This window comes from Paenarthrobacter sp. PPS72, from assembly GCF_048537125.1.
Taxonomy (GTDB): Bacteria; Actinomycetota; Actinomycetes; order Actinomycetales; family Micrococcaceae; genus Arthrobacter; species Arthrobacter nitroguajacolicus_E.
The window spans coordinates 1-55,666 of sequence record NZ_JBLYIE010000005.1 but is presented as its reverse complement, the minus strand read 5'-3'; the positions used below and the strand labels follow the sequence as shown (position 1 = coordinate 55,666).

The window sequence follows — 55,666 nt, the reverse complement described above, 5'->3', positions numbered from 1 at the left end:
GGAGCGAGTCCGGTGGGGTCGATGATGTGCCAAGCTCCGTTGACGTGTGCCTCGGCGACGGCATGGAAATCCATGGGACTCAGTCCAGGCGCGTACACCGCCGCCAGGCGCGCGGGAACGTCTTTGGACCTCAAGAGGGCGATGGCCAGATGGGCGTAGTCCCGGCACACGCCTTTCCGGTGAAGCAAGGTTTCCACGGCTCCGTCGGTTCCCCGCGACGAACCGCTGACGTACCGCAGTTCCCCGTTCACCCAGTTGCGCACAGCGTGAAGCAGCTCGGCACCTTGCAGGCCGCCGAACTCCGCATAAGAGGTGGGGAGCAACCTGTCTGACTCGGCGTAGCGGCTGGGCCGAACGTACCGGATGAGTTCCATAGGACTGGACGCGTCCGGCTCTCCCAAGCCATGAACCGTTGCCCTGTAGTCCACCGACACCTCGCTCGGCTCGATGAACTCCAGATAGTGGAAGCGCCCGCCATGGTGGTCGCTGAGCTCGGCAAAGGGAACCTCAGCACCATCAATGGTGATGGACAGGCTTTCCTCAACTGCGTCGTAGCCACGATTGTTGGCTACGGCTATCGCCATGGCCACTTTGGTGTTGGCTGCAGTCTTGAAAACGAGCGAGGCAGCAACATTGCGTTCCATTGATCTCCGGAGTAGGTTTTCGGCGAGCAGACCCCATCGCCGTCGTATGTGTGTATCAGTCAATCGCAGGACTACGAATTGATCTTCAGAGACAGTAGCATCCGCTGGACATTGGCAAATTCAGAACCATGGACCGCGTACTTCGCGGCCAGGTCCAAGGTATCGAAAGACTTGGCCGGAGCCACCTTCTCATCAGCGGCAAAGGCACGGATCGCCGGGACATCCCCAAAGGAGATGTCACCTTTTCCTGCAGGGCCCTGAACCCGGTTCCTCAGCTCGCAGGACTGCCCGTCCGCTCCGGCCACCATGTTGGTAATACCGTAAGAGCCGAAGAACTTGTAGCCCTGGACCACCCGGAAGACCACCCTTGGGTCAATGCTCTCCGGGCCATCGGAATGCGGGATGTCCAAGGGGACGCTGCTGATCACCACATATGGGCGCGCCTGTCCGGCTGGGCAGGCCACGGGCGCAGCCGGCGGCAGGCCTGTTTGGAGGGTGGCGATATAGCGCCCTCCAGCATCCTTGACTTCCACCTTTACGGCTTGGGCCAGCGAACCCGCCTCCGGCGTCACCGACTGGGCAATCCACTCCTGCGGCAGCTCAAAGCTGACGGTCTTGGCGGAGTCCGTGTATGTCTTCCAGGACACGGCCGTTGCCGCAGGGCTGGGTCCGACACTGGCCGAAGCGCCCTCGCCTTGGCTGGGGCTGGCGGAGGTGGGGGTGGCGGACGGGGAGTCCGCCTCAGAGTCCGTCGCCGGCGTCGTGCTTTCCATAGTGCCGGTCCCCGATTCGGAACTGCTGGGCCGGGAGCCGGCCGTCGAGGTAACTTGCGGGCCCTTATTGTCAGCTGAGCAGGATGCCATGGCAGCGAGTACGGAGCCGGCTGCCACCACGGCAGCGAGCCGGATGGAAATGCGGCTCAGGTTCAAGGTGCCCTTCATGATCCCAGCCTATCGGCGGCGATCCCGCGACACGCACAGGACTACGCTGGGGGTATGGCTCCCGATCAGCAGGACTATTTCGAGGACGACATCCCCACCATGTCAGCGGTTGATATAGCCGACTGGCGCCTAAGGACGTTCGCTCTCTACGACAAGGTGCGTCAACTCGCAGCCACCAACCCGTTCGACGCCCACGTGTTTTGGCGGCAGGAACGGGACCTGATGTTCGCTACGCATCCTGCTTCAGCGCTCACAGCGGACATGAAGGCTTCATTTTCAGGGCTTCGAACCGCTCAATACGATCCCTCCTTCCGGATATACGCCGCCCTGTCGCTGGAAGGAGCCGGCCAGGAGATGAACGTGGAAACCGGCACGGATGGTGTTGTCCCCTTCACGAGGATCGGCACCCTTGAGCTGCCCGGACTCGGCTCCTTGGCGGCCTGGCGGCTACGGAGCTACGGCGGTGGAATCTTTGTGCCCTTCCGTGATGCGACAGCCGGCCAAGACGGCGGAAGTTACGGAGCAGGCAGATATCTGCTGGACACGGTCAAGGGCTCGTTCCATGGAACGCGGGGAACCGGTGCTGACCAAGAGCTCGTCCTGGACTTCAACTTCGCCTATAACCCGTCGTGCGCCTACAACGAAGCCTGGGCATGCCCGCTGCCCGGACCAGCCAACCGCCTGTCGGCAGAAGTGCCCGTGGGAGAACTTTACGGGTAAGCAGATGGTAAGCATTGGAGCCCCCGCATCGATGCTGCGGAGCCTAGTTTTGAAGCATGAACAGACTATGGAGCATGAATGGACTGCGGGGACTGCTACGAGCCCACAGGATCCTCGCGTCCGTAGCAGGCGTGGTGGTCCTCTCTCTGGTTGTGGTTGGGGCGGCGCTGTTCCAGCCATGGCGCCTTTTCACCAGCAGCAGCCTCGATGAGGCGCTGCCGGCTGCACCTGTTTCCGCGAGCTCCGGATCTTCCAACGACCCTGCAGCGGTAGCCTCACCAACTCCCGCAACGCCGGCTCCCCCGGAGCTGGTCCCCACAACGCCGGTGATTCTCAGCTCGGGTACGTTCCTGTCCCAGGAGCATGAGACAACCGGCGCCGCCCGTTTGCTGAAACTCCCCGACGGGAGCCATCTGCTGCGTTTGGAGAACCTGGCCAGCAGCGACGGCCCCGACGTCAAAGTCTGGTTAAGCAGCCTGGAGGCCGGCGGCGACTGGTTCAAATACCGTTCCGGACGGTACGTGGATCTCGGCGCGATCAAAGCGACACACGGCAATCAAAATTACGCCATCCCAACCGGAACTGACATCACGGGCCTGACTTCAGTAGTGCTGTGGTGCGACCGCTTCAGCGTTGCCTTCGGATCGGCCCCTCTCACCTGAAGCGTTGCGTGGTCCGCTCTGCGCGCCAAGGATGTACGTTGAGGCGAAAAGCGGGCCCCGCAACGCGATGCACACCCTACCGAGGACGTAGGATGTCATCATGACTTCGTCCTCTCCCCGTCGCATCGCCCGTGTTCGGCCCACCCCTGCCCCGGGCCCGGCCCCGAGCGGCCGGTCCCCGGATGAGCAATTCTTCGTGGCCAATGACGCTGCGGAGTTCCACTCGGCCGCCGGCACCCGGTGGACTGTGATTGATTCTCCCTTTTCGGCATCGCGCGCCAACGCCAACACTCCAGCCAGGGAGGGCTGGGAGCCCGGCGCTGTGGTCAGCCAGGACGCGTTTACCTTCTTGGCCCCATCAGTACCTGTCAACGTCTTCGGCATGGCCCACAACACCGGGCAGCCCGGCCGGGACCTGCCACCCCAGGCCTTCCACAAGGCGGCTTCGAGCGTGATCGGCCCCGGTGAGGCCATCCAACTGGACTCCACCGTGGGGTACGTAGATCCTGAAGCGGAATTGACGGTCGTCGTCGGACGCCCTGCGAGGGGCTTGACGCTGGAAACGGCACGTTCTGCGATTCTCGGTTACACCATTGGCAACGACGTCTCCGCCCGCGACCTCCAGAAGACCGACGAACTTTGGATCAGCGCCAAGAGCCAGGACACTTTTACTCCCGCAGGACCGTGGATAGTCACGGACTTGGATGACTCGAAGCTTGAGATCGGCATTGTCCATAACGGCAACACCCTCAGGACCGCCAGTTCCGCGGACCTCGGGTGGAAAGTGGACGAGATCATGGTCTATCTGACCTCTTTCATGACCCTCCAACCCGGTGACCTTGTGCTCACAGGGTTCCCTGCGGAATGCGCGCGGATCCAACCCGGGGACACGGTGGTATGCCGCGTGGAAGGAATCGGCGAGCTTCACAACCCTGTCACCGGCGCTTCATGGGAGGAGCAGCCTGCATAGTGTGTCAGGCTTGAAGTATGGAGACAGCCGCGGATGCCACTGAATTGCGCGTGGCTCCCTCCCCTAAGCTCCCGCGCAAACGGCATCGCGGCATTCTGAAATACCCGGCTGTGCGGCAATTACTGCGCTTCACCGGTGTAGGAGTGATCTGCACGGCCACATCATTGGCAATCTATGCTTTGTTGCGTCCCTGGATGGATCCCCAACTGGCCAATGCTGTGGCACTGATCCTGACATCGCTGATGAACACTGCCCTGAACCGCCGCCTGACGTTCAAGATCACCGGCAAGAGAAAGCGCACTCAAGACCACCTCAGCGGGGTGATCGTGATCGGCGTCGCGCTGATCATTACCGGCGGCAGTCTGGGCGTGCTGCATTTGTTGCGCCCGGAAGCCACCGTCACAGAGGAACTCTGGACTACCACCCTGTCAGGATTTGTGGCCACGGCTGTCCGTTTCACGCTGCTGCGGCACTGGATTTTCCGGCGCGCCCGGCACGTGTAACGTGCCCGGCTGCGGTTGCACCGGTATGGCGGTTTCTAGCCCGGTTGCGGGGCAGCCAGGTTCCGGACGCGTCCGACGGCGGTTTCCACAGCAGCGGCGGCTTGTTCCAGTTCGCCGTGGGTGACAGAGGAGGTAAAGCTGAAACGCACTGCGGTCTGGGCCGTTTCAGGAGCGATCCCCAAGGCCATCAGCACGGGCGAGGGAGCGTCGGATCCTGCAGCGCAAGCCGAGCCACTGGAACACACCACGCCAAGCCGCTCAAGCTCAAGAAGCACCGACTCGCCGCTGGTACCCGGGAAGCAGAAGGACGCCACTGAGGGTAGGCGCTGGCTTCGGTGACCTGTGAGCAACGCGTCCGGTACGGTGGCGAGGATCTGATCGATGAACTGATTCCTCAGGGGCGAAACCCGCGCAACCAACTCGGGCTGCTCGGCTGCGGACAGCCGGAGCGCCGTGGACAACGCCACAGCACCGGCCACGTTCTCCGTGCCTGAGCGTCTTGCCCGTTCCTGGCCCCCGCCGTGGATCAGGGGCTCCATCCGCAGGCGGCCCTTCGTGAACAGGACACCGGACCCCTTGGGCGCACCAAGTTTGTGTCCGGACATAGTCAGTGCATCCACGCCCAGCGCCTTGACGTCCAGCGGCAACCATCCGGCAGCCTGCACTGCGTCAGTGTGGAACGGCACGCCGTGCTCCCGTGCCACTGCCGCCAGGGCCTCAATGGGCTGTATGGTTCCGATCTCGTTGTTCGCGTACATGATGCTCACCACTGCGGTTTCGGGCCGTATTGCGGCCGCAAGGGCCTCGGTCGACACCAAGCCGTGCCTGTCGACCGGCAGTACATCGACGGCGAACCCGTGCACCCGTTCCAGATAGCGGGCTGATTCTTCCACCGCGGGATGCTCGATCGCGCTGATCACCACACGATTCCGCGAAGGGTCGGCAGAGTGCCGGGCCAGCGCGATGCCCTTGACGGCCAGATTGTCCGCTTCCGTGCCTCCGGAGGTGAAGGTCACCTCGCCGGCGCGGCAGTTCAGGACCTTCGCGACGCCGGAACGGGCTTCCGCGAGTGCAGCTGCTGCCGCTTCGCCCAGGCTGTGATGGCTGGAGGGGTTGCCGAACTCGCCGCTCAGGTAGGGCCACATGGCTTCAAGTGCCTCACGGCGAACTGGAGTTGTAGCTGCGGCATCGAGGAAGATCATGGGAGTGTCAGGCTGTCTCTAGAACAACGTCAAGGCCGAGATCGAGCGCGCTCACGCTGTGGGTTAGTCCTCCGATGGAGATGACGTCCACGCCGGCCGCAGCAATTCCTGTAACGGTGTTGATGTTCACGTTGCCGCTCGCTTCCACGATGGCCCGTCCGTCCACTTGCTTGACCCCGGCACGCAGCTCCTCCAACGAGAAATTGTCCAGCATGATGGTATCTACACCGGCCGCCAGCACCGGTTCGATCTGCTCGGCCCGGTCCACTTCAACTTCGAAGTGGGTGGTGTGTCCCAGCTGGGATTTGGCCGCGATCAGCAACACGGTGAGCTTGCCGGAGTCTCCCCCGGTCATGACGGCCAAGTGATTGTCCTTGACCAACACGGCATCGGAGAGGCTGTAGCGGTGGTTCGCTCCCCCACCGCAGCGCACCGCGTAGCGTTCCAGGACACGGAGTCCGGGAGTGGTCTTGCGGGTGTCTGTGATTCGCGCACGCGTCCCTTCGACGAGCCGTACGAATTCGGCGGTCTTCGTGGCGATGGCACTCATCCGCTGCACCAGGTTCAGTCCTACGCGTTCAGCCAGCAGCACCGAGCGCGCGCTGCCGCTGACCCGCGCCAGGTGGGTTCCGGCGTCGAACGCTTCACCGTCTGCGAGCAGCAGTTCCACCTCCGTGTCCGGGTCCGCAAGCTTCATGGCGTCGCGGAACACGGTACCGCCGCTGAAGACGCCGGGGACGCGCGCATTCAGCACAGCTGTTGCCCGGGCGCCGGCCGGGATCAGCAGTTGGGAGGTGATGTCCCCGCTGGGTGCGTCCTCCGCGAATGCCCGTTCCAGGATGTCCCGGACGGGGGCTGCGGGGAGGGTCAGGTTAGTCATGGACGAGGCTCACTTTCCGGCTCATGGTGTAACGCTTGTCAAAATCGTCGACGGCGGCTGGTTCGGCCACGCTGTCACTGCGGTAATGCGCCCCCAACGACTCCCGCCGCTCCGTCCCAGCATGGACGAGTAGCTGGGCCGCCAAGAGAAGATTGGCATCCTCATGCTCCCGGAGATCTTGGGAATCAGGTACGTTCAGGGGCTGGATCTCTCCCGTCCATGCAGCCAACGCCACACCGGCCTCACGAAGCAGTGCGCCATCACGCAACACGCCGGCCTTGGCAGTCATCAACCGCCTTAAGGCCCCCCGCGAAAACATCCCCGCCTGAGCAAAGGATGCCTCACGAGCACCTGGCCCCGGCAAGGAATCAAACTCCCAGGAGGTGGTAGCGGGCACCGGATCCGACTCAAACGCCCAAGCGTCCGGCGAGTGGGTGGAGGTAACACTTTCCAGCAGCGCCGCCGGAGGCCCCGACAGCGCCGTTGTCGCGTGAGCGCCCGAACCGGCCGCCGAGCTTGCGAGGCGATCGCCGGTACGAGGCGCGAGCGCAGGCGCCAAGGGGCCTGCGGCGTCGCGGTCACCAGCGAGGAACGCTTCAACAGCCCGCCGCCCGAAAACGAGGCCTTCGAGCAGGGAGTTGCTGGCCAGCCGGTTGGCACCCTGCACCCCGGTGCACGCAACCTCGCCGGCGGCCAGCAGCCCGGGAACCGACGTCCGGCCGTAAAGGTCGGTCACAACGCCACCCATCCAGTAGTGCGCCGCGGGTGCAACCGGGACGAGTTCCCGGGTCCAGTCAACTCCGGCTTGCCGGGTCCGTTTGCTGAGGGTGGGGAAACGTTTGGCCAGGAAGCCGCGGCCCCGCTGTTCTTCGATCATGGTGGCGTCGAGGAACACGTGGCCGTTAGGCGCGCCAAGTTTTGCCAGGTGCAGGGCGATGCTGCGGGAGACCACATCCCGGGGTGCCAGTTCCGCATCAGGGTGGTAGTGGGGCATGAAGCGGTGCCCGTTGGCATCCACCAGGATGGCGCCTTCGCCCCGCACTGCTTCAGAGATCAGCAGGGGGTCGTTGTTGCCCTCTGCTTCCCGGGCTGCCTCGGGAAGCACCATGCAGGTGGGGTGGAATTGGAAGAACTCGAGGTCCGCCACGGCGGCTCCAACACGCCATGCGAGCGCCAAGCCATCTGCTGTTGCCACAGCGGGGTTGGTAGTTTGGCCGAAAAGCTGCCCTGCTCCCCCGGTGGCCAGCAGAACGGAGTCGCCGTGGACCCCGAGGTGGCGCCCTTCGTGGAGGAAATTTGCTCCCGCTACGCGGCCACCCTTTTCTCCGCTCAGGGAGAGCGATGTCACGTGGGCGTGCCCGATGACCTGGATCCTGCCCGCGGCTTGGAAGTCCAAAACCGTCCTGATCAGCGCAGCGGCCACACCGGCGCCCGTGGCGTCGCCGCCGGCGTGCAGGATGCGCGGAGCTGAGTGGGCGGCTTCGAGACCCAAGGCGGGATCGCCGTCGTCGTCGAGGTCGAACCGGACGCCGAACCGGCTCAAACCGGCGATGTCCAGCCGCGCCTCCGTACACAACACCCGTACTGCGTCTTCATTGCAGTGGCCCGCCCCTGCTTTGAGGGTGTCGGCGATGTGCGCAGCTACCGTGTCACCGGGGGCGGGCTCGTCCAACACGGCGGAAATCCCGCCTTGGGCGTAGTAGGTGTTGCTGTCCGCGAGCGCACCCTTGGTCAACAGCACCACTTGCGCGCCGGCTTCCGCGGCAAGCAGCGCAGAATAGAGTCCTGCTATGCCGCTTCCGACGACGATCAGCCGCTTGGGGACGGGACCTCCAGCAACGCTCGCTGTAGTCATATGGGGCTCGATTCGGCTAGTCCGGTGTGGTTTGGATGACGTGCCATGCCGGGTTGGGTGCGCCGGCTTGCTTAGGCCGGCTTGGCTGCCAGCATGCGCTCCAGCGCAATCTTGGCGTTCTCCTGCACGGAGTCGTCCACAGTGATGCGGTTGACGATGCGTCCCTCCACGAGTTCCTCGAGGACCCATGCGAGGTAGCCGGGGTGGATGCGATACATGGTGGAGCAAGGGCAGATGACCGGATCCAGGCAGAAGATGGTGTGCTGCGGGTTTTCGGCGGCTAGCCGGTTCACCATATTGATTTCGGTGCCGATGGCGAACGTGGTGGGTTCGGTGGCGGCGGCGATGGCTTTCTTGATGAAGTCGGTGGAGCCGGCGGAGTCGGCGGCGTCTACCACCTCCATGGGGCATTCGGGGTGGACGATCACGTTAACGCCCGGGAAGTCCTGGCGGGCTTTCTCGATCTGGCCCACGTTGAAGCGCTTGTGGACCGAGCAGAAGCCGTGCCACAGGATCACCCTGGAATCGAGCAGCTGCTGTTCGTCGTTGCCGCCGAGTTCCTTGCGCGGATTCCACATGGGCATCTGTTCCAGGGGGACGCCGAGGGCTTTGGCGGTGTTGCGGCCCAAGTGCTGGTCGGGGAAGAACAAGACCCGCTGACCACGTTCGAAGGCCCATTCCAGGACCACTTTGGCGTTTGAGGACGTGCAGACGATGCCACCGTTGCGGCCGCAGAAAGCTTTCAGCGCAGCAGAGGAGTTCATGTAGGTGACGGGGATGACGGGCACCTTGCCGGATGCATCTGCCTCCGTCCCGAAAATCTCCTGGAGCTGTTCCCAGCATTCCTCTACGGAGTCTTCGTCCGCCATGTCTGCCATGGAGCAGCCCGCGGCGAGGTTCGGCAGGATGACGGCTTGGTCGGGCGTCGAGAGGATGTCCGCCGTCTCGGCCATGAAGTGCACGCCGCAGAAGATGATGGCTTCGGCGTCCGGCTTGGTCAGTGCTGCGTTGGCCAGCTGGAAGGAGTCGCCTACGAAGTCCGCGTACTGGATGACTTCGTCGCGCTGGTAGAAGTGGCCCAGGATAACGGCACGGTCCCCGAGCGTTGCTTTGGCGGCCTTGATGCGGGCGTCAAGTTCGGCGTCGGTGGCTTTCTTGTACTCCTCCGGCAGCTGGCCTTGGCGGGGAGTGGCTTTGGGCGCGACGTCACTGCTGGAGGCACCCGGGCCGTATGCGGGTTCGCCGGCGAGTGCTTCGGCGAGGTCGTACTCCCAGGGCCCCCTGGCCAAGGCCGGGCTGCACGTGGACCCTGCGCGGGAGAGGCCCTTCTCGGCTTCTTCGCGAGTGATCAGCTGGACGGCAGTATTGACGCTGCTCATGGTGTACTCCTGTTGTCTGGCCCGAGGCCGGGCGTGCCGGTGAAGCGGTAGAGGCGTGGTGGGCGGTGTTTTCCGCCTTGCAGGTACTCACCGGTTTCTTCGATTTCCGGTGTTGCCTTGACGTGCCTGCGGAAGTTTGCGGGATCGAGCTGGCGGTCCAGCACGGCCTCGTAGACTTCGCGGACTTGGGCGAGGGTGAAGAACTCTCCCAGCAGGTGGTACGCGATGGACCCGTACGCCATCTTGTTGCGGAGCCGCCACAGGGCATAGTCAACGATTGCGTTGTGGTCGAAAGCGAGTTCACCGAGCCGGTCCGCCCGGAACCAGCGCACATTCTCGGATTCGTCCGCGAGGGCAGCTTCGGTGGGTTGAACCAGGGCCCAATACACAATGGACACGACCCGCTGGGTGGGTGAGCGGTGGAGCCCGCCGAAAGCGTAGAGCTGCTCAAGGTATTGCGGTGTCAGACCGGTCGTTTCGCGGAGGTTCCGTGAGGCCGCGTCCTGGAGCGATTCGTCGTGGGCCAAAGGTCCGCCCGGAAGTGCCCACATGTCTTTGTAGGGTTCACGGATGCGGCGGACCAGCGGCAACCACAGCGTAGGGCGCCCGGACTTTTCGCTCGGGCGGAGGGCGAAAATGACCGTTGAAATAGCCAACGACGGCGGTGCGAGCCGCCTCTCGGCGACGTTTGCTGAGTTGGTGTTCACGGCGTTCACCTCGCTTCATCGCCGTCCCGAACGCTCCCTCCAAAGCGGGGCGTTAGTTAAAGTCATGTTGACTAGAACTAATGGTACGACTCAGCAGGCGCTTGGCAAAATGCTTTAAGTCACACTGTCTTTGCGGCCGCTTCCATCAATGGCAGGGTCCGGCCCTGGATATGGCTGTTCAGCACGATGACCGACGAACACCGAACCACGGACTTGGTTGCGATCATGGCATCAAGGACCCGTTGCATGTCCGGGTTGGATCGTGCCGCGATCCGCACCATGAGGTCCGAGTTTCCCGTGACCGTATGGACCTCGATAATTTCGGGAATGGCACTCAGGCTTTCGATGATGGCGTCATGGCCAATCTCCTGCGTGATGGTGACCGAGCAAAACGCCACCACGGGAAATCCAAAATTGGCGGGGTCCGGCTGGGGAACCCAGGAGCCGATGACCCCGTTTTCAATCATTCGGTCAATCCTGGACTGGACCGTGGCCCTGGCAACCCTGAGCACGCGCGAGGCCTCCAGCACCGAAGATCGCGGTGAATCCGTGAAGAAACGTACAATTTTTGCATCAAGCGCATCGACCAGCATCAAAGTTCCTGTCCCCGGGGATCCGTACCCATCACATCGCTACAGCAAAAAGTGATGTATCTTACAAACTGCGAGAATTATTCCACGGCTCTTGCTGCGTCGTCGACGCCCGTGTGCCAAGCCCAAGAGGCCAGCACTCCAAACCAGCATGTAATCCATAGAAGGTAGACACGTATGACAACGAAGTCCATCGCGGCTCCTGCGGCAACATCCGGCCTAGGCCATTCGCTCAAACCGCGACAACTCACCATGATGGGGCTCGGCAGCGCAATTGGAGCCGGTCTCTTCCTCGGCTCAGGCGCAGGCGTTCAGGCCGCCGGTCCGTCAGTGCTCATTTCCTACCTCGTCGCAGGCACCTTGATCATCCTGGTCATGTGGGCCCTGGGCGAGATGGCAGCCGCCAATCCGAACAGCGGCGCCTTCTCCGTCTACGCAGAGAAAGCCATGGGCAAGACGGCCGGCGGAACCATCGGCTGGCTGTGGTGGCTTCAACTGGTAGTGGTCATTGCAGCCGAAGCCATCGGAGCGGCCGGATTGCTGTTCTCCATCTGGCCGGTTATCCCGGTATGGATCCTCGCACTGGTCTTCATGGTGGTCTTCACCGGCATCAACCTCGTGGGTGTGCGCAACTTCGGCGAGTTCGAGTTCTGGTTCGCCATCCTCAAGGTGGCTGCGATCGTCATCTTCCTGCTCATCGGCGCAGCCCTGCTCCTCGGATGGCTGCCGAATGTCCCCTCCCCCGGATTCTCAGCATTCGGAGACTTCGCCCCCAACGGCATCGGTGGCATCGCCGCCGCTTTGTTCGTGGTGATCTTCGCCTTCGGTGGAACCGAGATCGTCAGCGTTGCTGCTGCCGAAACCGAGAACCCCGCCCACAGCGTTGGTAAGGCCATCCGCACCGTGGTGTGGCGCATCCTGGTCTTCTACATCGGCTCCGTCTTCGTCATCGCAGCCGTCCTTCCCGTGGGCTCGGAGGGACTGAAGTCCCCGTTCGCCGGAGTGCTGGACCTCGCAGGAATCCCCGGCGCCGGCGCCGCCATCACCCTGGTAGCCGTCGTCGCCCTGCTGTCGGCCCTGAATGCCAACCTTTACGGCGCCTCCAGGATGATCTTCTCCCTCTCAGAGCGAGGAGAAGCCCCTCGTTTCCTTTCCCGCCTGAGCGCCTCCAAGGTACCGGTGGCCGCCGTCGGAATTTCCGTTGCCTTCGGTTTCATCGCCACGGTCCTTGAACTGCTGTTCCCGGAGAGGATCCTGCCGGCGCTGCTGAATCTGGTGGGCTCCACCTGCCTGGTGGTTTGGGGTACTGCACTGGTATCGCAATTCATCCTTCGCCGCAGGGCGGACCGGGATGGCACCGAGCTGCCGCTGCGCATGAAGGGGTTCCCTTTCCTCACCATCGTGGGCCTGGTCCTGCTGGGCCTGATCCTGGTGGTGGGCTTTGCCAATCCGGAAAGTGCAGGACAGCTGATCGGAACGTTCATCCTGATCCTGGTCATCGCCGCCGGCTGCTTCATCAACGCCAGGACAAAGGCAGCCAAACACTCCGCCCACGCCGAGTAGCCAACTGCTCATCATCACAAAGAAGCCCTGCACAGTTTGTACTGTGCAGGGCTTCTTCGTATGCCCAAATTGTACAAACTGTTGTGTCTAGATTGAGCTGATTGCGCACACCCCGCTCGGGTGACTAGGGTCACAGCCATGACTACCAACCCTGCGCTGGCCGCCGTCGATGATGACGCGGCCCCGCTCACCCACCATCAACTACGTGAGCTGTACACGCTGATGGCAGCCGTCCGGCACCTGGACACCTCAGCCGTCGCCTGGCAGCGCCAAGGCATCATCCCGGGCTACGCCCCGGAGCTCGGCCAGGAGGCCGCGCAGGTAGGCAGCGGTTATGCCGTTGACCTGACGCGGGACTTCGTCTTTCCCACCTACCGTGAAATGGGCGTTGCCCGGGCGATGGGCCTGGACATGGTGGGCTACATGTCTACGCACAAGGCCACGTGGCACGGCGGCATGTACAACCCGCTGGAATCCCGGTTCGCCCCCATCCAGGCCGTAGTGGCGGGATCTGTGTTGCACGCTGTCGGCTGGGCCCACGGCCAAACACTTGCAGGCTGCCCCGCAGGTGAGATGGGCGTGGCCATGACGTATTTCGGCGACGGCGCTTCCTCCCAGGGTGACGTCCACGAAGCCATGAACTTCGCCGCTGTCATGAAAGCCCCCGTGGTGTTCTTCATCCAGAACAACGGCTGGGCCATCTCCGTCCCCACCGAACGCCAGGTTGCCGGCGGCTCCGTTGCGGCGCGCGCTGCAGGGTATGGAATACCCTCCCTTCAGGTGGACGGCAATGACGTGGTGGCAGTCTTCGAGGCCACTCGTTCCGCTTTCGCCCACTGCCGCGCGGGCAACGGACCCGTAGTCATCGAGGCCATGACGTACCGCCGCGGTCCGCACTCCACCGCGGACGATCCCGGCCGCTACCGCACGCTGGACGAGGAACGCCTCGATGCCGGAGAGGATCCGCTGGAGCGCTTCAAGCAGCGGCTCCTCTCTGAGGGAGTGGCTGACGAAAACTTCTTCGCAGAGGCCCGGCGCTTGGCAGAAGCGGAAGAAGAAGCCGTCAGGGCAGGAATTGCGGATCTGGGCCCCAGACCTGGCGCTGAAATGTTCAGCCTTGTCTTCCAGGAACCAACCCTTGCCCTTAAATCCCAGGCCACCGCGTGGCGCGAGGAGTCTGAACATGTCTGAGACAATCACCGCCCTGGCCGGCACTGAGACCGCTGCAGCAGGCGTTCAGCAGATGTCCATGCAGCAGGCCCTCAACCGTGCCTTGGATGAGGTACTGGCTGAGAACCCCAAGACCGTCATTTTTGGTGAGGACTGCGGACGTTTGGGAGGCGTCTTCCGCATCACCGATGGCCTGCAGGCAAAGCACGGCGAGGACCGCGTCTTCGACACCCCGCTTGCCGAGTCCGGCATCCTTGGCATGTCCGTGGGCCTCGCCACGGCGGGCTTCCACCCCATCCCCGAGGTCCAATTCGACGGTTTCGCCTACCCGGCCATCAACCAGATCGTCTGCCAGATCGCCCGGATGAATTACCGCAGCCGAGGCACCCTTCCCATGCCCATCACGCTGCGTGTGCCCAGCTTCGGCGGCATCCGCGCCCCCGAACACCACGGCGAGAGCCTGGAGGCGCTCTTCGCCCACGTCCCCGGGCTCAAGGTGGTCTCTCCGTCCAACCCGCATGACGCCTACCATCTGCTGAAGTACGCCGCCACGCGCCCGGACCCGGTGATCTTCATGGAACCGAAGTCCCGCTATTGGCAAAAAGGTCCGGTTGACGTCACCACTGCGGTTCCCGGTGGGGCAACCGACGACGCCGGCAACCTGACCGGCGCGCGCGTGGCCAGGGAAGGCCGGCACCTTACCCTTGTGGCGTGGGGGGCCATGGTCTCACGTTGCCTGCAGGTTGCGGAGTTGGCAGCTGAGGACGGCATCGACGTCGAGGTCCTGGACTTGCGCTGGCTGAAACCGATCGATGCCGAAGCCTTGGCGCGGTCAGTCGGGAAGACGCGCCGCGCCGTCGTCGTTCATGAAGCACCGCTGACCTCAGGCCTGGGCGCTGAAGTGGCCCAGCTCATCACGCAGAGCTGTTTTGCAACGCTCAAGGCACCTGTGGAACGTGTGACCGGTTTTGACGTGCCTTATCCCTCCGGAGACCTGGAGGACGAATACATCCCCAACATCGATCGCATCCTCTTTGGGATCCAACGCGTACTGGAGTACCGCCGTGGCTGAAATTTCCTTCCCGCTCCCCGACCTTGGCGAAGGCCTCATTGAGGCAACCGTGCTGGACTGGCTCGTGGAGCCCGGTCAGCAGGTGGAACGCAACCAAGCGATCGTGGAGCTCGAGACCACAAAATCGGCCCTCGAGTTGCCGAGCCCGCAGGCGGGTAAAGTGGTGCGTATTCACGGAGCGCCCGGCGACACGATAAACGTTGGCGAGCCGCTGATCGTGTTCGAGGTTCCGGATGACACCGCCGGAATCGTGGGCACCGTTCCGAAAGACGAAGCACCCAAGCGCCGGGTCCGCCTGAGCGCCGTACTCGATGAGGACTGACTTGATGACCGGCAGGCACACCATGGAACAGCACGGGCACACAGTGGAGGGCACGGATCCAGGGCTGTTCGTGGAAGTCCATGAGCCGACCACCGATGCCGGCCTGCGCCCGGTCCTGCTGATCCATGGTTTCTCGTCCTCCACCAAATTGAACTGGGTGGACAGCGGCTGGATCACCACCCTTCAGGATGCAGGCCGCCGGGTTATCACGGTGGACCTGCCGGGGCATGGCCGGAGCCACTCGCCTGAGGACCTGGATTCCTACACGCCCAGCCGCATCCGCGCTGACCTCCTCCAAATAGTGACCGACGCCGGGGCACGGCCCCTGCGCGACGGTGACCCGTCCACGGGACTGGACGTCATTGGCTACTCGCTCGGTTCGCGGTTGGCTTGGGAGTTTGGCGCCACCCAGCCGGACCTGGTTCACCGCATCGTCCTGGGTGGGCCGAGCTCGGCAGATCCGTTGGCAGCTTTCGATCTCGCCGCAGCCCAGCGGCACCTGGCCGACGGCACCCCCATTGACCACGCGTCAACTGCCGGGCTGCTGAAGATGGCCCAAATGCTTCCGAGCAACAACTTGTTCGCCATGTTGTCGCTTATTGAGGCCATCAAGGGTGAGCCTTTCGATCCCGCGGAGGCAGCCCCGCACATGCCCCTGTTGCTCGTAGCCGGCGACAAGGACGAACGCGCGGCCACCATGCCCGAGCTGGCCTCCATAGCCGGTAAACGTGGCGGCCTGGTGGAGACATTGGTGGTCCCGGGACGTACCCATACCAACGTCATCACGAGCAGGGCTTTCAAGGAAGCCGCGGTCGAATTCCTCGGGGTGTAGCCGTCACCGGGGTTAGCAGTCAGCGGGCCAGCCGTTCGGCGTTGAGGCTCATGCGCTCCAGCACGCTCAGGGCGATCGCGTACTCGTCAATGCCGATGCCCATGGACAGGTCGTGACGCGCATCTTCGACCAGCCGTTGGGCCTCGTGATATTTTTCCCGACCCCGTTCGCTCAGCGCCAGCCTGTCGTCGATCATGGTGATCATTCCCCGCCCCACCAGTGCGGCAAGTTCACGCTCGCGCAGCCGAACATCACGGCCCCACAACGGCTGCAGGACGTCCTCCAAGTGATCAGGCAGCATGGCGCCCTCGGACAGGGTGCCCAAGGTGTGCCATTGACCCCTGGTGAGTTTGATCCGGGCCAGGGTGGCGTCCAGCTGGACGTCCAACGCTGCGTCCAGCCTCTTGATCCAATATCCGATGGGTTTGTTCACCAGTCCATGCTTTCAGCGCGGTCGCTATCGGGCAAGGTGTGGACGGTAGGCTTGGCAGTGCAACGAATTACGTGGAAGTGGAGCAGATGGGCATGCGTTTCAAGGACCGCGCGGAAGCCGGTCGACGCCTGGCTGAGGGACTCCCCCAGTTACGGGAACGGCCGGACACTATCGTCCTCGGCCTGGCCCGTGGCGGAGTCCCGGTAGCTGCAGCCGCTGCCGCTGAGCTGTACCTGCCCTTTGGTGCCGTGCTGGTCCGTAAGCTGGGCATCCCGGGCCGTGACGAGACCGCTTTCGGGGCCTTGGCTTGGTCGCAGGGCGACGTCCTTCGGATCGTCAACAGGCCTTTGAGGGAGCTTGTCCTGGCGCATGGAATCTCCCAGCCCGCTTTGGATGCCGTGGAAGCCCATGAGCGGGCCGAACTGTTCCGCCGTGCCCAGCGTTACCCGGGGATCAGCCACGACCTCCGGGGAAAGACCGTGGTGCTGGCCGACGACGGACTCGCTACCGGTGCCACGATGCGAGCAGCTGTGGAGGCGGTCCGGGCGGAAGGTGCCGGCACTGTCGTGGCCGCAGTACCGGTTGCCTCATTGGAAGCCTCGACGTCGCTGGGCCGGGTCTGCGACGCCGTGCTGGCCTTGCACATTCCCGGAAAGTTCCATGCTGTTGGCGCCTTCTACGAACGCTTCGAGCAGTTGTCCGACGCCGATGTGGTTGGCCAGCTCGAAGGTGCCGGAGCCAGCGGACGCAAATAGCCGTCGTCGTACCAAAAGCAAAGACGGGTGCGGTCCTGTTGGACTGCACCCGCCTTTGCCTGCCCTTTTGCAGGGTTCTAGTGGTGAACGCTGTATCCCAGCGGACGGCCACGGGTTTCCTTGGCCAGGATCACACCGATGGCGGAAATGACGCACAACACCATGATGTAGACGCCCACCGAACCGGACCACTTGGTGGTGTCCAGGAGCGCCTGGGCAATCAGCGGAGCGAAGGCGCCGCCCAGGATTGCACCCAGGGCGTATCCGATGGAAATTCCCGAGTATCGCACTTGGGCCGGGAACATCTCGGCGTACATGGCGGACATCGGACCGTAGGACAGACCCAAGCCGATGGTGAGGACGAACAGTGCAGTCCCGTAAAGCACGATGTCCTTGGAATCGATCAGCATGAACATGGGAATCATCCACGCGAAGACCAGCCCGTAACCGATAAGCGCTTCTTGAGGGGCGCGTGCTCCACAGCCATGAGCGCGGCGCCGCCCCATTCGCCACCAGCGGAGAACCCCTGCACAACGCGCAGGGTAATCAGCAGGATAGGGGCCCACACCCCGATGGTTGCGTAGGTGGGCAGCATACCGATCAACGCCGTGGCAGCACCCATCATGACCAAGGTCATGACGAGCACGGCCTTGCGGCCGAGACGGTCGCCAAGGTGGCCGGCCACGAAAGCTCCGAGGGGACGGAAGAGGAAACTGATGCCGATCGTGGCGAACGACAGGAGCTGGGCGACCCCCGGGTTGGATTTCTCAAGGGGAGAGAGGAACAAGGGCGCCAACAGCGTGGCAGTGAGCTGGGCAAAGATGAAGAAGTCGTACCACTCGATGGTGGTGCCCACCAACGTCCCGGCCAGTACCCTGCGCTCTTCGCGCTTGCTGCTGGGTCCTGACGGAGAGTCGACAGTGGAAGTTGCGGTCATTGGAACTCCATGGGGGTGAGAGTGACTGGTCGGCACTTGACTTGCATTAACCGACAGAACGGTCAGTTAGGAAAGAATACTACAACCTGTGAGCCAAAGCACAGACCCCTGCGTCATGCGCCACCATAGAATGGTTCGCATGAATCCCCGCAGCGACGTCAAGGGCCCACTGGAAGCGGCAACCCAGGTTCCGCCGTCGCAAACCCTCTCACGTGGAATCCGCGCGCTGGAGATTCTCGCCGCCGCCGAACGCCCCCTCAGCATTGCCGAACTCACCGAGGCCCTCGGCGTCCACCGATCTGTGGCCTACCGGATCCTGCGGACCCTGGAGGACCACTCGCTGCTGGTGCGTGACGACTCCGGCCGCGTTCAGCCCGGCCCAGGATTATCTGTCCTTGCCCGCGGAGTGTCGCGCAACCTGCAAACGGCTGCACTGCCGGAGCTCACCCAACTGGCGAACACATTGCACATGACCGCCTTCGTCGCCGTATGGGACCACCAGGAATGCGTCAACCTGGTCACCGTAGAACCACGACACTCCGGCGCCGCCCTCGCCCAACACCCGGGCAACCGTCACCCCATCGCCACCGGCGCCCCCGGAATCGCCATCCAGTCAACCATGACCGAAGAGCGCTGGCAGCAGGTGGGAGCGGGGAACCCCTATCGCTCCGAAGCACACGAGGCCCGCCGCCTGGGCTACGCAACCAGCCATGACGAAGTCATCGCCGGGCTGTCCTCCATCGCTGCACCTATCCGGGTTCCGGGCGGGCGGCCGGCAGCGATCGCCGTCGTCTACATCCGCCTGGACCAGGACGCGGACGCCGTAGGCAAGGCACTGGCTGCCAGTGCTGCACGGATCGAAAACCAACTGGCCTAAACCCGCTTTACTCCTCTGCCCCGTGACCGATCCGGGCGTAAAGGGCAGGCTGCGAGCGCCGGAGGCGCAAGCCCCAGGCAACTCCCACAACTCCGGGCAGGAGTACCAGCATCGGCAAGACAAACGTGGCCGCCGTTGATTCAGCCTGCCCCAGCAGGACATTGAAGTTGGCCAGTACGAGCACAAAGACAACGGACAGGAGCACGAATCCCAGGGCAGGGGCAATAACCCTCACCCACAGGCTTGCCCCATGCTGCTGCCGGCGGAAAAAGCCGATCACGGCTACCGAAACCACAGACATGAGCAGTACGAGCCCCATGGCACCGCCGTTGGTCAGCCAGGTAAACATGGTCAGCACGGGGTACAGTTCGCCGAGTTCGGAACCCGCCCCTGCGATGGCGAAGCCAAGGGTTACGACGACGGCGATCACCGTCTGCGCGAGGGAACCGGCGAACGGTGCCCCACTTTCTGCCCGCACCTTGGCAAGGGCCGACGGCAGGACGCGCTCGCGGCCGAGGGAGAAGAAGTAGCGCGCCACGGCGTTGTGGAAACTGACGAGTGCGGCGAAGAGGCTGGTAACAAAGAGGATCCGGGCGATGTCGCTGAGCAGCAGGCCCCCGTGGGTTCCAAGGAAAGTGAAGATCATGTCCGGCCCGTTGGTGGTAGCTGATTCGATGACCGCTGACGGCCCCGCACCCACGGTCATGGCCCAAGCTGAGACGGCATAGAAGACGGCGATGATTCCCACGGCGGCAAACGTTGCCCTCGCCACCGTTCGTTTGGGGTCCTTGGATTCTTCACCGTAGATAGCTGCCGATTCGAAGCCCATGAAGGCTGCGATGCCGAAGGAGAGCACAGCTCCAATGCCGGGTACGAACAGGCTTTCGGGGCTGAAAGTCACTGCGCTGATGCCCTCCGGGGCCACTGCGAGGCTGATGACGTCGTACACGATGACCACCAGGAATTCGAGAGCCACCAGGACACCAAGTACCTTGGCGGACAGGTCCACCCTGTTCACACCCAGCCATCCGACCACTGCGATGCAGAGCAGCACTGGGATCCACCACGGAACGCCAACGCCAAGCCTTGCGGACAAAAGCGATGAGACCGTGAAGCCGAACAACCCGTAAATCCCCACCTGCATCAGGTTGTAGGCCATGAGTGCAATCAGCGAGGCCCCCACGCCGGCCGGCCTGGAAATGCCCTGCGATATATAGGCATAGAACGCGCCGGCGTTCGTGACGTAGCGGCTCATGGCCGCGTAGCCCACGGCGAACAGCGCCAAAATTCCGCCCAGGATCAGGAAGGACAGCGGAACGCCGGTCACTCCGGTAACAGCGAAGGTGGTGCTCACGCCTCCCGCCAGCACTGTCAGCGGCGCCGAGGCCGCAATAATCATGATGGTCACTGCCGGCGCGCCGAGCCGCTTCTTGGTACCTGCGGTTCCGGCGGTCCTGCCTTTGACGGGGTTGTCCACGCTCATAGTGTGCTCCTGCCTCGGTACCGCGGGAGATTGCGCGGCACGGTGTCTGTCATTCCGTAATCTTCCACCGCAGGGAGGGCGCGTGACTTGTCTCACACGGCAGGGTGATTGTCGCTGCACGCAAGCCCGGCGGCACGTGGCCCCCGGTGTAGAATCGTGGGCAAGCTCACGTCCGCGTTATCGGCATTCCGGCCCGGAGGCAACGGCGCCCGGGGGCCATTGAAAGGGAGTTTGATGACCGTCGCGGCTGATACGGGCCCCGCAACCGTGGAAACCATCGTGGCGGAGTCGTTCCAGGAATGGAGCAAGGCAATCTCCACCTCTTTCGTGCCCCTGCAGGCCACGGGGCCTCGCAGTTCTTCGCTCCAAGGCGCAACCTTCCACGGCATCATGCGGGCCCGGGTGCTGGGGCAGATTTCCGTGGTGGAGATTACGGCCGGACCCCATACCGTCCTGCGTACATCGGAGCTGATTGCCAAGTCCACAGGGCGCTTTTTCAAACTCAGCATTCAACTCGCTGGATCGGGTCGCCTGGTTCAGGACGAACGCGAAGCTGTGTTGCGTCCCGGTGATCTCGCCATCTACGACACCTCCCGCCCGTACCAGCTAACGTTCGACGACGACTTCCGCACCTTGGTGCTCATGTTCCCGCATGTCCTGCTGGACTTGCCGGCGGAAGCCATGGGCCATGTCACCGCCTTGCGGATACCGGGCGACGTCGGGTTGGGCGAACTTATCAGCCCCTTCCTGGTAAAACTGGCAGACAACCTTGAAGCCCTCTCCGGCACCAATGGCCTACGGCTGGTTCACAATGCCTTGGATCTGGTGACCACGCTCTTCAACGGTGAACTCGACCAACTGATTGATAGTGGCCGGGATCCGCATCTGTTGCTGTTGGGCCGGATCCACGACTACATAGAGGCCAACCTCGGTGACCCGGAGCTCTCCCCCGGCACCATCGCGGCAGCCCACTACATCTCCACCCGGCACCTGCACGACCTCTTCCAGGAAATAGGGACCACAGTGGCTTCCTCCATCCGGCAACGGCGGCTCGAACGTTGCCGCCGCGACCTCAGGGACCCGGTCCTGGCCGACCGGCCGGTCACGGCCATCGCTGCGCGGTGGGGTTTCACCGACGCCGCCCACTTCAGCAGGATCTTCCGCGCATCCTTTGGCAACTCCCCCACCGGCTACCGCAACCAGCCGTAGCAGCAGCTATGCCTGGGGCTTGCGCTTCATCACCAAGGACGTCACGACGCCCAGCAGTAATAGGCCGGTCGCAGCAGCCATCGAAACCACAAATGCCGCACCCGGGCCTTGCGTTTCAGCCAATTGCCCGGCCAGGTAGGAGCCCAGTGCTGTTCCAGCCACTATCCCGCTGGCCAGGGCTGTCATCACCGTTGCCATGCGACCGGCCGGCGCCACCACACCGCCGATGCTAAAGACGGTGACCATGACGGGCCCCACCGGAATGCCAAGTATCAGCAGGACAAAGACCATGGGCCAGATGCCCGCCGGGAGAAGCAGCAAGAGCGACAAAACGGACATCGCCAGCGCTGCGGCAACCCAACGGGACGCCAAGCTGAACCGTTGTGGCCAGAATGCCACGGACAGTGCAGCAACAGCAGAACTGAGGCCCATTACTGCATAAAGGAGTCCGGCGATCTCGGCCGTGGCGTACTGCGCCGAGAAGGCGCTCAGCGCATTTTGCGTCGCACCGAAGAACGTTCCCATGCACACCATGGCTACCACCGGAACAGCAACCACAACCGCGGCCCAACGGTTACGCCGCTGCGGAGCCACTACGGTGGCCTGCTCTCCTTCAGGGACGACGCCGGCGCCCGCCTTCCGAGGTGCCGGCGCCACGGCATGATGGCTGGGGTGAACCGCGAAAGCAGGAACCAATGTGATAGTCATGACCGCTGCCAAGGCAAGCGGCAACCAGGGTGCCACTATGCTGGCCAGGACGCCCACCAAGGCGGGACCCAGGACGAAGGTGATTTCGTCCGCGGTGCCTTCATAGGACAGTGCGGTGTCCAGGTCAGCCCGGTTGGCTGCAACGCTCCTGCTTCCGTTGGCTGAGGACGGAGAAAGGTTGCGGGTAGTCAGTGCCATCCATCGGACACGGGCCATGGGACCCACTTGGGGACAGCTGGCTCCAGCGAGGAATGCTGCAATGAGGACCCCAGCGGCGTCACTCACCGAGCCATAGGCGGGAGTGAAGTACGCCGCAGCGAGGAGCCCCGCAACGGCAAGGGTATTGATGACCGCTGCCACGAGAAGCACAATCCGTTGTCCGGCCCTGTCAGCCAGCGAGCCGAGCACAGGAGCACCCAAGGCTGAGCCGATGCCCACCGCTCCGGCAGCCATTCCCCCGATTGCGTAGGAGTGGCTGACTGCCGTGACCAATGTCAGCGTGCCGACGGTCAGCATGGCCAGGGGAAGCCTTGCGAAAAGGCCCAAGGGCAGGAAGCCAGGTCCGGCCAATTCGGGGAGCCGCGCGAAGCGGCCCGGCAGGCGTGACGGGCGTGGGGGCGCTGCTGGCAAAGGCTGTGAAGCTAGAGAAGATTTTTCCATTAATCCGGGTTCGCTAAAGTGTGCGCATCGTCCCTCCTCCCGATGCGCGCGACCCGGTGTAACGGGTTAAGTCTATCGGATAGCTGTCAGACCGGAACGGCTTCGGCGATTCGCACGGTTGACCCATTCCGGCCCTTAACCACCTGCAGCTGATTCGTGATGCGCTGCTTCATCTCTCCAACGTGACTGACGAGGCCAACAACCCGGCCGCCGTCGCGCAGTCCCTCCAAGGCGTCCATCACTTGCTCCAGGGCTTGCTCATCGAGGCTGCCGAAGCCTTCATCAACAAACAGTGTCTCAATATCCACCCCGCCTGCCTCCTGTTGGACGACATCGGCGAGGCCAAGGGCCAAGGACAATGACGCCATGAATGATTCGCCGCCCGACAACGTGGAAGTGTCCCGGCGCTGGCCGGTCCACTCGTCTACGACTTCGAGCCCGAGGCCGGATTTTGCGCCTCTGGCAGCCCTGGCGTCAGTATGTTGCAGCGTGTATCTGCCGTCGCTCATGGCTATGAGCCGCTCAGAGGCAGCGATGGCCACTTGTTCGAGGCGTGCCGCCAGGACATAGGTGTTCAGGCTCATCCGGTAGCTGTTGTCGCCCGATCCCCTCACGGTATCAGCCAACTCAGCCAGCATATGCGCCCGGTGTCGCGGCCCCCGTCCGGCTTGTGCCAAGGTTTGGTACTCCCTCCGGAACCGGGCAACAGCCTCCGCAGATTTCCCGGCAAGGCCCGCAGATAAAGCGGTGGCCCGTGCAACATCGGCGGCATCGGAAGCAACCAGCTTCGATTCCACAAGTTCAGCTTCTCCCAAGGGAAGTTCGCCTATGCTGGCTTCCTTGGACGCGAGGACCAGGTCCTCACTGGCAAACAACTCATCCAGCCGGGATGATTCAGCGTCGAAATCTGCGAGGTCTTTTTCAAGGCCCACAACATCGGCCGGCGAAAGGATTTCCCGGCGGGCTTCATCAGCCGAGGCGAATCCGGATTCAGGCAAGGCCTTTGCAAGCGATAAGGCGGCGTCTTCCCGGGCTTGTTCTGCTCGTTCCAGTTGAAGGTCTGCATCCGCCGCTGCTTGCAGAAGCTCCCGCTCAGCCGTGAGAGCTTCCAACCGCTCGCGCAGGCTCGGGAAGTCGCCCTTCAAGCCAGCCAGGTCCGTTTCGAGGGCAACACACTGCTCCTGGAGCAGGCGAACAGCGGATGCCGCCTGTTCCGCCGCATTCAAGGAGGCGTCGTGTTCTTCCTGCGCCAGTGCGATGCGCTTGGTAAGGGCCTCCTGCCGGGCACGAAGCTTCTCCAACGAACCGGCGGCCTTACGTGCCTCCGAGGCAGCTTTTTGGGAAATTCCCCGTCGGGACTCTGCTTCAGCAGCATCGGTAGACCCTCCCTGGGCTACGAGTCCGGCAAGCACCTGGGCTGCGGAGGAAACTTGCCCGGCGAGGAGCTCCGAGGCCTTTTCGCTGGCCTCAAACCGTTCCCGGGCTTCCTCCTCTTCTTGGGCAAGGGAGAGTGCTGAGCGCATGGCTTGGGCGGGGTTCGGGTGCTCTTCGCTTCCGCAAACTGCGCACGGCTTACCGCTCTCCAGCGACGCCGCCAGCTCCCCTGCCGCATTTGCCAAACGCAGTTCGCGGATGTCGAGCCACTGCTGGCGAAGGTCCTGGGATGCGGTCCGGGCTTGGAGATGCTTCCCGGTGACCTCGTTCAACTCGCGGGTTGCCGTTTCGTGGCGGGCCACGATCCGAACCAGCTCGGCCGCCACCTCGGCATCGCGTTCCAGTTCTGCCAGTTGGGCGGCCAAGGGCTCCAGCGGCCGGATCTGTGACTCGATAGCGGTGACGTCTTCGCCCAGCTGTTCCAGTTTTGACGTTGTGGCTTCGGCAGCAGCCTGATGTTCGGCCACTTGACCTCGTTTGGCCTCAAGGCGTGCCGTGATCTCTACCAAGCGCTGCTCATCAGGCAGCCGGGCCTCAAGGACTGCACCACTCGCCTTGACGGCTTCCAAGGCAGCGGCGGTCCCCGTTGCGCCTAATCCTGCCGCGTCAAGTTTCTCTCGGAGGCTTGCCGTCCGCGCTGCGGCGGCCTGGAATTTACGCGCTGCGGCATCGACTGCTTCCAGGTGGCCGCTGAGAACAGCGGCGCGTCGGTGCTTTCCGAGCGTTTCCTTGTTCTCCAGTGCCCGCGGGGCTGCCAGTTCAAGCAGGACCCGACGCTGCATCGCGGCGCCGAGGCGCCCATGCCGGAGTGCCTTCTCCTGTGCCTCTTGGAATTGTTGCAACAGGCGGCTGGACAAGGCCTCTGCTTCAGCGGACTCATCCAGTCGTCGCTTCCATTCAGCTTTGACTTCTGCTTCCACGCTGGAAAGCCATGCCTCAGGCTCCTGCCCTGGCTCCTCTACCTCGATTGGAGTGGCAACAGCGGCAAGACCCAGCTGCTCCTGCTCCGATGCGACCCGGTCAAGGAGTAACTGCAGCTCTGACGCGCTCTCCTGCACAGCACGGGAGGCCTCGGCCGCTTGTTGTACGAGTTGGCGTTCAACAGCTTCAAATCGTTGGGTGCCGAACAATTTCTGCAGGAGGTCCAGCCGATCGCTGGCCTTGGACCTCAGGAAAGCGGCAAAGTCCCCCTGCGGCAACATCACCACCCGGGTGAACTGCTCCCGGTCCATCCCGAGGACGTCTGCGAGCTCGGCACCTACCTCGTCATTCCTGGAAGATTTCTCTTCCCAGCTTCCGGCCACGCGTTCCCTGAGGAGTGTCTTGGCCTGTTGGGTGGTGAAACCATTGCGGCCGCGGGCGCTGGGCCGATCCCACGCCGGAGACCGCGTCACTTCAAAGCGGCGCCCCCGCGCGGAGAACTCACAGACCACGCGCGGCTCTGCACCTGGCGCGGCGTGGTCGCTTCGTAGCCGTTTGCCGTCCTGGCGAGCGCCGGGTACGGACCCGTACAGGGCGAAACAAATGGCGTCCAGAATGCTGGTCTTCCCTGCCCCTGTGGCGCCATTGAGGAGGAAAAGGCCCTGTGCGCTCAAATGGTCGAAGTCAATGTGCTGCGGCGTTGCAAATGGACCGAAGGCTTCGATGTCCAAACGGTGAATTCTCACAGCTCGGCCTCCTGCAACCGGACAGCTTCGAGTGCTTCGCGCAGCGCAGCTTCTTCTGCGTCGCCGGCGGCGCGGTCCCTGACGTGTTCCAGGAATCCACAGCAGACTCCGAGGTCGTCTTCGGCGGCGGCAAGCCGACTGCTGTAGGTGGTAGAGGTCCGGGGCTCTGCACCTTGGGGATCGAAAGCGAGGACCAAGGTGTCAGGGAAACGGGTCCGCACCCTCTCCATGGCCTGAGCAGGCCGTTGTGAATCCGTTAACGTGATCTGGCAGTAAGCATTCTCTGCCCACGCATGTACTTCGTCGGCCAGCAAATCATTCAGCGTTCCACGCAACGTGGCAAGGGACTTGGGGGCCTCCCATATGACTTCCTCAACAGAGACCAGTCCGTCAGCACCAACGTCCACCAGCCAGGCACCTTTGTGGTGTTTGGCCTCCGAGAATGAATAGGCCAAGGGCGAACCGGAATACCGGACGTTGGGTGCCAACTCCTGCCTGCCGTGGAGGTGGCCCAGTGCGGTGTAGGCGAAGTCCTCAAAGAGATCCAGGGGAACTGCGCCCAAGCCTCCGATGCTTAGGTCCCGTTCGCTCTCAGAGGTGATGCCGCCGCTGGCAAACGTGTGTGCAAGGACAATCGGATAAACGGGTCCTGCTGCGCGGCGGGCCTCAACATCCCTCCGGATCCGATCCACTGCCGCCAAAGTGACATCTAAGTGGTTGGCGTTTTCAGCGCCCAGACGCTCGGCCACAAGCCGGGGTTCAAGATAGGGAATCCCGTAGACGGCGATCTGGCCGGCGGCTGTGCGATTCTTGCCACGGCCAACAACTCCAAGGGGGAAGGGGATCGGTACATGCAGGTCCTCTACGCGCGTCCGCAGGTGTACTCCTCCACGCTCCAGCAAGCGGGAAGCAAAGCCCAACCTGATGGCGGAGTCGTGGTTGCCACTTGTCAGTACAACCGCAGCCCCGGCCTGCGTGATACGCACCAGGGCATCATCCAGCAGCTTGACAACGTCCAGCCCGGGCAACGCGCGATCATAGACATCGCCGGCTATCAGCACCACGTCAACAGACTTTGATTCGACCAGCGATACCAACTGGTCCACGAAGTCGCGCTGGGCTTCAAGCATGCCAACGCCGTGGAATGACCGGCCAAGGTGCCAGTCGGAAGTGTGAAGTAACCGCATATTCTCAAGTTAACCGGGGGCACCGACAATAAAGCGCAGGCGAGCCGTCCGCCGTCGATCCCGTGCGGTTATTTGCCCTTCTTGCCGTCGAAGAAATCACGAGCGTCATCATTGACCGGCACAGCAGGCACAGGCCCGGCAACATCAGCGTCGGATTTCGCAGCGGCTTCCTTGACCTCCACGTCATCGGCCGGCTCATCATCGGCATCGAAAGCGTCGTTAACGGCATCGAAGCCGCCCGGGAGGTCGCCGGCGACTGGGGACTGGGACAAGCCCTGGAAGCCACGGAAGGCGAGGCCGGCAAGGGCGGCGCCCATCAGCGGAGCCACCCAAAAGAGCCACAGGCCCTCAATCGCCCATGACGAGCTGAAGAATGCCTGGGCTGTTGCACGTGCGGGGTTGAAGGGAAGGTTTCCCAGGACCTGTCCAAGCTGCAACAGAACGGCCATGGAGAGGCCTACGGCGAACGGGGCCATGCCGGGAACCGCACGTCGGCCGGCAGTGGCGCCGAGGAACACTGCCACAATGAGGGCGGCGCCAAGGACTTCAACCAGCAGAACTCCTGCCATTTGAGTTTGCGCGGAAGCGTGCTCGCCAAAACCCGGGGCAACAACGTCGAATGCCGCCCTGGCATCCGTGAGAACCGGAACGGTGGTCACCACAAAGTAGATCAATGCAGCACCAACAACACTGCCGATGATTTGCGCGGCCACGTAGGCTACGGCGGCCACAGCCCGGATCCGGCCGGCAATCAGATTGCCCAAGGTGATCACAGGATTGAAATGTCCGCCCGAAACATGGCCAAAGGCCAGCATTGCCACTGTGACCGCAAGGCCTGTCGCGAGAGCCACCGGCAAGGGAGCTCCGCCTGGATTCGAAAAAATCCCGACTCCCACCGCGGCAACCACAACGAACATCGAACCCAAAGCTTCAGCCGACAGCCGGGCCGCCAGTCCAGGTTGGGGGTCTGGTGTGGCCTGTACAGGAGAGGTCATGTTCAAGGAGTCCTTACGTTGATGTGGATGCCGGTGACCGGCCTCGTAGCGCACTGCACGCTGGTGCTGCAGAGGGTAGTTCACGCTCAAAGCCACGGATTATCTTTCCAGCAGAGTCTGGGCGGTTGCTGAATCCCGCCTTCGAGCTTATCCGCCCGCAAGCTTATCCAGCCACAGCCCTCATGGCCCTGAACCCTATCCGGCCGAATCTCTGTCCACCCGAGACTTATCCGTCCGAAACTTATCCACCCAGGGCAATGGCTGCGATGGCGGTGGCGCCAAGGCCCATCACCGCCAGCGTGCTGACCAGGACAAGCCTGGCCGAGGCAGCCTCGTTTCCAACGTGGAGTTGGCGTGAGCGAACCCAAACTACGGACGCCAGCACTATGGTGGCTGCGGCTGCCATGAGAGCGCAGATCCCTTGGTAATCAAGCCCGGGAAGGCCGGCGACGAGGTTGCCGGTGGAGGGTTCGGACATTAGCCAGCTCCGCCAGATAAACAAGTCCACCACTACCAACGAGATCAGCGTCCGGCGCCATGCCAAGGTGGTGCGCTCAGGCTGCAACCCGGGGTCGCGGACTTCCACGCTTACCGCGCCACCAATATCAGCACCGCGAAGGCGAACGCCGCGACGGCGACCACAATGGTCATGAACAGCATCACCCGGGAGAACGGGAGGGCTTGATCGTTGCGCATCGCCGCTTCCATCTGGCCCCAACGGCGGTAGGAAAGTGCCGCCAGGCCCGCCCCGACCAGAGCCAGCAAGACGCAGAGGACCAGCCTGACAGGAGTGGGCGCGATGTTCGGGGCCAACTGGTCAACCGCAACCGCTCCGGCAAGCAGGGCCAGGGACGTGCGGATCCAAGCGAGGAAGGTGCGTTCGTTGGCAAGGGAAAACCGGTAGTCGGGCGTCTTGCCCATCCGTCGCCAAGCAGGTTCACGCAAAATGTCACTCCAAGTATTGTCAGTGCCGGGCAGCTTCCCCACCATATCAGCGGCGGTTCACTGGCAGGGTAAGTTACTGGCATGAGTGTTGAGCCCAAATCCCCCGCTGTTCCTTCCTTCGAATCCCGAGTCCACGGCTCACTTCTGGGAGGAGCCTTGGGTGATTCCCTTGGTTATGCCGTGGAGTTCGACTCCATAGCCGCGATCCGGGCCCGCTACGGTTCCGCAGGCCTGACGTCATTCGGGCAGCTCAACGGAGGCAGCCATTTCTCGGACGACACGCAAATGACGTTGTACACCGTTGACGGCCTGGTGGAAGCCCTCGAATGGGCAAACGATGGTGTAGCTGCGGACGAGATTGCCTGCCTTTGGCTCGCCTACCTGCGCTGGCTCGCAACCCAGGACGTCGCTGTTGCTTCCTCCGCGCCCGTGCCGCAGCCGCGTTGGATCGACGCCCAGGACGTCCTGCGTCACCGCCGCGCACCCGGAAATGCCTGCCTCAGTGGCTTGGCAACGGGCGAGATGGGGACAGTTGCGCGTCCGGTCAATGCCGACTCCAAGGGTTGCGGAACTGTGATGCGTTCAGCCCCGTTCGGACTTATTCCCCACATTTCACGGGAAGCGGTCTACAAACTCAGCTCGGACGCCGCCTCGCTGACGCACGGACACCCTTCTGCGCGACTCAGCGCAGCAGCCTTTAGCTTGCTGATCCACAACATCGTGGCCGGAAGCGATGTCCGCGGCGCGGCCACCGAGGCCCTCAGCTATGTCACCGGCGTTCCTACCAAAGCACCCGAGCTGGCGGAGCGGCTGGAAGCCGCCCTGCAGTTGTCCGTGGCGCCCACTCCGCTGGATCCCGAAGAACTGACATCAACGCTCGGGGAGGGCTGGGTCGCCGAGGAGGCCCTCGCCGTCGGGCTTTACGCTGTGCTGGTTACCAAGGGCAGCACGCCGACGGAGCATTTCAGGAACGCCATAGCCGTGGCTATCAATCACAGCGGCGACAGCGACTCCACCGGGTCCATTGCCGGAAACATCCTTGGGTCCTACTACGGCGAAGATTGCTTGCCGGCCGATTGGCTTGAGGCTTTGGAGGCCCCGGAGGTCATTCGCGGCATGGCGGAAAGATTGCTTACCGTCACCACCGGCTAAAGGCCGCCCCTTCGGTTGGCGGAGCGTCACGTTATTGCACGCCTCGCACACGTCCTCAGGATGAGGCCGCGGCGCTGCATGAAGCCAAAGATCGCGCATCCGAGGCAGAAGCCCACAAACGCTTCCAGCGAAGCCGCCACGATCAGCGGCGCCAGCAGAACCCAGGCGGCGGGCTGGAAGCCGACGAGAAACAACAACGACGGCGGCAGTGGTCAAGGCGGCGCCGATCCCTTGCGCGAAACGCTTGGGTGGTCCGGCAACAAGCTTGACGTGCCCGATCCGGGGCGCCAACATCTTCACTGACAGAAGTGCGAACGGGGAGATCCGTGGGCCAAACAGCACACGGAGCCAGAAACCTACAGCCAGTGCAACCAAGCCCCAAGCCCAGCCGGTCAGCCCTGTGGTGGGGGTTACGCGCCGCCCACCATCTGCAGGAACTCACCTTCGGACACAACCTCGATTTGTTGGCCCTTGGCATGCAGTTCCAGGACCCGTTTGGCTTTGCCTGTGAGCCGGCCGGCACGAAGGTCGCCGGCCACGAAGCCATCACCCACAATCAGCACAGTGGTGCGTGCCGTGACCCGGCTTTCCGGACGCGCCCCCATGTCCGCTGCCCGGGATTTAGCTTCCGGCCTGGTGATGGCGAGGTCGCCGGTGAACACCACGGTCTGGCCGAAGAGCGGATGTCCGGGTTCCGCGGCGGGGTTCGGCAAAGGGTTGGGCCCCTCCTCCGGCCAGGTCGTGAAACCGCCGGGGACGCCCAATGCCCGTTCAAGTGTTCGTTCCGCGAAGCTTCCGGTCTTGGCGGCGAGCGCGGACATGGTCGCTTTGGAAAGACCTTGCGCCGGATCGAATGCCGGTTGCTTCGGCAGCTTCAGTCCGAGGGAAAGGTAGAGTTCGGCGATGCTGTTGGCGTTGTTCCGGCGGGCAATGTCCACCAGGATCCCAGCGCAGGCACGTGCGTCTTCCGCGGCGTCGTGGTGATTGACCAGTGGAACTCCGGCTTCCTCAGCGGCGTAGGGCAGGGAGTTGGACACCAGTGAATAGCAGCGGCGGGAGAGCATCACGGTGCACACATAGTCATAGGCCGGCCCAGCAAGACCGGAGACTTCAAGGCCTGACCGGATAACGCCGAGGTCGAAGGCTGCGTTGTGGGCGGCAAGTACGTCGTCCCCGATGAAAGCGCCGATTTCCGGGAACAGTTCTCCGAAGCGGGGACGGCCTGCAACGTCTTCGGCGCGGATGCCGTGGATGCGCGTGTTGTGGAACTCGAAGTGATCGTGGTTCTCGGGCGGGCGCATGAGCCAGGAGGCTTCCTCTACTACTACTCCGCCGCGGACTTTACTGAGGCCCACCGAACACGGCGACCCCCGGAAGCCGTTGGCTGTTTCAAAGTCGATCGCCGTAAAGTCCAATGCCACTGGTCAAGGTTACAGCGGGAAAAGGCCGCCCTTGCCGATTTCTGCGGCGGGGCGGCCCTTCCGGCGTGCAGTGTGGCCAACGCTACATTCCGCTGCCTACGGGGTGGCCCTGCGGAGGGTCGCATACGAACCTGCCGCCAGTACGACGCACAGCAGCGCAGCCCACCCGCTGATACTCAACGGCGTCTGCTGGGCGAACCAGCCTCCAACGTGCCCCCATCCTTGAAGCAAGGTGGTGAGGGCGCCGACACCGATCAGGGCTACTGCGGTTCCCAGGGTCGAGACCAGCGTTCCGGTGGTGCCCCAGCGCTTGAAGATGGTGGCGAACCAGAATCCGATGATGAACATGAACATCATCAGCACGAAGAAGAATGCCGCTGTGGAGTACCAGGGACCATCCGTGACCCACGGGATGGTGAAAAAGAACCCGTATACGCCCCAGCCGTTGGTCGCCCGTTCAATGACACCGCCCAGCATGTACAACACTGTCATCCCGACCGCGATAAGCGAGAAGATGCCAAGCGTTCCCAGGTAGAACGCCCGCCGGCTGATGCTCAGGCCCTGGGAGAAGGGGAACGCCAGAGTCATACTCTGGATTCCAAGGACCAGGAAGTACCACAGGGGCGCCTGGCTGCCTCCGCCGTACTTGCCCTCATTGACGGGAATGAGTGCGAAGATCGCGAGCGACATCAGGAAGGATGCCGCCAGGATGGTCAATGGCCATCCGATGTACGTCCATTTATTGATCAGTTGCATACGGGCAACTGCCACCGTCCTGCTCATCGCCTTGCCTCCATCGTGTCATCGGCGAAGTCTCCACTGCCTGTTGCTGTTGCGCCCGCCCCGGCCATGGTTTTCCGCACCACCAGCTGCTGCAACGAAACGGGCGAAAGTTCAAGGCCCAACTCCTGGGCTTCGGTGCGTTCGCGGCCGCTTAGTACCTCGTCAACCGTGACCGAGGCCAAAGAGCCCAGCGTTTCGCGGTGCAGAATCCGGCGGCCGGCCAGGAAGGTGTCAACCTTGTCCGCCGAACCTGAAACGGTAACGGCCGATCCCCGGATCTCGTCGGCATCGGCGTCCATGATGATCCGCCCTCGGTCGATCACCACCACGTGTTCAAGGAGGTTCGCCACCTCGTCGATCAGGTGTGAGGAAAGGATGATGGTGCGCGGGTGCTCGGCGTAGTCCTCTACCAGGCGGTCGTAGAACAATTGCCGGGCGACGGCGTCGAGACCCAGATAAGGCTCATCGAAAAACGTCAGTTCTGCACGCGAGGCGAGACCAATGATGACTCCGACGGCGGATAGCTGACCGCGCGAGAGCTTCTTGATCCGCCGTTTGACGGGGAGCTGGAAATCTTCGGCCAGGCGGTCAGCGAACCCTTGGTCCCAGTTCTTGTAGAAGAGCGCAGCGGAGCGGAAGGCGTGCTGCGGCTGGAAGTCGTCCGGGTATTTCTGAGACTCCCGGATGAAGCAGATCCGGGACAGTACGGCGTCGTTCTCGTAGGCGCTGGCGCCGAAAACGAGGGCTTCGCCGGAGGTTGCGAAGGCCTGGGCGGTGAGGATGGACATCAACGTGGTCTTGCCCGCACCGTTGCGTCCAAGCAGGCCGTAAATACGGTTCGCCGAGAGGCTGAGGTTGACGTTGTCCAGAGCGTTGAGGTCTTTGTAATGCTTGATCAGGTTACGGGCCTCGACGATGGTGTGGTTCACAGGGCCGCGCTCCTTTCCTTATCAATCCCGGTTTCCGGGACAAGCCCGGAGCTGCGTTCAATCATGGAATTCAGCTGCTCTGTTGTGATGCCCAGCTTTCGGGCCTCCAATGCCAGCGGCTTGACGTACTGCTCGAAGAACTCTTCAGTGCGGCGTGCTACCAACTGGGCGCGCGCTCCTGTGGCAACGAACATCCCTATCCCCCTGCGTTTATAGAGAATTCCTGAATCCACCAGGAGATTGACGCCTTTGGCGGCAGTCGCCGGGTTGATGCGGTGGAAAGCTGCGAAGTCATTGGTGGAAGGGACCTGCGACTCTTCAGCCATGGTCCCGTCCACGATTCCGTTCTCGATGAGTTCGGCGATCTGCAAAAAGATCGGTCTGCTGTCATCGATCATGAGCGCGATTGCCTATCTGGTTCATTACTCATGTAGGTAACCATATAACCGGCAAGCGGAGTGTCAAGAGGCTGCTCCGAAAAATACGACGGCGGCCGTCAAGTAGGCTTGATGGGTGATCTTTTCTGCGATAAGCGACCTTGCCGTATCCACATTCGGGGGCGCGGGACCGGTTTCGCCGCCTACGGCTTCGTTCCTGCCGGACTGGCTGAACCCCGACGTCTTCCTCCGCGATTCCCCTTTGGGACCGTGGGTGGTCCTTCTGGTCTGCGCCATTGTGTTTGCAGAAACGGGCCTTCTGGTGGGGTTCTTCCTGCCCGGAGACTCCATGCTGTTCACGGCCGGGCTTTTGGTCTCCACGGGCGCCATCGAGTTCAATCTGTGGGCCATGTGCGCCATGATCATCGTCGCTGCCATCATCGGCAACCAAACCGGCTACCTCATTGGGTCCAAGGCCGGTCCAGCTATCTTCAATAAGCCGGATTCGCGGCTGTTCAAGAAGGAAAATGTGGAGAGCGCCCATGCGTTCTTCGAAAAGCACGGCGGCAAGGCTTTGATCCTGGCGCGGTTCGTTCCCATCATCCGCACTTTCGTGCCGGTGATCGTGGGTGTTGCTCAGATGGATAAGCGCAAATTCTTCCTCTTCAACGTGATCGGCGCGGTCCTCTGGGGTGGCGGTGTAACCCTGCTTGGCGCATGGCTTGGCCAGTTCGAGTGGGTTGGCAACAACATCGACATCATCTTCATCGTCATTGTGCTGATCTCGGTCATCCCGATCTTCATTGAGATCGGCCGTGGATTCATGGCAAAGCGCCGGGCAGCGGTGGAAGGCACCGACCCTGTGGAGGAATTCATCGAGGAGCACGAGGGCGGCAAGCACAGCGAGCACTAGGCTCCGCGGAGCGCCCAACCGCAAAGAAAAGCACCCCGCAGTGGCGGGGTGCTTTTCTCGCCGTTCAGAGGAACTAGTTCGAGCCGGCCTCGGACAAAGCCTCCACAATCGCGGGCAGCAAGGCGCGGAACGCCTGTCCCCGGTGGCTGATGGCGTTCTTCTCCTCGGAGCTGAGCTCGGCACAGCTTCGGTCCATCCCGGCGGGTTGCAGCACGGGGTCGTAGCCGAACCCACCCTCGCCGCGGGGCTCGCGCAGGAGCGTCCCCTGGAGCTGGCCGTACTCCACGGTTTCGCGGGCAATGCCCTCGTGTCCCGGGACCGCCAGCGCAGCTGCGCAGACGAACGCCGCGCCGCGGAACGAGTCCGGAACGTCAGAAAGCTGCGCCAGCAGCAAGTTCAGGTTGGCGACGTCATCACCGTGCGTTCCGGACCATCGCGCAGAAAAGATTCCCGGAGCCCCGCCAAGGACATCAACAGCCAATCCCGAGTCGTCGGCGATGGCTACCAGGCCCGTCGCTTCCGCAACGGCCCTGGCCTTGAGAAGGGAGTTCTCGGCGAAGGTGACACCGGTTTCGGCTACGTCCGGGGCACCTGCCGCAGCGGCGTCCACCACCTGGGTGTCGACGTCGAGACCTGGTACCTGCCCCCTGAGCAATTCGCGGAGTTCTTTCAGCTTGCCCTTGTTGTGTGTTGCCAGGACGAGGCGCGGAGCTGCGGCCGCTGCGCCGCTCACGGGGCCTCAGCCAGCGTCTCGCGCTGGATGGCGGACAGCTGCGTGGTGCCGAGGAGGGCCAGGTCAAGCAGCGCGTTGAGCTCGTCGCGGTCGAACGGAGCACCTTCGGCAGTCCCCTGCACTTCCACGAATTTGCCCGAACCGGTCACTACAACGTTCATATCGGTCTCGGCACGAACATCCTCCACGTACGGAAGGTCGAGCATCGGAACGCCATCGATGATTCCCACCGAGACTGCCGCGATAGTGTCCACCAAAGGCTCTGCGTTGCGCGCGATGAGCTTGTTTTCACGGGCAAAACGGATGGCTTCCGCCAGCGCCACGTAGGCACCGGTAATCGCAGCGGTGCGCGTACCGCCGTCGGCCTGCAGGACATCGCAGTCCAGAACGATCGTGTTTTCGCCCAGCGCCTTGGTGTCGATGATGGAGCGCAACGAGCGGCCGATAAGCCGCGAGATCTCGTGCGTGCGTCCACCGATCTTGCCCTTGACCGATTCGCGGTCTGACCTGGTGTTCGTGGCGCGGGGAAGCATGGCGTACTCGGCCGTGACCCAGCCGCGGCCTTCTCCTTTGAGCCAGCGGGGCACGCCCTCGGTCAGCGAAGCGGTGCACAGGACCCGGGTGTTGCCAAACTCGATCAGCGCCGAGCCCTCGGCCTGCTTGGACCAGCCGCGGGTGATGCTGATGGGTCGCAGTTGGTCGGGGGTCCGGCCGTCGGCGCGGATGACGGGGGTGGCTGTAGCTTCAGAAGTCATGGTTCAAGCTTAGCCATGCTGACCACTTTAGCCCGACGCCTCGTGGAGCGGGAGTGCAGCTAAATGGTGTAGTGGACTCCGGCAACGGCAACAGCGACGTCGCCGGTGAAAACGGGCTTGGCCTCGGACAACACCTTGGTCTGCGAAGTCCACACGGGGATGTGTGTCAGGAGAAGCCGCTTGGCACCGGCATTCATGGCAGCTTCGCCGGCGCGCTTACCGGTGAGGTGGACGTCCTTGATGTCGTCGTCCCTGCCCTCCTCAAAAGCCGCCTCGCACAGGAACAAGTCTGAGTCCCGCGCGGCATCTTCGAGTCCCTGACAGGAATCGGTGTCCCCCGAATACGTCAGGACCTTGGTAACGGAAACCCCGTCTTTGCCCGGTTCCGTGGCAGTGACCCGCAAAGCGTAAGCCTCTTCAACGGGGTGATTCACCGCGAAGGGGGTCACAGTGAAGGGACCCACCGTGACGGGCTTGAGCTCGGTCCAGTTGGTGAAGTCGAATTCCTCATGCATGCCGGGATCGAGGTCCAGCCCATAAGCCGTGGCCATTCTGTCCGCGGTGGCCGCCGGCCCCCACACCGGCAGGCGGTCCCGACCCCATCCGCCGGGCTTCCACCTGACCGCGACGTGCAGGCCGCAAAGGTCCATGCAGTGGTCGGGGTGCAGGTGGGTGAGGAAGATCGCGTCGATGTCTTCAAGGTCCGTATAGCGCTGGATGGCACCCAAGGCTCCGCTGCCCAGGTCCATGACGATCTTCCACTCGCGCTCACCGTCGTGAGCGGTCACCAGGTAACACGACGCCGGCGAGCCAGGACCGGGGAATGAGCCTGTGCAGCCCACGATGGTCAGCTTCACAGGCCACGTCCCATGGTTGTTCCGGCGCCGTTCGCAAGGGTGTCCTCGGGCTGGACGAAGTACGAGCGGCGGGACAGTCCGGCTCCCGATCGTGCCGCTTCCAGCATCTCGGGAGTGATTCGGGCCAGGCTGCCTGTGGGGTACTGGGCCGCCACATGGTCCACGTGCTTCACGGAGAGGACTTCCGGCCCCAGGAAGCGGCGGGCCAGGGTCTCGAACTGCGTAGCATCGCCGGTGGCTATGAATTCGTGGCTGGGTGCCTGCGTTTCCATGCGCTGGATGCCATGGGTGGCCAAGGCACGGTAGACGTCCTTTGCAGTCTCTTCGGCACTGGAGACCAGCGTGACGTCTTCGCCCATGACGAATGAGATGACGCCGGTAAGCAGCGGGTAATGCGTGCAACCCAGGACTACAGTGTCCACTCCGGCGTCCTTGAGGGGCTCCAGATATTCATTGGCGGCGGCCAGGAGATCCGGGCCGGTGGTGATGCCGGCCTCCACGAAGTTCACGAATGCGGGGCAGGCCACGGACGTGATGGTCAGGTCCGGAGCGGCAGCAAAAGTGTCCTCGTAGGCCCTCGACCCCACAGTGGCGGAGGTTCCGATGACGCCGATCTTGCCGGAGCGGGTAGCCGAGACGGCGCGCCTGACTGCGGGTTGGATAACTTCGATGACCGGAATGCCATAACGCGCCGTATAGCGTTCCCGGGCATCTCGGAGCACCGCGGCGGAAGCGGAGTTGCAGGCAATGGTCAACAACTTCACGCCTGAATCGACCAGTTCGTCCATAACGCCCAGCGCGTTTGCCCGGACCTCGGCAATGGGCAGTGGACCATAGGGGCCATTTGCGGTGTCGCCCACGTACAGGATTGATTCGTTGGGGAGCTGATCGATGATGGACCGCGCCACAGTCAATCCACCCACGCCTGAATCGAAAATGCCGATTGGACGTTTCCCCATGAGTTCGCCGTTGCCGATGGTGGCGCCACTGCCCAATGCGCCATGTGGTGAACCCGATGCTGAAGTCATAATTATTCGAGAATAAGGCTTCCCGTGGTGTGCGGCCATTACCTGTGGTCTCCGCCTCGTGTCTGATGCGTCACAGGACAGCCGGAATTTTCACAGGGAATAGAGTAGCAACCCGCCGGCCGGATCAGGATTTCGCCTGCCTTGCGGCCATCATCGCCTGCACCAAGGACTCCTGGAGCCACGTAGTGAAGTTATAGACGAGGGCAAGGTAGCTCTCCACGTCCTCCGCCTGGCTCCAATCCTGCATGCTGTGGATGTGCTCGGCATCCGCCTCATCGCGGATGTCCAGGCGTTCGGCCAAAACCAGCCGGACGTCGTTCAGTGCCATTGACCAACGCCTGGCGTCCTCGGGCGTCAGGACAAGCTCGTTTTTGTCCAAGCCCAACGCTGCAGCCCTCAAGGCGCCGATTTTGTTCTCCCGAACAGAGCGTTCGGTGAGCTGGCGGAACTCCAGCGAGCCGCCGTCGTCGTCCTTCATGACGTTCGGCAAGAGGCGCAGCAGGGCTCGGTCACTGGGCTGCTTGACGTCCATGTCCAGGCCGATCAGCGCTGCCAGCGGGTCTTCGTTCTCCCGGACATCCGACTCCAGCATGGAGATGACGTCGTCCAGCAGCCCGCGCAGGAGGTCGCGTTCCGCCGGCTCCAAGTATCCGCTGATGCCCTTGAGCCCGTATTTGAATGCCTTAGCCACGCTGGCGGCCGCCCTTCCCGGGTGTTTCGTTGCCGCTTGCGGCCTTCTCCACAGTGGCCCAAAGACCAAAACCGTGCATGGCCACCGCGTGCTGCTCCACCTGCTCCTTGCTGCCGTGGGCAACAATGGACCTGCCCTTCTTGTGGACCTCCATCATGAGCTTGTGGGCTTTGGACTCGGAGTAGCCGAAGTAACTCTGGAACACATAGCTCACGTAACTCATCAGATTCACGGGATCATTCCAGATCACGAGGTTCCAGGGGATATCAGGGGCTGTCAGGACATCGGTGGACGACTGCTCTTCAGCTTTCGTCCGCTCATCGATGTCCGTGCCATACGCAACGCTAGGGCTCATCTGTCCATTCTATGGCGGCTCGCACTAGAGTGAATTCGTGAGTAGAGCCACGTCGTGGGACCACCCCGCAACTTCCTTGTACACAGACCACTACGAACTGACCATGCTTCAAGCTGCCTTGCACTCGGGCGCCGCCCACCGCCGCTCGGTGTTCGAAGCATTCGCCCGGCGGCTGCCGGACGGCCGCCGCTATGGCGTGGTGGGCGGCACAGGTCGCCTTTTGGAGGGCATAGCGGACTTCCGGTTCGGCGAGGACGAACTTGCGTTCCTCGAGCAGAACAAGGTGGTCAATCAGGAAACCCTGGACTACCTGGCCGACTACAAGTTCAGTGGCGATATCTGGGGCTACGCCGAAGGTGACGCCTACTTCCCCAACTCCCCCATCCTCATCGTCGAATCCACCTTCGCCGAGGCATGCATTCTGGAAACGTTCATCCTGTCAGTCCTCAACCACGACAGCGCCATTGCTTCAGCGGCCTCAAGGATGACCTCGGCGGCGGGCACACGCCCGTGCATCGAAATGGGTTCCCGGCGTACCCAAGAAGAATCAGCGACGGCGGCAGCCCGCGCCGCTGTGATTGCCGGCTTCGCCAGTACCTCCAACCTGGAGGCCGGACGGCGCTACGGCATTAAGACGGTCGGCACAGCCGCCCACTCCTTCACGCTCCTCCACGACACCGAGCGGGAGGCCTTCGAAGCACAGATCGCGGCATTCGGCCCGGGCACATCACTGCTGGTGGATACCTACGATGTGGAGACGGCGGTGCGTACCGCCGTCGAGTTGGCTGGTGACAAACTTGGCGCCGTCCGGCTGGATTCCGGCGACCTTATTGCGCAGGCGCAGTGGGTACGACAAATGCTGGATGACCTCGGCAACGTGAACACCCGCATCGTAGTCACTTCGGACCTCGACGAATTCGCCATCGCGGCCCTCCAGTCCGCCCCCGTGGACTCCTACGGCGTTGGTACGTCCCTGGTCACCGGCTCCGGGGCACCGACCGCCAGCATGGTCTACAAGCTGGTCAGCCGGACCAATGACGCCGGTGAGTTCATTTCGGTTGCCAAGGCCGCCAAGAACAAGGCCAGTGTCGGTGGACGTAAATACGCCCTCCGCAAGCTCAACGAACGCGGCCGCGCCACGCAGGAAATCGTTGGAATCGGCCACCGCCCGGAAGACGACGGCAACGACCGCGAATTGCTTCACCAGTTCGTCAAGAACGGCGAGGTGCTGCCCGGGTGGACCGGGCCGGAAGGTGTCATCCGTGCACGGGAACGGCACGCCGCCACCATGGCGGAACTGCCCGCCGTCGTGAACCGCCTGCAGCGCGGCGAGGCTGCCATCCCCACCATCTACGAGGAGAACTGATGTCCAGGGCCCTGATCATCGTCGATGTACAAAACGACTTCTGCGAAGGCGGAACGCTCCCTGTCGAAGGGGGCGCCGCCGTGGCTGGCGCCATCACCGAGTACGTGGACGCCAACCAGCAACACTTCGACCACATCGTGGCAACCCAGGATTGGCATGTGGAGCCCGGCGACCACTTTTCGGATGACCCGGACATGATTGACTCCTGGCCTCCGCACTGCAGGGCAAGGAGCAAAGGCGCAGAACTCCACGAAGACCTTGATCCGGAGTACATCCAGGCTTACTTCCGGAAAGGGCAGTTCACCGCTGCCTACTCGGGCTTCGAGGGCGTCCTGGCACCTGAAGACGACGTCCCCGCCGGCGACCTCAAGGCAGGCACCACCGTAGCCGAGGTCCTCGATGAGGACGCAATCGGGCTCGACGACTGGCTGCAGAGCCACGACGTGGAGGAAGTGGTGGTAGTGGGCCTGGCAACGGACTACTGCGTCAAGGCCACAGCTTTGGATGCCGTGCAGGCCGGTTACACCACCACGGTCATCGCCGCGCTCACAGCTGGAATCGCAGAAGACCTTGACGGCACCTTTGATGAAATGGAAGCTGCCGGCGTCGACGTCGAACGCGACTGAAACTAAATCGAGCTGGCACTAAATCGAGCTGGCACTGAATCGAGCTGGCACCGAATCGAGCCGGCACCGGCTTGGACGGAAACAAGGAGGGCGCCGCAACCGCGGCGCCCTCCCTTGTATTTGCTGACTATGCTGACTTTGGAATCGGCTACTTCCTGCCGATGAACCAGTCCTGAAGCTTGCGCAGGCGGGCCTGCAACTGTTCTTCGTTCGCTTGGGCCACCGCCGGACCGCCACATACTTCACGCAGCTTCGTATGAACCACTCCGTGAGGCGTGCCGGTGCGGGCGGACCAGGCAGCCACGTTCTTGGCCAGCTCGTTGCGCAGGTCCATCAGCATGCGGTGGTCAGGAACCGCAGGTGAGGCAGCAGCTGCCAAGGGCGACTGGCGCTTCTTGCGCGACTGCTGCTCGTGCTGGCGCTGACGCAACAGCGTGCCTACCTGCTCGGCGTCGAGAAGCCCCGGAATTCCCAGGAAGTCCAGCTCTTCATCGGAACCGATGTCTGCCCCGGTGCCGAACTCGCCGCCGTCGAAAAGGACGCGGTCAAAGGAGGCTTGGGAATCCAAGGCTTCGAACTTGCCCTTGGTGAGCTCGTCCGACGCCTTGTCCTCTCGGTTGGCCTCGGCCATCAGGTTTTCTTCAGGGTTGAAGAGGCCGTCGTCGTCCTTTTCCGGGCGATCCAAGGCGTGGTCGCGTTCAGCTTCCATGGTGTTGGCCAGCACCATGAGCGGTGGCACGGACGGCAGGAATACCGACGCCGTCTCCCCCCTCTTGCGGGCACGCACGAAGCGGCCCACGGCCTGGGCGAAGAACAACGGCGTGGAAGTGGATGTCGCATAGACGCCCACCGAAAGACGGGGAACGTCCACGCCTTCGGACACCATGCGGACAGCCACCATCCAGCGTTGGTCCCCCGCGGAGAACTCCTCAATCTTGCTGGACGCCTTGGAATCATCGGAGAGAATCACCGTAGGAGACTGGCCTGTAATTTTCTTCAACTGGCCGGCGTAGGCACGTGCGTCATCGTGGTCCGTGGCGATTACCAACCCGCCGGCGTCCGGCACGGTCCGCCGAACCTCGCCGAGCCGTTTGTCCGCGGCCGCAAGGACGGCGGGGATCCATTCACCGGTGGGGTTCAACGCAGTCCGCCAGGCCTGCGAGGTGATGTCCTTGGTCACAGCCGCTTCACCCAGGGACGCCGCCATCTCGTCACCTGCACTGGTCCGCCAGCGCATTTGGCCCGAGTAGGCCATGAAAAGGACAGGACGCACCACGTTGTCCCGGAGTGCATTGCCGTAGCCGTAGGTGTAATCAGCCTTGGACCGGCGGATGCCGTCACGGTCCTCGGCGTACTCGACAAAAGGAATCGGCGAGGTGTCCGAACGGAAGGGGGTACCTGTAAGGGACAATCGTCGCGCAGCAGGATCAAAGGCCTCCCGCAAGCCGTCTCCCCAGGAGAGCGCTTCGCCGCCGTGGTGGATTTCGTCCAGGATCACCAAAGTACGGGCCGCTTCGGTCTTGGCCCGGTGCAGCATGGGCTTGCTCGCTACCTGCGCATATGTGACCGCAACCCCCACGAAACCGCGGCCGTGTTGTCCATCGGAGTTCTTGAAGTTGGGATCAATGGCAACTCCCACTTTGGCTGCGGCGTCCGCCCACTGCCGTTTCAAGTGGTCGGTGGGCGCCACGATGGTGATGCGGTTGACCACTCCGCTGTCCAGCAAGGTGGTGGCGATACGCAACGCGAAGGTGGTCTTACCGGCGCCGGGCGTTGCCACAGCGAGGAAGTCCTTCGGATTGCGGGTCATGTAAAGGTCGAGGGCCTCCTGCTGCCACGCTCGGAGCTTGGGAGCTGTACCCCAAGCGGCGCGTTCCGGGTAGGCCGGAGGCAGGGATGGTCCACCAAAGAGTGTTTCTGTCATGCTGACTCCCCCGGCCTGATGGCAGCGATGACGATCTCCGGCTTTCCGGGCACGCCAAGGCGGACCGTAAGCCGGTGATGATCAGAAAGGGCCGGTGTTCTCTTCCCACCCACTACTTGGAGTTGCCCGGGCCGCCGTTTTTTCCACCGTCGTTGCCGGGGCGGAGGCCTTCGTAAATCTCCTTGCACTCCGGGCAGACCGGGAACTTCTTGGGATCGCGCCCCGGCGTCCAGACTTTGCCGCACAAGGCAATGACGGGCTCGCCGGTCAGGGCCGACTCCATGATCTTTTCCTTGCGGACGTAGTGCGAAAACCGCTCGCGGTCGCCGGGTTCCACTTCCTGGCGCGTTTCTTCGCGCTCAATGGTGGCAGTGGACGTTCCGGCTCCGGAAAGCTCGCGCATGGGGTCGTTTTCGAATGGATCCGGAGGAAGCGTAGTCATGCGAAACATCTTACCGTCTACAGGCCCTGCCACTCCGGCTTGTTGTCATAGGTGTGCCGATAATAATCAGCCAGTTTCAGCGATGACGCGGCCGCCTCATCCACCAAAATGGTGGCGTGGGGGTGCATCTGGAGGATGGATGCGGCGCAAATCGCAGCCACCGGTCCTTCCACGAAATCACGGACGGCTTGGGCCTTCTGGGCGCCTGTTGCGACCAACACCACATGCCTGGCATCCATGATGGTCCCCAGGCCTTGGGTTACTACGTGGTGGGGAACGTCATCGATGCTGTCGAAAAAGCGCGCATTGTCTTTGCGGGTCTGCTCGATCAGCGTCTTGATGCGCGTACGGGATGCCAGAGAGGAGCCGGGCTCGTTGAAACCAATATGCCCGTCGGTACCTACGCCAAGAATCTGGAGATCCACCCCGCCCACGGCCTTGATGGCGTCTTCATAGCCCTGGCACGCTGCCTCAAGATCCTCGGCCGCACCGTCCGGCCCGTGGACGTTCTCCGGTTTGATATTCACCCGGTTGGTGAATTCCCGCCGGATGACCTCACGGTAGGACTCGGGATGCCCTGCTTCCAGGCCCACGTATTCATCCAAAGCGAAGCCATGCGCCTGGCTGAAGTCCAATCCCCCGGCCTCGTATCGGCTGGCCAACTCGTCGTAGATAGGCAGCGGGGACGAGCCCGTTGCCAAGCCCAGGACTGCGTTGGGCTTACGGCGTACCAGCGCTTCGATGGCGTCGGCTGCGAGTGCACCGATCTGTTTAGTGCCAGGGAGAATGACAACTTCCATCGTCACGGCCTTTCTTAGTTTCTTAGCTATCTGACAAAGACGTTATCCCATGTCCCACCTGTGGGCACGGTTGTTACGCGGCTATCGGTTCACACTGAGTTGGGCGAACATTTCCGGACCCCGGGCGTCCAACCATTTTCCACCGAGCCGTACGCCAACCACGAAGAGGATGACGCCGAGTAAAGGTCCCACTGCCAGATTGATCCATCCGGCTTGCGGTCCCCCGCTAACGGCCTGGACAGCCACCAATGCAAGCTCCGGAACGAGCAGGAGGGCCAGAACGCCCATACCAACGGCCTGCACCGCCAGCGTCTGGGCAACGTTTCCTGGCGGCTTCTTAAACGGACTGTCTCCGGGCAAAGGTACGGCGATGTTGTAGCGGGCGGAAATCACCGATGAGAGCCCCAGCCCGGTGAAGAGAGTTCCCAGCGACAAACCCAGAAGGTTGGGAAGCCATTGCCAATCACCGGTGACGAAGAGTGGCCCGATGGTGAACACGAGCACCACTGGCAGCGAGATGGCCAAGCAGGCCAAGGCGCGACCCAATCGATCATCAACGCCCCGGACGCCAGCAGCCAGGTGAAGCGCAAAGGCTGTGTTGTCATACGAGACATCGGCACAGATGGACCATGCCATCATGAACGCCGTCAACGGCCCCAGGATCATGAGCAGGCCGTAGCTGCCACTCTGTGATCCGCTGAAGAAAAAGATGACGGGGAACAAGGGAACAATGACCAGGGAAGCCGCATACCTTGGATCCTTCATCCAGTAGATCAAAGCCCGTGCCGCAACTGCGCCCGCGAGAGTCCCTGGAAGGAGGGCGAACAGCCCGAGTCTTCCACCCTTCCTGGCCGAACCTCCGGAGTACGGGGGCGTCACCAAAGCACGCTGCAGCAGAAGATGCCAGCACAAGAGGAGACCGGCAATGGTTACCGCGGAGATCAGGAATTTGAGGGCTGCGGCGCCCACATTGCCGGACTCCAGGTCGCCGCCCAGGGACCAGGCTGCACCCAGTGGCGTCCAGGCTACAGCGCGGGCCAACACGGCCAGGTAGTCGGCACTGCCGCGAACACCGTCCACGATTCCCACCATGATGGGTCCCAGCAGCATCAGCGGGATGAAGACGATGATGCTGCTGAGGTCCTTGAATCGTCGTGAGGAGGCAAGGCCCGCCGTCGCCGTCGTTACCACCTTGGACAAAACGATGCAGGTAACAGCACCCAGGATGGCGCCCAATAAAGCACCTGCCACAGCCGGAACGCTACGCCACCAGGTTCCCACCGTTCCCAAGGCGGCGAGCAACGTAGCCAACCCTGGAATACCAATGAACCCCGCCAGGGCGAGCCCAGCCAGGAGTTGCCTCGGGGGAATCGCGAAAGTGGTGAAGCGGGCCGGGTCCAAGGTCATGTCCGCCGCGGAAGCGAGGAGCGGAATAATGGCCCAGCCCAGCACCGTGGCCGCACCGCCCAGCACCACTACCGTGTGTGCAATCTCAGCGTCAGCCCACCGCAGCGCAATGAGTCCGCCAATAAGAAGAGAAAGGACGCCGAGGGCATAGAGCAAGCCCAGTGCCATGCCCACCAACTGCCAAGGGCTGCGTTTGAATCCGTTAAGAAGCAGGCGCCACTTCAGGCTCAGAAGGTGCGCAACCATTCCAGCCCCTCCGTCCGGTGTCCGCCGCCCACCAACTGCACAAAACGTTCTTCCAAGGTGGAGCCGTTCCGGACCTCGTCAACTGATCCGGCCGCCAGGACGCGGCCACCGGCAACCACGGCAACGTGGCTGCACATACGCTGCACAAGGTCCATGACGTGGCTTGAAACGATGACGGTGCCCCCGGAGGCGACGTAGCTCTCCAATATTCCCCGGATGTTGGAAGCGGAAACGGGGTCCACCGATTCAAAGGGCTCATCCAGGACCAGAAGACGTGGGGCGTGAATCAGGGCCGAAGCCAAAGCTATTTTCTTTGTCATGCCCGCCGAGTAGTCAACAACCAGCGTGCCGGCGTCAGCCTGGAGATCAAGGGCGGCCAGCAACTCAGAAACCCGGGAAGCCACGACATCACGGTCCATGCCGCGGAGCAGCCCGGAATAGGTGACCAATTGTTCGCCCGTCAGCCTGTCAAAAAGGCGCACCCCGTCCGGCAGGACGCCCAACAGCTTCTTCGCTTCCAGGGGCCGGGCCCAAACATCCACACCATGGACCAACGCGGTGCCAAAGTCGGGCCGAAGCAGGCCGGTGGCCATGGACAGCGTTGTGGTCTTGCCGGCACCGTTGGGGCCAACCATCCCGTAGAAAGAACCGGCAGGAACCTCCAGGCTCACGCCATCAACGGCAATTTTTTCTCCGAACCGCTTGGCCAACCCACGAATGGACAGCGCAGCCAAGGGCGCGCCTTCCGTTGCAGCAGCTTGTGGGAGCGCGGAGGCTTGTGGCGGCGCGGAGGCTTGTGGCGGCGCGGACGTGGGCGTGGGTTCATGGCGTGGTTCCGTCATGAACACAGCCTAACCTTGCCAACAGCAAACCTGAGCAGCTCCTAGAAGCCGTGGCGGGGAACGGCCCTCTGGTACTGCGGAACCCATGGAATGTCGTGGCCCAGTTCGTACGCAGCCCTGAGCCACCAGTGTGGGTCCCGCAATGCGGCACGGGCCATGAAAACAGCATCCGCCCTGCCATTGGCCACAATATCTTCGGCCTGCGTAGGGCTCGTGAGCAACCCCACCGCGCCGGTGAGGACCCCGGCGTCGTTCTTCACCTGCTGGGCGAAACCAGCCTGATAACCGGGCACGGCCCTGATCTGCTGATGCGCTACCGCGCCACCGCTGGAGACATCCACCAGGTCAACGCCACGTTCGGCAGCGGCGCGGGCCAGACGAACTGAAGCCTCGACGTCAACGCCTCCCTCAGCCCAGTCCGACGCGGAAATACGGAGCAGAAGCGGCATGGAGTCGGGGATGACTTCCCTGACCGCATCCACAACGGCGAGCATCAGCCGGTTGCGCCCCTCCTCGCTTCCACCCCAACCGTCCGTCCGGGTATTGATGAGCGGGCTTTGGAACTGGTGCAGGAGGTATCCGTGGGCACCGTGGATCTCCACGGTGTCGAAACCCGCTGCCACTGCACGACTGGCAGCGGCTGCAAAGTCGGCCACGACGCCTTGTATGTCCGCCTCACTCATGGCTCCAGGTGCGGCATAACCGTCGAACGGATCGCCGCCTGGCCCAGCGGTGACCCATCCGCCGTCGGACTCCGGAACCGAGCCGGAGCGCTCAGCAAACGGCCAGTATGTAGAGGCCTTGCGCCCCGCGTGGGCGAGTTGGGCTCCTATCTTGCAGTCGACAGCCCCATGCCGGTGCACGAAGTGCACTATCCGCTCCCAGCCGGCTGCCTGCTCATCGGAGTACAAGCCGGCATCAAGGGGGCTGATCCTGCCTGCAGCATTCACCGCGGCTGCCTCTGTCAGGATCAAGGCTGCGCCACCGGCGGCAAAAGAGCCCAGATGCATCAGGTGCCAGTCGTTCGGGACGCCTTCTCCGCTCTCCGGATGGCAGCTGTACTGGCACATGGGCGAGACCCAACCCCGGTGAGCGACAGTTAGCGAACGCAACCGAAGCGGCGTGAACAGCGCGGACGGCACTAGAAGAGAACCCTCGCGAGCCCTTGGCGGGCCTTTGCAACCCGTTCGTCCTGGGTCCCGACCACTTCGAACAGCTGCAGAAGCCGTACGCGGGCGGTCTCCCGCTCCGGACCGAAATTCCTGCCGATGAACGTAATGATGCGGTTGAAGGCGTCGTCAATGTGACCGCCGGAGATGTCGAGATCAGCCACACCCAACTGAGCCTGGACGTTGTCCGGTTCTTTGGCAGCGAGGTCGCGGAGACTTTCAGCCTCGGGGGCAGAGAGCTTGTCCAATCTGGCCATCAGCTCAACCTGGGCCAAACCCGCCTTGGCATCGGTGTCTGCCGGCTGCTCGAGAAGAGCCTGCTTGTAGGCTGCGGCCGCTCCGGCGTAGTCGCCGGCCTCGATCGCATCGATGGCGGCCTGGTGAAGCGGGGGAAGTGGTGCGGGCTCCGCGTCCTCTGCTGCCGTAGCGTCACCGATACTGCCGGTGACCCCGTTGGCTGCTGCAACCTTGAGGAGTTCCTCCACCAGGTTTCGGATCTGTTCATCATCCGCAGGTCCCTGGAAGAGCGGAACGGGCTGCCCCTTGATCACGGCTACGGCTGTTGGAACAGCCTGAACCTGGAAAGCCTGCGCCAGCTGCGGGAAAGTGTCCACATCGGCGGCTGCAAGCACCAGGCGGCCGCCATAGCTTTCAACAACGCGCTCGGCTGCGTCGAGGACGGCGGGCGACTCGGGCGCATAGCCGGACCACAGAAGGAAGAGCACGGGGATCTGAGCAGACAATTGCACCAGATCCTGGAAGTTTGATTCGGTTGCATCCACTCGAAGTGGGGCCTTGCCGGTTTCGCCCCCTGGCGGCGTGCCGTCCACGGCGGATCCACCCTCCGCCGAAGCAGAGGGGGCAGGCACCGGCGGGGCGGCCGGGCGGCGCAGCGATGACAGGTCAACGGCCCCGCGAAGATTGAGCTGGCTGGCAGCGGCTGGAGTGGGTCGGTATCCGGGCGAACTCATACCGTCCACTCTAGCCGCTGCCCTGCCATGGGCTTGCCTTATTTGAAGCTGGCTCCGACCAGCCCGCGGGTAGCCGCCACGAGCTTCATGGGATCGGCTGAACCTGCCGGGGGAATGTACACAGCCACGGATTCGGCGAAGTTCAGAACCATGCCCGTGGTGGTTTCCTTACCACCGGCGAAAACGGCGGAATCGTCCTCAAGCACAAGCTTGTCGCCTGCCGCCTTGGGGGTGCCCTCAAAAGCGAAGTCGAGACGCCCCACAACCACAGCACCGCCGTCGGCTGTCCGCAGCACCACTGTCTGGTTGCTGACCGGCGTATGCGTGAACTTGAAGTTTGCGCTGGTTCCGTTCTTCACAGTGTCCGCTTGGTAGGCCAGTGCCCCTGCGATGTACGGCGAAGATTGCCCATCGGCCAACTTGCTTCGGTTGGGCGATTCAGGGTTCGTCAGCATCTCGCTCAGGATTTCCAGGGCCTGGTTACCGCTGTAGGCCAGGCCCGCGCTTTCGCTCGCCGGTACAGCTTCAGTTCCGTTGCGCGGAATCGGGAAGGAAGGGAAGTTCGTGCCAGGCTGAAGCGGCGCGCTGCCCCACAGCTTGTAGTTTTCGCGGGGCGAAGTCTGCACGAGGGTCAGGACTTGCGGCACCACGTTGCCCTCGCCCTGCGTGAGGGCGAAGACCGTGCGGGGCCAGTCCCGCTTGGTGCTGATAACGCTGCTCTGAAGCTTGGTGGCGCGGACCGGCATACGCGGCTCGTAAGCAGAAACAGCGGACCGGATCTTGTAGTTCTGCGTCCGGATCTGGAGTTCCATCTTGTCCACGCGGGGAGCCAGCTTTGCGGCGTCCTTTGCAGCGTCCGCTGCATCCACGGTGCTCGCTACCTGCTCAAGGATCCTCTGCAGCTGGGATTCCAGCATGACAGGCGTTCCGCCTTCGGCAGGTGCCGCAGCAGAGGAGGTTGAAGTGGCCTCGGGGGTGGAGGTGGCCTGGGCGGCAACAGCTGTTCCACCAACCATGACCGCTGCCAGCGTTGCCGCGAGTGCGGTGACCCGGAGGGTCGGACCCTCGGTTCCGGCACCACGACGGCGGCCCTCGTCACCCGCGGGCGACTCGGACGTCGGCGACTTTGCAGTGGGCGTCGTTGCTGCAGACGACTGAACCGGAAGGCTGGTGGTTTCTCCACCGTCGCGAGGCTCGTCGTCGTCGTCCTTGCGGCGATTACTGAGTGCTTTGGCGATGAACGGCAATGCCGCTCCCACCAGGATGATGATGATGCCCAGAACAATCAGCGGCACTGCCCATGGGGTGGTGGCGTTGTTCGGGAATGTCATGGAAACCGACGACGGCGCGGGCTGGGTACCGTCGCCGGCAACCAACAGAGACCACTCACCATCAGCGGGAGGGTTCCAGGTGTAGTCCAACTCGCCGCTGGCGTCCTCGGTGCTGACCCACAAGTCGGATCCGGCCGGGGACGGAGCCGTGGCCTCGCCGTCTGCAGAGGACACCTCCAGCGATTTCTGGTCCGCAGAGACGCCTGTCAAGGTGTTGTGGGCAGTCTTGCCGACCCAGGCTTGGACGTCGTCCGGGCGTCCCGTAGCGACGGTAAAGTTGCCTTCACCCTGAATCTTGATCTTCACCGGCCCGTCATGGAGGGCGATCAACTTTTGGTCGATCACGGTCAGCGGGGCAGCTTTAGTATCGCCGGGAACCGAAGCCGTCACGGTCTCGGAGGGGGCCCAAAAAGTCAGCTGGCCAATACCGGCCAGCATCGTGAGCAGGCCCAGCAGCACCAGCAAGGCTGCAGTCTTCAAACGCACAGGATCACCTATCATCAGCGGTCGTTGAACTTCAAGGGTAACCGTTTTGTTATCAGAGAGTCAGATCGAGGTGATCTCGCCGACATCCCTAAAAGCCCGCCACCGCGCCGCTGCAGCACCATTCCGCGCTCCTGATAGTGTGGCGATGATCATGATAATCGGGCCTTCCAACGCCTAAGTCCACCCTGTACCACCACTGAAAAGGCAGCTAAACCGCGTGAAAGACCACATGGAGCCCCGTCCCGTCGATGAGCCCGGGTCCAGTGCGGTGGTTGGCCCTTCCGAGGGCACTGCTGCGACGGTTCCAACTACTCCTGCTGCGACAGTACCCGTCCGCACCGGACGTCTGGCCGCTATCGGCCGCAGGCTCAGGCAGCCCATTCCCGGAGCCCGGAACCGCGTTCGCTTCGAGATGCCCCCGGAGACGGAATCCGAAGAGCGCAGCGAAGGCTTCAGGCCCGAAGACGATCATGGGTTCGGCGCCCCCGGCCCACGGATGTCATCCCAGCACCCTGTATATGTCGGCTTCATGGGTACGGCCGGTGTGGGCATTGCATTGGCCGTATTCTACATCGCCAGCAACACCACCCAGCTCATTTTGTGGATCGTGGCGGCACTGTTCATTGCCCTCGGGCTTGATCCTGTGGTCCGCTGGCTGGAAGGCCGCAAAGTACCCCGGCCCGCCGGCATCCTCATATCCGTCTCAGCCCTTGTGCTCGCTGTGGCCGGATTCTTCGCAACCTTGATTCCCACCATTGTGGAACAGGTATCCGAAATCGTCCGTCAAGCTCCGGAGTGGATCCGCAGCTTCCTCGACTCGGATTTCTTCCGCACCGCAGACAGCCAATTCGGCGTGCGTGACCGTATCACCACTGAGCTGGACAAGTTCGTCAAGGACCCCGAAGCGATGGGCGGCATCTTCGGCGGAGTTGTAGGTTTCGGCTCCACGGTGGCCAACGGCCTCTTCGGTTCCCTGATCGTCCTGGTCCTGAGCCTCTACTTCCTGGCGGCCCTGCCGTCCATGAAGAAGTGGGCTTACCGGCTCGCTCCCCGGTCCCGCCGCCCACGTGTTGAGGCACTTTCTGAAGCGATCACCGACTCCGTTGGCAACTACGTCATCGGCCAGGTGTGCGTGGCCCTCCTCAACGCGATTTTTGCCTTCATACTCATGACTATTTTGGGCATCCCGTTCAGCGTCCTGCTTGCGTTCGTCGTTGCCCTGCTGGCGTTCATTCCCTTGGTAGGCGGCATGATCGCTGCTGTGGTGGTCATCCTGGTAGCTCTGACCGCCGGCTGGCAGACAGCCGTGGTCTACGCGATCGCCTACTTCGCTTACCTGCAGTTCGAGGCGTACTTCATTTCACCGCGCATCATGCAACGCGCAGTGGCAGTACCGGGAGCCGTGGCCGTGATATCGGTCATTGCCGGTGGCAGCCTGCTGGGCGTCCTGGGAGCACTGATCGCCATTCCTACGGCGGCTGCGATCATGCTGCTGATCAAGGAAGTCTTCATCGTCCGGCAAGACAGGCACTGATACCGGGCTAGGCGTTCGCGACCGGCCCCGCCCATTCCCGGGGCAGACCGGCCACTCCGGCACCCGCCGCTGTAACGTCGTCGACGATTTCGTCCAAGACCCGGGCCGCGTACTTCTCGCCGACCCAGAGGTGCTTGGCACCGTCGACGCCGACCAGCCGGGCCTGCGGTACCAGGCTGAACCGCTGGGCTGCTTCAGCAGGCTGCAGGTAGTCATCATGTTCCGGCACCAGAACCGTCAACGGCTTTCCGGAGGCTGCCCACTCCTTGAGGTGCACGTCCGTGGCGCGATGCAAGGGCGGGGACAACAGCACGGCGCCTTCAATCTGCGCCGCCACGGGCTCCACCGCGCCGTACATGAGGGCGAGCTCGGTACCAAAGGACCATCCTACGAGCCACCGGTTCGGAAGTCCGCGTTCCACGGCGAAACGAACAGCCGCCTCGACGTCGTAGCGCTCACCAATGCCTTCCTCGAAACCGCCATCGCTGGTGCCCCGCGGAGAGACCGTGCCCCGCGTGTTGAAGCGCAGGACCGCTACTCCCGCCAGCGCGGGCAGCCTGTAGGAGGCCTTGCGGTAAACGTGCGAATCCATGAATCCGCCGTGGGTGGGAAGCGGGTGCAGAGTGATCAGCGTGGCGGTGATTTCCCCGGATGCCGGGAGCGCGAGCTCTCCCAGCAATACCTTGCCGTCCTCTGTGGTGAACTCCACATTCTCGCGCAGGGCCGGCAGGACCGTGGAAGCACGAATTTCCGAGGGCGCGTCCTGCGGGGTGAAAACGAACGAGGCGGGGTCGAAAGTCATGCAACCAAGCCTAAAGGAATCAGCGGTAGCGGTAAGTCCGGGATGTCCAGCAGTTGGTATGCCAATGCCTGCGCTCCGCCAGCCCCGCCGCCTGCCCGAAGAGATGGCTGTCCGACCACACCACTAAATGGGCTATGCCCGGCAGGATAGCGGTGGAGCAACCAGGGCAGATATATTGCTTCTCGGCTTTCTTGGCCGTCATGGTCCGCACCATCCAGTCCCCGTCAGGCGCACTTTCACGCCGGGCAATCCCGCCGCGCGCCCGCTCAAGGTCAAGCTCCGGTGCGGGTTCCGTCCATTTGCTGCTACCGGCGTTGCCCGAGCGTGTGCTGGACGCGTTGCGACGAGGACGGTTGGAGCGGGGCATGCTTCCATTCTGCCCCAGTCACGCTGTTGTAGGCGGTAATGTGGGGCGGGTGCGACTCGTCATAGCCCGTTGTTCTGTTGATTACGTTGGCCGCCTCAAGGCCCATCTTCCCCTCGCTACCAGGCTCCTGCTGGTCAAAGCGGATGGTTCGGTGCTGGTGCATTCCGACGGCGGTTCCTACAAGCCGTTGAACTGGATGAGCCCCCCTGCGACCCTTCGTGTCACCACCCCTGAGGAAACCGAAGTGGAAGAAGGCGTGGTGGAGCAGTGGACGGTTCAGTCGGCCAAAACCGATGATCGCCTGATCATCAACATCTACGAGCAACTGCACGACACCTCGCACGAACTCGGCACCGATCCCGGCCTGATCAAGGACGGCGTCGAAGCAGATCTCCAACGACTCCTGGCCGAGCAAATCGAGCTCCTCGGTTCCGGTTACTCCCTCATACGTCGTGAGTACTTCACCGCCATTGGTCCTGTGGACATTCTGGCGAGGGATGCCGACGGCGCCACAGTAGCGATTGAACTGAAACGCCGCGGGGACATCGACGGCGTCGAGCAGCTCACGCGGTATCTCGAACTGCTCAACCGCGACCCCCTGCTGGCACCGGTACGGGGTATCTTTGCCGCACAACAGATCAAGCCCCAAGCGAAGGTACTGGCCAACGACCGCGGCATCGACTGCGTCACGCTCGATTATGATGCCCTGCGCGGCGTGGACGACAGCGAGTCCCGGCTCTTCTGAGTTCTTCCCTTCGGGAGACTGTGCCGAGGGCCACTAGAATCAAAAGCATGACTGCCGCTTCCCGTTTCCCATCTTCATCCGCCCCCAGCCATCAGATCATTAGAGGAACGCTTGTCAGCGATGGCGAGGTGGTGGAAGACGGCCTGGTTGCCATTGACGGGGACCGGATAGCCTACGCGGGACCAGCAACAGGCTTCCATCCCGACGACTTCGAAGGCTTCCAGAGCGCCATACGCTTGGGAATTCCCAGTGGTAGTTACCTCCTCCCCGGCCTCGTGGACGTTCATTGCCACGGCGGCAATGGTGGCGACTTCCCAAGCGGGGAAGAAGCCTCGGCGCGTAAGGCAGTGGAGTTCCTGCATCGATCAGGAACCACGACGTTCCTCGCCAGCATGGTCACCGCTCCCCGGGAAGACCTCCTCCGGGGCATCGGGCTTTATGTGAAGCTCGTGGACGAAGGACTCGTTGCCGGCATTCATCTTGAAGGCCCTTTCCTTTCCCACGCCCGCTGCGGGGCACAGAATCCGGACTACTTGTTGGAACCGGACCTGGAGCTCATGGAAGAACTGGTGGGCGCAGCGGCCGGAAAACTGGCCACCATGACCTACGCCCCGGAGCTTACCGGCGCAGCCGCCTTGGTGGACCTGATGACCTCCCATGGTGTCACCCCTTCTTTGGGCCACACGGACTGCGACGACGCCACGGCCGCGGCGTCGCTGGCGGCGGCCCGCGAGGGACTTGAGTCAGCAGGGTTCGACGGCGTCAGCTCGCTTCCCACCGTCACGCACCTTTTCAATGGGATGCCGCCCCTGCATCATCGTGCCCCTGGTCCCGTTGCTGCATGCCTGCGCATGGCCCAGGAAGGGAAGGCTGTTGTGGAACTGATCGCAGACGGAACCCATTTGGATCCCAGCACGGTGTCCACCGTTTTCCAGTTGGTAGGTGCCGGCAACATCGTGTTGGTAACGGACTCCATGGCAGCAGCAGGCCTGTCCGACGGCAACTACATGCTCGGCCCTTCACCGGTGACTGTCAGCGATGGCGTGGCCACACTGGATGCCACCGGGTCCATCGCCGGCGGCACCTCCACCCTCTTGGACGTGGTCAGCAAAACGGTGGCAGCCGGCGTCGCGCTTCCCGATGCTATTTGCTCGGCGACGTCGGTTCCCGCTGCTGTCCTCGGACTTTCCGATGAAATAGGCGGCCTCCGCCGGGGGCTCCGCGCCGATGTGGTTGTCACAAACGAGGATCTGGAACTGACGGGGGTAATGCGCAATGGGCAGTGGTTGTCCTAGTGCCGCGTGTTTGAAGT

Annotated in this window: 55 protein-coding genes and 2 pseudogenes (1 of these 57 cut by a window edge); 19 read left to right on the top strand and 38 right to left on the bottom strand. The window is 62.9% G+C overall.

The features are described 5' to 3' along the window. Positions 1-644 carry the 5' portion of a transglutaminase-like domain-containing protein gene (locus ACLRGI_RS03070; RefSeq protein ID WP_419200252.1) on the bottom strand. The gene continues 163 nt to the left of window position 1, outside the view, so the window shows 644 of its 807 coding nt (coding positions 1-644); its start codon is at positions 642-644; its stop codon lies beyond the left edge, outside the window. A 71-nt stretch (positions 645-715) separates the two neighbouring features. Then, positions 716-1,585 (bottom strand): hypothetical protein, encoded by an 870-nt coding sequence (locus ACLRGI_RS03065; protein WP_419200251.1) that lies wholly within the window; start codon positions 1,583-1,585, stop codon positions 716-718. A 54-nt stretch (positions 1,586-1,639) separates the two neighbouring features. Here ACLRGI_RS03065 and ACLRGI_RS03060 point away from each other — a divergent pair, with 54 nt between their 5' ends. From ACLRGI_RS03060 to ACLRGI_RS03045, 4 genes are all read left to right on the top strand, one after another. Beyond that, positions 1,640-2,305 carry a DUF1684 domain-containing protein gene (locus tag ACLRGI_RS03060; protein ID WP_419200250.1) on the top strand — a complete coding sequence of 222 codons (666 nt, stop codon included), beginning with the start codon at positions 1,640-1,642 and terminating at the stop codon, positions 2,303-2,305. Between the two features lie 74 nt (positions 2,306-2,379). Further along, positions 2,380-2,967, top strand: coding sequence for a DM13 domain-containing protein (locus ACLRGI_RS03055; RefSeq protein WP_419200249.1), 588 nt, complete (start codon positions 2,380-2,382; stop codon positions 2,965-2,967). Positions 2,968-3,067: 100 nt separating this feature from the next. Continuing rightward, positions 3,068-3,937, top strand: a complete 870-nt coding sequence (locus tag ACLRGI_RS03050) for a fumarylacetoacetate hydrolase family protein (protein WP_419200248.1) — start codon at positions 3,068-3,070, stop codon at positions 3,935-3,937. Positions 3,938-3,954: 17 nt separating this feature from the next. Further along, positions 3,955-4,440, top strand: coding sequence for a GtrA family protein (locus tag ACLRGI_RS03045; protein ID WP_419200247.1), 486 nt, complete (start codon positions 3,955-3,957; stop codon positions 4,438-4,440). Between the two features lie 35 nt (positions 4,441-4,475). On the opposite strand, the gene ACLRGI_RS03040 is transcribed toward ACLRGI_RS03045, so the two are convergent. From ACLRGI_RS03040 to ACLRGI_RS03015, 6 genes are all read right to left on the bottom strand, one after another. Next, complete coding sequence (locus ACLRGI_RS03040) at positions 4,476-5,642, bottom strand: cysteine desulfurase family protein (protein WP_419200246.1); 1,167 nt, start codon at positions 5,640-5,642, stop codon at positions 4,476-4,478. A 7-nt stretch (positions 5,643-5,649) separates the two neighbouring features. Further along, positions 5,650-6,522, bottom strand: coding sequence for a carboxylating nicotinate-nucleotide diphosphorylase (gene nadC / locus ACLRGI_RS03035; RefSeq protein WP_419200245.1), 873 nt, complete (start codon positions 6,520-6,522; stop codon positions 5,650-5,652). Then, a complete protein-coding gene (locus tag ACLRGI_RS03030; RefSeq protein ID WP_419200244.1) occupies positions 6,515-8,377 on the bottom strand; it encodes an L-aspartate oxidase in 1,863 nt (620 codons plus the stop codon). The genes nadC and ACLRGI_RS03030 overlap by 8 nt, the downstream gene beginning before the upstream one ends. A 71-nt stretch (positions 8,378-8,448) precedes the next feature. Then, positions 8,449-9,756, bottom strand: coding sequence for a quinolinate synthase NadA (nadA, locus tag ACLRGI_RS03025; RefSeq protein WP_419200243.1), 1,308 nt, complete (start codon positions 9,754-9,756; stop codon positions 8,449-8,451). Next, positions 9,753-10,472 (bottom strand): NUDIX hydrolase, encoded by a 720-nt coding sequence (locus ACLRGI_RS03020; RefSeq protein ID WP_280623057.1) that lies wholly within the window; start codon positions 10,470-10,472, stop codon positions 9,753-9,755. Before ACLRGI_RS03020 ends, nadA begins: the two co-directional genes overlap by 4 nt. 110 nt (positions 10,473-10,582) lie before the next feature. Then, positions 10,583-11,056: an Lrp/AsnC family transcriptional regulator gene (locus ACLRGI_RS03015; RefSeq protein ID WP_207593857.1), complete on the bottom strand. Its 474-nt coding sequence runs from the start codon at positions 11,054-11,056 to the stop codon at positions 10,583-10,585. Positions 11,057-11,230: 174 nt separating this feature from the next. Here ACLRGI_RS03015 and ACLRGI_RS03010 point away from each other — a divergent pair, with 174 nt between their 5' ends. The 5 genes from ACLRGI_RS03010 to ACLRGI_RS02990 all read left to right on the top strand — a co-directional run bounded on the left by ACLRGI_RS03010 (position 11,231) and on the right by ACLRGI_RS02990 (position 16,012). Next, the gene (locus tag ACLRGI_RS03010) at positions 11,231-12,616 is read left to right on the top strand and encodes an amino acid permease (protein ID WP_419200242.1); all 1,386 of its coding nucleotides are present in this window, start codon (positions 11,231-11,233) and stop codon (positions 12,614-12,616) included. Between the two features lie 138 nt (positions 12,617-12,754). Continuing rightward, complete coding sequence (locus tag ACLRGI_RS03005) at positions 12,755-13,807, top strand: thiamine pyrophosphate-dependent enzyme (RefSeq protein ID WP_419200241.1); 1,053 nt, start codon at positions 12,755-12,757, stop codon at positions 13,805-13,807. Beyond that, the gene (locus ACLRGI_RS03000; protein WP_419200240.1) at positions 13,800-14,858 is read left to right on the top strand and encodes an alpha-ketoacid dehydrogenase subunit beta; all 1,059 of its coding nucleotides are present in this window, start codon (positions 13,800-13,802) and stop codon (positions 14,856-14,858) included. Before ACLRGI_RS03005 ends, ACLRGI_RS03000 begins: the two co-directional genes overlap by 8 nt. Beyond that, positions 14,851-15,180 (top strand): biotin/lipoyl-containing protein, encoded by a 330-nt coding sequence (locus ACLRGI_RS02995; RefSeq protein ID WP_014922133.1) that lies wholly within the window; start codon positions 14,851-14,853, stop codon positions 15,178-15,180. The genes ACLRGI_RS03000 and ACLRGI_RS02995 overlap by 8 nt, the downstream gene beginning before the upstream one ends. A 4-nt stretch (positions 15,181-15,184) precedes the next feature. Then, positions 15,185-16,012 (top strand): alpha/beta fold hydrolase, encoded by an 828-nt coding sequence (locus tag ACLRGI_RS02990; RefSeq protein WP_419200239.1) that lies wholly within the window; start codon positions 15,185-15,187, stop codon positions 16,010-16,012. A 19-nt stretch (positions 16,013-16,031) separates the two neighbouring features. Here the strand turns inward: ACLRGI_RS02990 and ACLRGI_RS02985 are convergent, their stop codons facing one another. Further along, positions 16,032-16,445 carry a winged helix DNA-binding protein gene (locus ACLRGI_RS02985; protein ID WP_419200238.1) on the bottom strand — a complete coding sequence of 138 codons (414 nt, stop codon included), beginning with the start codon at positions 16,443-16,445 and terminating at the stop codon, positions 16,032-16,034. An 86-nt stretch (positions 16,446-16,531) separates the two neighbouring features. Here ACLRGI_RS02985 and ACLRGI_RS02980 point away from each other — a divergent pair, with 86 nt between their 5' ends. Further along, positions 16,532-17,200 (top strand): phosphoribosyltransferase, encoded by a 669-nt coding sequence (locus ACLRGI_RS02980; RefSeq protein WP_419200324.1) that lies wholly within the window; start codon positions 16,532-16,534, stop codon positions 17,198-17,200. Positions 17,201-17,277: 77 nt separating this feature from the next. On the opposite strand, the pseudogene ACLRGI_RS02975 reads toward ACLRGI_RS02980, so the two are convergent. Next, positions 17,278-18,137, bottom strand: a pseudogene (locus ACLRGI_RS02975) (MFS transporter). A 130-nt stretch (positions 18,138-18,267) separates the two neighbouring features. On the opposite strand from ACLRGI_RS02975, the gene ACLRGI_RS02970 reads away from it, so the two are divergent. Beyond that, a complete protein-coding gene (locus tag ACLRGI_RS02970; protein WP_419200323.1) occupies positions 18,268-19,014 on the top strand; it encodes an IclR family transcriptional regulator in 747 nt (248 codons plus the stop codon). Positions 19,015-19,021: 7 nt separating this feature from the next. Here ACLRGI_RS02970 and ACLRGI_RS02965 read toward each other — a convergent pair whose 3' ends face one another. Then, complete coding sequence (locus tag ACLRGI_RS02965; RefSeq protein WP_419200237.1) at positions 19,022-20,497, bottom strand: APC family permease; 1,476 nt, start codon at positions 20,495-20,497, stop codon at positions 19,022-19,024. Between the two features lie 234 nt (positions 20,498-20,731). Here ACLRGI_RS02965 and ACLRGI_RS02960 point away from each other — a divergent pair, with 234 nt between their 5' ends. Further along, complete coding sequence (locus tag ACLRGI_RS02960; RefSeq protein ID WP_419200236.1) at positions 20,732-21,706, top strand: AraC-like ligand-binding domain-containing protein; 975 nt, start codon at positions 20,732-20,734, stop codon at positions 21,704-21,706. A gap of 6 nt (positions 21,707-21,712) precedes the next feature. On the opposite strand, the gene ACLRGI_RS02955 is transcribed toward ACLRGI_RS02960, so the two are convergent. From ACLRGI_RS02955 to ACLRGI_RS02930, 6 genes are all read right to left on the bottom strand, one after another. Continuing rightward, positions 21,713-23,074, bottom strand: coding sequence for an MFS transporter (locus ACLRGI_RS02955; protein WP_419200235.1), 1,362 nt, complete (start codon positions 23,072-23,074; stop codon positions 21,713-21,715). 86 nt (positions 23,075-23,160) lie between these two features. After that, complete coding sequence (locus ACLRGI_RS02950) at positions 23,161-26,175, bottom strand: AAA family ATPase (RefSeq protein WP_419200234.1); 3,015 nt, start codon at positions 26,173-26,175, stop codon at positions 23,161-23,163. Continuing rightward, positions 26,172-27,362 (bottom strand): exonuclease SbcCD subunit D, encoded by a 1,191-nt coding sequence (locus ACLRGI_RS02945; protein ID WP_419200233.1) that lies wholly within the window; start codon positions 27,360-27,362, stop codon positions 26,172-26,174. The genes ACLRGI_RS02950 and ACLRGI_RS02945 overlap by 4 nt, the downstream gene beginning before the upstream one ends. A gap of 68 nt (positions 27,363-27,430) precedes the next feature. After that, positions 27,431-28,357, bottom strand: a complete 927-nt coding sequence (locus ACLRGI_RS02940; RefSeq protein WP_419200232.1) for an aquaporin — start codon at positions 28,355-28,357, stop codon at positions 27,431-27,433. A gap of 241 nt (positions 28,358-28,598) precedes the next feature. Further along, the gene (locus tag ACLRGI_RS02935; RefSeq protein ID WP_419200231.1) at positions 28,599-28,943 is read right to left on the bottom strand and encodes a DUF202 domain-containing protein; all 345 of its coding nucleotides are present in this window, start codon (positions 28,941-28,943) and stop codon (positions 28,599-28,601) included. A 2-nt stretch (positions 28,944-28,945) separates the two neighbouring features. After that, positions 28,946-29,302, bottom strand: a complete 357-nt coding sequence (locus ACLRGI_RS02930; RefSeq protein WP_419200230.1) for a YidH family protein — start codon at positions 29,300-29,302, stop codon at positions 28,946-28,948. 81 nt (positions 29,303-29,383) lie between these two features. Here ACLRGI_RS02930 and ACLRGI_RS02925 point away from each other — a divergent pair, with 81 nt between their 5' ends. Further along, positions 29,384-30,454, top strand: coding sequence for an ADP-ribosylglycohydrolase family protein (locus ACLRGI_RS02925; RefSeq protein WP_419200229.1), 1,071 nt, complete (start codon positions 29,384-29,386; stop codon positions 30,452-30,454). Positions 30,455-30,469: 15 nt separating this feature from the next. Here ACLRGI_RS02925 and ACLRGI_RS02920 read toward each other — a convergent pair. From ACLRGI_RS02920 to ACLRGI_RS02900, 5 genes and pseudogenes are all read right to left on the bottom strand, one after another. After that, positions 30,470-30,856: pseudogene (locus ACLRGI_RS02920) on the bottom strand (DUF4395 domain-containing protein); the annotation flags it as partial. Between the two features lie 8 nt (positions 30,857-30,864). Continuing rightward, positions 30,865-31,875 carry a 3'-5' exonuclease gene (locus ACLRGI_RS02915; RefSeq protein WP_419200228.1) on the bottom strand — a complete coding sequence of 337 codons (1,011 nt, stop codon included), beginning with the start codon at positions 31,873-31,875 and terminating at the stop codon, positions 30,865-30,867. Positions 31,876-31,971: 96 nt separating this feature from the next. Then, positions 31,972-32,658: a hypothetical protein gene (locus ACLRGI_RS02910; protein WP_419200227.1), complete on the bottom strand. Its 687-nt coding sequence runs from the start codon at positions 32,656-32,658 to the stop codon at positions 31,972-31,974. After that, positions 32,655-33,587: an ABC transporter ATP-binding protein gene (locus ACLRGI_RS02905; RefSeq protein ID WP_419200226.1), complete on the bottom strand. Its 933-nt coding sequence runs from the start codon at positions 33,585-33,587 to the stop codon at positions 32,655-32,657. Before ACLRGI_RS02905 ends, ACLRGI_RS02910 begins: the two co-directional genes overlap by 4 nt. Further along, positions 33,584-33,985, bottom strand: coding sequence for a GntR family transcriptional regulator (locus tag ACLRGI_RS02900; protein WP_419200225.1), 402 nt, complete (start codon positions 33,983-33,985; stop codon positions 33,584-33,586). The genes ACLRGI_RS02905 and ACLRGI_RS02900 overlap by 4 nt, the downstream gene beginning before the upstream one ends. Positions 33,986-34,115: 130 nt before the next feature. Here ACLRGI_RS02900 and ACLRGI_RS02895 point away from each other — a divergent pair, with 130 nt between their 5' ends. Beyond that, positions 34,116-34,877, top strand: a complete 762-nt coding sequence (locus ACLRGI_RS02895; RefSeq protein WP_419200322.1) for a DedA family protein — start codon at positions 34,116-34,118, stop codon at positions 34,875-34,877. A 73-nt stretch (positions 34,878-34,950) separates the two neighbouring features. Here ACLRGI_RS02895 and rdgB read toward each other — a convergent pair whose 3' ends face one another. The 6 genes from rdgB to clpS all read right to left on the bottom strand — a co-directional run bounded on the left by rdgB (position 34,951) and on the right by clpS (position 39,296). Further along, entirely contained in the window at positions 34,951-35,610 is a 660-nt protein-coding gene (gene rdgB / locus ACLRGI_RS02890; RefSeq protein ID WP_419200224.1) for an RdgB/HAM1 family non-canonical purine NTP pyrophosphatase, read from the bottom strand. After that, positions 35,607-36,365, bottom strand: coding sequence for a ribonuclease PH (gene rph, locus ACLRGI_RS02885; RefSeq protein ID WP_011775233.1), 759 nt, complete (start codon positions 36,363-36,365; stop codon positions 35,607-35,609). Before rph ends, rdgB begins: the two co-directional genes overlap by 4 nt. Positions 36,366-36,424: 59 nt before the next feature. Continuing rightward, the gene (locus tag ACLRGI_RS02880; RefSeq protein ID WP_419200223.1) at positions 36,425-37,222 is read right to left on the bottom strand and encodes an MBL fold metallo-hydrolase; all 798 of its coding nucleotides are present in this window, start codon (positions 37,220-37,222) and stop codon (positions 36,425-36,427) included. Further along, on the bottom strand, positions 37,219-38,289 hold the full coding sequence (gene murI / locus ACLRGI_RS02875) for a glutamate racemase (protein ID WP_419200222.1): 1,071 nt from the start codon (positions 38,287-38,289) through the stop codon (positions 37,219-37,221). Before murI ends, ACLRGI_RS02880 begins: the two co-directional genes overlap by 4 nt. An 85-nt stretch (positions 38,290-38,374) precedes the next feature. After that, positions 38,375-38,941, bottom strand: coding sequence for a DUF2017 domain-containing protein (locus ACLRGI_RS02870; RefSeq protein ID WP_419200221.1), 567 nt, complete (start codon positions 38,939-38,941; stop codon positions 38,375-38,377). Beyond that, positions 38,934-39,296, bottom strand: a complete 363-nt coding sequence (clpS, locus tag ACLRGI_RS02865; protein WP_419200220.1) for an ATP-dependent Clp protease adapter ClpS — start codon at positions 39,294-39,296, stop codon at positions 38,934-38,936. Before clpS ends, ACLRGI_RS02870 begins: the two co-directional genes overlap by 8 nt. 37 nt (positions 39,297-39,333) lie before the next feature. On the opposite strand from clpS, the gene ACLRGI_RS02860 reads away from it, so the two are divergent. Together ACLRGI_RS02860 and ACLRGI_RS02855 are read left to right on the top strand one after the other, a co-directional pair. Further along, positions 39,334-40,662 carry a nicotinate phosphoribosyltransferase gene (locus tag ACLRGI_RS02860; protein ID WP_419200219.1) on the top strand — a complete coding sequence of 443 codons (1,329 nt, stop codon included), beginning with the start codon at positions 39,334-39,336 and terminating at the stop codon, positions 40,660-40,662. Further along, complete coding sequence (locus ACLRGI_RS02855) at positions 40,662-41,288, top strand: isochorismatase family protein (RefSeq protein ID WP_419200218.1); 627 nt, start codon at positions 40,662-40,664, stop codon at positions 41,286-41,288. Before ACLRGI_RS02860 ends, ACLRGI_RS02855 begins: the two co-directional genes overlap by 1 nt. A 148-nt stretch (positions 41,289-41,436) precedes the next feature. Here ACLRGI_RS02855 and ACLRGI_RS02850 read toward each other — a convergent pair whose 3' ends face one another. The 8 genes from ACLRGI_RS02850 to ACLRGI_RS02815 form a co-directional block, all read right to left on the bottom strand. Next, the gene (locus ACLRGI_RS02850; protein ID WP_419200217.1) at positions 41,437-43,212 is read right to left on the bottom strand and encodes a DEAD/DEAH box helicase; all 1,776 of its coding nucleotides are present in this window, start codon (positions 43,210-43,212) and stop codon (positions 41,437-41,439) included. Between the two features lie 112 nt (positions 43,213-43,324). Continuing rightward, positions 43,325-43,663, bottom strand: a complete 339-nt coding sequence (locus ACLRGI_RS02845) for a DUF3039 domain-containing protein (RefSeq protein WP_419200216.1) — start codon at positions 43,661-43,663, stop codon at positions 43,325-43,327. An 8-nt stretch (positions 43,664-43,671) separates the two neighbouring features. Further along, positions 43,672-44,454, bottom strand: coding sequence for a glucosamine-6-phosphate deaminase (gene nagB, locus ACLRGI_RS02840; protein ID WP_419200321.1), 783 nt, complete (start codon positions 44,452-44,454; stop codon positions 43,672-43,674). Positions 44,455-44,535: 81 nt separating this feature from the next. Continuing rightward, entirely contained in the window at positions 44,536-46,107 is a 1,572-nt protein-coding gene (locus ACLRGI_RS02835; RefSeq protein WP_419200215.1) for a transporter, read from the bottom strand. Next, positions 46,089-46,949: an ABC transporter ATP-binding protein gene (locus tag ACLRGI_RS02830; protein ID WP_419200213.1), complete on the bottom strand. Its 861-nt coding sequence runs from the start codon at positions 46,947-46,949 to the stop codon at positions 46,089-46,091. Before ACLRGI_RS02830 ends, ACLRGI_RS02835 begins: the two co-directional genes overlap by 19 nt. A gap of 41 nt (positions 46,950-46,990) precedes the next feature. After that, positions 46,991-48,091 (bottom strand): NADH:flavin oxidoreductase/NADH oxidase, encoded by a 1,101-nt coding sequence (locus ACLRGI_RS02825; RefSeq protein ID WP_419200212.1) that lies wholly within the window; start codon positions 48,089-48,091, stop codon positions 46,991-46,993. Then, the gene (locus ACLRGI_RS02820; protein WP_419200211.1) at positions 48,091-49,089 is read right to left on the bottom strand and encodes a tetratricopeptide repeat protein; all 999 of its coding nucleotides are present in this window, start codon (positions 49,087-49,089) and stop codon (positions 48,091-48,093) included. The genes ACLRGI_RS02825 and ACLRGI_RS02820 overlap by 1 nt, the downstream gene beginning before the upstream one ends. 38 nt (positions 49,090-49,127) lie before the next feature. Next, the gene (locus tag ACLRGI_RS02815; RefSeq protein ID WP_419200209.1) at positions 49,128-50,921 is read right to left on the bottom strand and encodes a DUF8094 domain-containing protein; all 1,794 of its coding nucleotides are present in this window, start codon (positions 50,919-50,921) and stop codon (positions 49,128-49,130) included. A 202-nt stretch (positions 50,922-51,123) separates the two neighbouring features. On the opposite strand from ACLRGI_RS02815, the gene ACLRGI_RS02810 reads away from it, so the two are divergent. Continuing rightward, entirely contained in the window at positions 51,124-52,440 is a 1,317-nt protein-coding gene (locus tag ACLRGI_RS02810) for an AI-2E family transporter (protein ID WP_419200208.1), read from the top strand. A gap of 7 nt (positions 52,441-52,447) precedes the next feature. Here ACLRGI_RS02810 and ACLRGI_RS02805 read toward each other — a convergent pair whose 3' ends face one another. Together ACLRGI_RS02805 and ACLRGI_RS02800 are read right to left on the bottom strand one after the other, a co-directional pair. Next, positions 52,448-53,242, bottom strand: coding sequence for an alpha/beta hydrolase (locus ACLRGI_RS02805; RefSeq protein ID WP_419200207.1), 795 nt, complete (start codon positions 53,240-53,242; stop codon positions 52,448-52,450). Positions 53,243-53,261: 19 nt separating this feature from the next. Continuing rightward, positions 53,262-53,609: an Rv1322 family protein gene (locus tag ACLRGI_RS02800; protein WP_419200206.1), complete on the bottom strand. Its 348-nt coding sequence runs from the start codon at positions 53,607-53,609 to the stop codon at positions 53,262-53,264. Positions 53,610-53,658: 49 nt separating this feature from the next. Between ACLRGI_RS02800 and nucS the strand changes: the two genes are divergently transcribed. Both nucS and nagA read left to right on the top strand, forming a co-directional pair. Next, on the top strand, positions 53,659-54,354 hold the full coding sequence (gene nucS / locus ACLRGI_RS02795) for an endonuclease NucS (protein WP_419200204.1): 696 nt from the start codon (positions 53,659-53,661) through the stop codon (positions 54,352-54,354). Positions 54,355-54,401: 47 nt separating this feature from the next. After that, positions 54,402-55,649 (top strand): N-acetylglucosamine-6-phosphate deacetylase, encoded by a 1,248-nt coding sequence (gene nagA, locus ACLRGI_RS02790; protein WP_419200203.1) that lies wholly within the window; start codon positions 54,402-54,404, stop codon positions 55,647-55,649. Positions 55,650-55,666 lie beyond the last annotated feature (17 nt).

What these genes read in the sequence shown, in the direction of transcription:
- ACLRGI_RS02965 (WP_419200237.1), bottom strand. Translation starts at nt 20,497, where the DNA reads ATGAGCGTGGACAACCCCGTCAAAGGCAGGACCGCCGGAACCGCAGGT.
- ACLRGI_RS02830 (WP_419200213.1), bottom strand. Translation starts at nt 46,949, where the DNA reads ATGACGGAACCACGCCATGAACCCACGCCCACGTCCGCGCCGCCACAA.
- ACLRGI_RS02805 (WP_419200207.1), bottom strand. Translation starts at nt 53,242, where the DNA reads ATGACTTTCGACCCCGCCTCGTTCGTTTTCACCCCGCAGGACGCGCCC.
- nadA (WP_419200243.1), bottom strand. Translation starts at nt 9,756, where the DNA reads ATGAGCAGCGTCAATACTGCCGTCCAGCTGATCACTCGCGAAGAAGCC.
- ACLRGI_RS02845 (WP_419200216.1), bottom strand. Translation starts at nt 43,663, where the DNA reads ATGTTTCGCATGACTACGCTTCCTCCGGATCCATTCGAAAACGACCCC.
- ACLRGI_RS03000 (WP_419200240.1), top strand. Translation starts at nt 13,800, where the DNA reads ATGTCTGAGACAATCACCGCCCTGGCCGGCACTGAGACCGCTGCAGCA.
- ACLRGI_RS03055 (WP_419200249.1), top strand. Translation starts at nt 2,380, where the DNA reads ATGAATGGACTGCGGGGACTGCTACGAGCCCACAGGATCCTCGCGTCC.
- ACLRGI_RS02980 (WP_419200324.1), top strand. Translation starts at nt 16,532, where the DNA reads ATGGGCATGCGTTTCAAGGACCGCGCGGAAGCCGGTCGACGCCTGGCT.
- murI (WP_419200222.1), bottom strand. Translation starts at nt 38,289, where the DNA reads ATGGCCGCACACCACGGGAAGCCTTATTCTCGAATAATTATGACTTCA.
- rph (WP_011775233.1), bottom strand. Translation starts at nt 36,365, where the DNA reads ATGACTTCTGAAGCTACAGCCACCCCCGTCATCCGCGCCGACGGCCGG.
- nagA (WP_419200203.1), top strand. Translation starts at nt 54,402, where the DNA reads ATGACTGCCGCTTCCCGTTTCCCATCTTCATCCGCCCCCAGCCATCAG.
- ACLRGI_RS02955 (WP_419200235.1), bottom strand. Translation starts at nt 23,074, where the DNA reads ATGGAAAAATCTTCTCTAGCTTCACAGCCTTTGCCAGCAGCGCCCCCA.
- ACLRGI_RS03030 (WP_419200244.1), bottom strand. Translation starts at nt 8,377, where the DNA reads ATGACTACAGCGAGCGTTGCTGGAGGTCCCGTCCCCAAGCGGCTGATC.
- ACLRGI_RS03015 (WP_207593857.1), bottom strand. Translation starts at nt 11,056, where the DNA reads ATGCTGGTCGATGCGCTTGATGCAAAAATTGTACGTTTCTTCACGGAT.
- ACLRGI_RS03060 (WP_419200250.1), top strand. Translation starts at nt 1,640, where the DNA reads ATGGCTCCCGATCAGCAGGACTATTTCGAGGACGACATCCCCACCATG.
- ACLRGI_RS02820 (WP_419200211.1), bottom strand. Translation starts at nt 49,089, where the DNA reads ATGAGTTCGCCCGGATACCGACCCACTCCAGCCGCTGCCAGCCAGCTC.
- ACLRGI_RS02970 (WP_419200323.1), top strand. Translation starts at nt 18,268, where the DNA reads ATGGTTCGCATGAATCCCCGCAGCGACGTCAAGGGCCCACTGGAAGCG.
- ACLRGI_RS03045 (WP_419200247.1), top strand. Translation starts at nt 3,955, where the DNA reads ATGGAGACAGCCGCGGATGCCACTGAATTGCGCGTGGCTCCCTCCCCT.
- clpS (WP_419200220.1), bottom strand. Translation starts at nt 39,296, where the DNA reads ATGAGCCCTAGCGTTGCGTATGGCACGGACATCGATGAGCGGACGAAA.
- ACLRGI_RS02900 (WP_419200225.1), bottom strand. Translation starts at nt 33,985, where the DNA reads ATGATCGATGACAGCAGACCGATCTTTTTGCAGATCGCCGAACTCATC.
- ACLRGI_RS02800 (WP_419200206.1), bottom strand. Translation starts at nt 53,609, where the DNA reads ATGCCCCGCTCCAACCGTCCTCGTCGCAACGCGTCCAGCACACGCTCG.
- ACLRGI_RS03040 (WP_419200246.1), bottom strand. Translation starts at nt 5,642, where the DNA reads ATGATCTTCCTCGATGCCGCAGCTACAACTCCAGTTCGCCGTGAGGCA.
- ACLRGI_RS02925 (WP_419200229.1), top strand. Translation starts at nt 29,384, where the DNA reads ATGAGTGTTGAGCCCAAATCCCCCGCTGTTCCTTCCTTCGAATCCCGA.
- ACLRGI_RS02960 (WP_419200236.1), top strand. Translation starts at nt 20,732, where the DNA reads ATGACCGTCGCGGCTGATACGGGCCCCGCAACCGTGGAAACCATCGTG.
- ACLRGI_RS02940 (WP_419200232.1), bottom strand. Translation starts at nt 28,357, where the DNA reads ATGACCTCTCCTGTACAGGCCACACCAGACCCCCAACCTGGACTGGCG.
- ACLRGI_RS02835 (WP_419200215.1), bottom strand. Translation starts at nt 46,107, where the DNA reads ATGGTTGCGCACCTTCTGAGCCTGAAGTGGCGCCTGCTTCTTAACGGA.
- nadC (WP_419200245.1), bottom strand. Translation starts at nt 6,522, where the DNA reads ATGACTAACCTGACCCTCCCCGCAGCCCCCGTCCGGGACATCCTGGAA.
- ACLRGI_RS03005 (WP_419200241.1), top strand. Translation starts at nt 12,755, where the DNA reads ATGACTACCAACCCTGCGCTGGCCGCCGTCGATGATGACGCGGCCCCG.
- ACLRGI_RS02990 (WP_419200239.1), top strand. Translation starts at nt 15,185, where the DNA reads ATGACCGGCAGGCACACCATGGAACAGCACGGGCACACAGTGGAGGGC.
- ACLRGI_RS03050 (WP_419200248.1), top strand. Translation starts at nt 3,068, where the DNA reads ATGACTTCGTCCTCTCCCCGTCGCATCGCCCGTGTTCGGCCCACCCCT.
- ACLRGI_RS02945 (WP_419200233.1), bottom strand. Translation starts at nt 27,362, where the DNA reads ATGCGGTTACTTCACACTTCCGACTGGCACCTTGGCCGGTCATTCCAC.
- ACLRGI_RS02815 (WP_419200209.1), bottom strand. Translation starts at nt 50,921, where the DNA reads ATGATAGGTGATCCTGTGCGTTTGAAGACTGCAGCCTTGCTGGTGCTG.
- ACLRGI_RS02855 (WP_419200218.1), top strand. Translation starts at nt 40,662, where the DNA reads ATGTCCAGGGCCCTGATCATCGTCGATGTACAAAACGACTTCTGCGAA.
- ACLRGI_RS03065 (WP_419200251.1), bottom strand. Translation starts at nt 1,585, where the DNA reads ATGAAGGGCACCTTGAACCTGAGCCGCATTTCCATCCGGCTCGCTGCC.
- ACLRGI_RS02850 (WP_419200217.1), bottom strand. Translation starts at nt 43,212, where the DNA reads ATGACAGAAACACTCTTTGGTGGACCATCCCTGCCTCCGGCCTACCCG.
- ACLRGI_RS03010 (WP_419200242.1), top strand. Translation starts at nt 11,231, where the DNA reads ATGACAACGAAGTCCATCGCGGCTCCTGCGGCAACATCCGGCCTAGGC.
- nagB (WP_419200321.1), bottom strand. Translation starts at nt 44,454, where the DNA reads ATGGAAGTTGTCATTCTCCCTGGCACTAAACAGATCGGTGCACTCGCA.
- ACLRGI_RS02910 (WP_419200227.1), bottom strand. Translation starts at nt 32,658, where the DNA reads ATGAGCAGGACGGTGGCAGTTGCCCGTATGCAACTGATCAATAAATGG.